Here is a 57671-nt window from a genome sequence, read left to right on the forward strand (position 1 = left end):
AGTCCATTGAGGGTAAACGTGAAGGAAAATTCGGCGAAATCATGCCTGAATTAGAATTTTACGGCTTATTACAGATCGCCGATGTTTTTGAATTGGTTCATTTAGAAGAAGCTTTTGCAGAAGAAGTTCGAACGGCTCTGGCGGCACATCCGCTTTTTAAAGAGGATGTAGATAAAATCAAAAGTGAAAAACCGCTTGAGTGGATTGAAAATGAACTGGCTGAAAATGCTGCCGAAGGATTGTATTATGATCGAAAATTAGTTGGTTGTGTTAGTCCGGCGCATCAAATCGATGTGAACTTGAATGCACATGTGATGCTGGAAAATCTCGTGGTGAAAGCCAGTGGTGTTTTGGCATTGCGACAATTAATCGAAAAGCATCAGCTTGATCCTAAAGAAATTGATTATGTGATCGAATGCAGTGAAGAAGCTTGTGGGGATATGAATCAACGAGGTGGCGGTAATTTCGCCAAATCGATCGCTGAGTTATGCGGCTGTGTCCATGCGACAGGTTCCGATATTCGCAGTTTCTGTGCGGGTCCAACACATGGGTTGATTACCGCAGCTTCTCTAGTGGCAGCAGGTACGCATAAAAACGTCGTGCTCGTAGCCGGAGGGGCAACTGCCAAACTAGGGATGAACGGGAAATCACATGTTGGTAAAAATCTACCTATATTAGAAGATGTACTAGGCGGTTTTGCGGCGCTGATTGGCGAAGATGATGGTATACATCCGATCTTGCGTCATGATTTGACTGGTAAACATGAAGTCGGCAGTGGTTCAAGTCCGCAAGCCGTAACCACAGCTTTGATCGCCAGTATTTTGGAAAAAGCACGAATGACGATCAAGGATGTTGATGTCTATTCAGTGGAGATGCAAAATCCTGATATCACGAAACCAGCTGGAGCCGGCGATGTTCCATTGGCAAATTTGAAGATGATTGGAGCAATCGGTGTTTTACGGAAGGATATTGAGAAAAAAGACTTGATGACTTTTGTAAACGAAAAATCATTGGTTGGCTGGGCACCGACGCAAGGACATATTCCTAGTGGAATTCCTTATTTAGGATTTGCCGCAGAAGATTTAGTCACTGGTGAAAAAAATCGCGCCATGATCGTTGGTAAAGGATCATTATTCTTGGGAAGAATGACGAATTTATTCGATGGCGTGTCGATCTTGATTGAACGCAATAGCGGAAACGTTTCTGAGGAAAACCAAGAAGATCTAGAAGAACTGGTTAAACGAGAAGTGGCACAGGCATTAAGAAGTTTTGCTGCCAATCTTTCAGTAGAATAGAGGTGGAGCCATGTCTGATCAAGTGAAACAAACAGTTAAAAAAGTTTTCGAGGATTTGGCTACTAGTTTAGAAACCGGTCGAATGGAATCGAGATTCAAAATTGGTTTGACCATCGACGGCAGCGAATTAGGAACAGAGGTCATGAAAGAGGCTGCTTACGCGATCAAGCAAAAAAATCTGTTTGATTTGATTCTGATTGGCAGCGATGTAGAGTGGGCTAAAGATTTTGAGCACTATTCGACTACGACTTGTCAAAAAGAGTCTGCCGAGATTATGGAAGAACTGCTTGATAGCGGTGAAATAAAAGGTTGCGTGACTTTGCATTATAATTTTCCGATCGGTGTTTCTACTGTTGGGAAGGTACTCACGCCAGCTTTAGGCCGAGAACTGTTTTTAGCGACAACGACTGGAACAACCAGTGGCGTGCGCAATGAAGCGATGGTACTGAATGCCATCAATGGCATCGTTGCCGCCAAAGCCTGTGGAATCAATCAGCCGACAGTCGGAATTTTGAATGTCGAAGGAGCCAAAACAGTCGAACGTTCACTGATGGCACTGCAAGAAAATGGCTATGAGCTGACATTTGGTACAAGCCAACGAGAAGACGGCGGAAAAGTGCTACGCGGAAATGATTTATTGTTAGGCAGTGTTGATGTCGTAGTCTGCGATAGTCTGACCGGCAACCTTTTGATGAAACTTTTCTCTGCTTATACAAGCGGCGGGAATTATGAAACATTAGGAGCAGGTTATGGTCCGGGGATTGGACGAAATTACGATCGTAATATCTGCATTATTTCACGAGCAAGCGGGGCACCTGTGATCGCCAATGCCTTGGAATACGCTTATCAATTAGCTCAAGGAAAGCTAGATAAAATCAGTCAGAGTGAATATCAAAAGGCTGACCAAGCTGGGTTGAAACAGATTTGCGCTGACCTAACGGCGACTCCAGCAGCAGAGGCAAAAGAAATCGAACCACCTGCTAAGGAAATCGTTACTAGCGAAATCGCAGGAATCGAAATCATGGAATTAGAGGATGCGGTTAAAGTTCTGTGGGAAGCTAAGATTTATGCAGAAAGCGGGATGGGCTGTACGGGCCCGATTGTTTTAGTCAATGAGAAGAATTTAACGAAAGCTCAGGATGAATTAAAAAGGGCAAGCTATCTATAGCAAAAAACAGCTCATCAAATGGGCTGTTTTTTGCGTCAAAAAGTTAGAAGAGGAGGTTGCTGCTGGTTATGGCACTATGGAAAAGTGCAAAAAGCAGAGCGAAGGAAAGAGCAAACGGATTTCGCAATTTCCAAGCAGTCAACAAGAAAAAGATCGATGGGGCAATTGCCATACCGACTAGTATCCAAGCGTTAAAATGGCCGCTAAAATAAAAGCCCCAAAAGGCATAATAAATGATTAATGAACCGATCGCCATCACGTCTACCCTTCGATTCTTGATTGGGTTGTTTTTATTAATGAATGCACAAAGAGTGATCATGATACCAAACCGACCAATGTTTTCAAGCAGATTCCATAGCCAGAAGTTTGCTTCATTTTGACTCAAGGCATTCACGGGCGCATAAATAAATAGCGACAATACGTTTGGCAGCATCACGAAACAAACAGCTAGTAGTCCAATAGGAGAAAATCCAATTCGAAGATTCTTCACAGTATTCCTTTCATACATAGCTAAATTTAGTTTTATTATAGGAAAGTAACGACTAACGTACATCCAACTAAGGATGGAGATTACTCGGTAAAATTCTCCTTGACTCTCCGGTTACGGCAGACTTTAAACTGGAAGACAGGGAGGGGATACGATGAAACCACTAATCTTAAAAGGTTTAACTCAGAACAATCTTCAAAATATCTCACTGGAGATTGAAAAGAACAAATTGATCGTGTTTACAGGTGTCTCAGGTTCAGGAAAATCTAGCTTGGTCTTTGACACGATTGCGGCTGAAGCGCAGCGGCAAATGAATGCGAACTATTCGGCATTCGTTCGCAACCGGATGCCCAAGTATCTCAAACCGAAAGCGGAACGGATCGAAAATCTGAATCCAGCGATCGTGATCGATCAAACTCCGCTGGGCGGGAACCAACGCTCCACAGTAGGAACAATCACCGAAACTTATTCTTTATTGCGCTTGTTGTATTCTCGAATCGGTCGGCCTCATATTGGGTCAGCAAGTCAGTTTTCATTCAATCATCCTCAAGGGATGTGCCAAACATGCTCTGGACTAGGTCGTGTAAATCAAATCAATCTTGAAAAGTTGATTGATTGTGAAAAATCTTGGAATCAAGGAGCGATTAATGATACCAGATACGCGGTTGGAAACTGGTACTGGAAGCAGTATGCCTCGGCCGACTTTTTTGATAACGATCAACCCTTGAAGGAGTTAACCACTCCTCAATGGAATCAATTGATCTACGGGCATCCAGAAAAGGATTTGACACCGGTTAATCCGAAATTAGAAGGAATTTGTCGTAATTATGAACGGATTATTTTGAAGCGTGATCTTTCCGAGCGCAGCAAAATGTATGAGGAGAAATTAAAAGAGTTGTTATATGAAGCACCTTGCCCGGATTGCGAAGGTCGCCGTTTGAATCAGGAGACCTTGTCTGTGAAAATTAACGAGTGCTCCATTGCAGACTGTGTTCAGATGGATATGAATCAACTACTGCTGTTTCTAAATCAACTATACTATCCTGAAGTGAAAGAGGTCATCAATGAAATTAAGCGACAGGTTCAACGGCTGATCGATATAGGATTGGGTTATTTACAATTAGATCGGCAAACTCCGACCTTGTCTGGTGGAGAAGCTCAGCGAGTGAAATTAGTGAAGCACATGGGAAGTGCTTTAAACGGTATGTTTTATATCTTTGATGAGCCAAGCACTGGGATGCATGCACGCGATGTTTCTCGTATCAATCGGCTGCTGCAGGATCTTCGCGATAAGGAGAATACGGTATTTGTGGTGGAGCATGACCCAGATGTTATTGCGATTGCCGATGAAGTCATTGATATTGGTCCCTTGGCGGGCAAACAGGGCGGGGAAATCATTTTTCGTGGAGATTATCCAGCTCTGCTTCAATCAGACAGCCTAACGGGAAAAGAAATTTGCCAGACATTACCCATCAATACTGAGCCTCGCAGCTGGCATGAAAAAATGACAATCAAAGAAGCGAATTTACACAATTTAAAAAATGTGACAATCGATATTCCCAAGCATGTATTGACAGTCATCACTGGTGTAGCTGGCTCAGGAAAATCCACGCTAATTACAAAAGTCCTGCCAGAACAGTTTCCTAATGAAATATCCATCATCAATCAGGCCCCAATCAAAGCGACAAATCGAGCCACTCCAGCCACGTATTTAGGTATTTACGATGAAATTCGGCGGACCTTCGCTAAAGCAAACAATGTTCCAGCCGGCATGTTCAGCTTCAATTCAACCGGAGCTTGTCCAACGTGTCATGGCAAGGGGGAGACAATGGTTGAGTTAGTGTTCATGGACCCCATCGTAAATGAATGTGAAGCTTGTGGAGGACATCGATTTTCCGATGAAGCGTTAAGCTATCGTTTAAGAGGCTGCACAATTTTAGACGTGCTAGATATGACACCGCAAGAGCTGCAAGATTTTTATGAAGGGCTCGGCAGTAAAAAAATGATCGAGAAATTACAGGCGATGATTGATACGGGGCTAACCTACCTGCCACTTGGCCGGAACTTAGTCACACTTTCCGGGGGTGAACGTCAACGGTTAAAACTAACCAAAGCAATTACACAAAATGAGTCTGTGTTTGTTTTAGACGAACCGACGACCGGCTTACATTTATCAGATATTAAAAAATTAAATGGATTGTTTCAACGAATGGTAGAAAACGGCAATACATTGATTATCATTGAACACCATAGTGAAATTATCAAACAAGCCGATTGGATCATTGATATTGGACCAGATGGTGGTGTGAATGGTGGCAATGTTGTTTTTAGCGGTGTGCCTGAAGATTTATTAGAAAGTGGAACAATCACTGGTGAATACTTGAAGAAGAGTAGTGAAATGATTAAAAACTCGATCTCCTGCTAAGTCAGCAGGAGATCTTTCGTTTAATAGATATTGAGAATAGTGAACTCTAGAAAATTATTTTTTGCTAGAAACAGTACACAGAATATAATATAGCGAAAAAAAATAATAAAAAGAATTTAGATTGATTATTATTTAAAAGCTATGAACGCAACGGAGAGTAAGCTTCGTGAATATTCTTTCATTTTTTAAAAGATGTTGGAGGGTTTTTGTCACTTTTTGAAAGCCTTTTTTTGTTATACTTAAGAGGGGATGATTGTGATGGATCGATTGAAAAACATCTGTTGCTATGCACCCATGATGGTGTATGCAACACCAGAAGTTGAATTAAAAGTAGATAAATTGTGTTTGGAAATGGTTACACTAGCCGCAAAAGGCTGGAGTGTGGACCAGTTATATTATTATGTCTTGGCACACAGCATTGAAGTAACAGGAATAGAAATGGTATTATCGGCGGATTCTAAAGGATTAGTCATTGTCTTTCGGTCAGAGCAAGAAAGACAGGAGGTGGAAGAATATGCCAGTGAATACTTTTAATTTAAGCCTTATTCATCAAAAAATGTGTGATGAATTTATTGCAGATATCTGGATTTTCGCCATTCAAAAATGCATGGATTTGCCCGAAGCATTCGTTGCGGCCAGAGAAGAGGACCAGCTTAAATACTTCTATCGCTTGATTGATCAAAATGAAGAAATGTCTTTGTATGTACATGAAGAATTGGGACTCGATTGTTAGTCCCGATTCTTTTTTCTTTTCAAGAGCAATTGCTTCTCATAGCAGAAGGCTTGTATACTTAAGAAAAGTGGTTCGCTATCTAATAGAAGTCTGATGACTATTAATTTTAAAGGAGGCAAATTTTATGAGTAATACGCTCCGATTAGTATTTCCTCAATGGCAGGGAGGAAATAATCCAAATTATGTTTTTGGTTCTGAATTGTTGCAGCATATTGTCCCGCAAAGCAATAAAGCAGAGACAATTCAAATTACAGTCGATGAAAATACTTTACAAGAGTTACCAATCGAAAATGGCGTGATTGGTGGAAATAGCTTATTAAAACAGCTATCAGAAGCTTCGAAGATTTTAACGGAAAAGCAACCTGAAAAAGTCATTACTTTGGGCGGGGATTGTTCCATTTCTCAGGCGCCCTTCGATTATTTGCATGAAAAATATCCTAATTCCCTGGGAATTCTTTGGTTGGATGCTCACTCTGATATGTCAACAATTAATGACAGTCAAAAGGGTCATATGCATGTATTGGGAAATCTTTTAGGACAAGGAGCACCAGAGTTTGCCGAAAAAATCCGCCATCCTTTTACAGTAGAACAGGTTATGCTTGCGGGGTTGAAATACGATGAGCTGCGCCCATGTGATCATCAAGTCAATGATTTGAAGATGAATTATCTCACACCAGATAAATTGGTGGAGGATAGTCGCGCAATCATTGAGTGGATGAAGCAGAATCAATTGAAGCACTTGGCGATTCATTTTGATTTGGATGTATTGTCTCCTCTGGATTACCGGTCAATCAATCCTGGTAAACCATACTTGGATGTAGAAAAATTTCCTGCCCCGATTGGAACAATGACGCTTGAAGAAATTGCCCGGATTATTAAAGATGTTTCTGAAAACGCTGAAATCGTTGGGTTTAGTATCGGTGAATATTTACCCTGGGATGCGATCAATTTACGCAGAGCCTTAGAAGATGTGGAAATATTTAAGGAATGAAAAAAGTCAGCGTGGATTCGCTGACTTTTCTTAAACATGATCATCATTATTCACGATCTCATATTTGATTCCATCTGGATCATTAAAAAAGAGAGCATAATAATTTGGCCCATGTTGCGGAAAAATTTGTGGCTCATCTAAAATCTCAGCCCCGAGTGCAAGTACCTTTTGATAGATTCGATCGACATCATTTCTAGAAGAAGCTCGGAAGGCGATATGATGGATCGCTCCTGGTTTTCGTCTATGGATTGTGTCCTCTTGATACTCCTTGAGTGCTGAACAGATACCAAAATCATAGGATTGATCGAGATATTCGATGACATTCATATCTAATTCTTCCAAATAAACTTTGATTTTTTTATTTAAATCAAAGCCCAAAGCCTCCATCAACCCATCATAAAAAGCTTCGACTACATCAATATCCTTCACCGTAACTTGGATATGATCCACTTTCATAGGTAATACCATTCTTAAGTCCTCCTTTTAAAAAGCTATAGTTTCCAATAAGTCTTGCCATCAACAGTTCGACCTAAAAATCCGTATTCTATGAGATATCGTCTAATCGTAACGTAATCATCGAACATCGTCTCAATGATTTCATTGATTTCTTTTTCGCTATATTGTTTTTCAGAAGCAAAATTCTCTGCGAGTTTTTGAATAAGAATAATTCGCTTTTTTTCTTTTTTAGGAATTTGGTTTGCCTTTCCATTTTCATCAAGAAAAGTTTTAAAAACTTTTTCTCTTTCCTTTTCTGTGGACACAAATCGTTCGTCAGAATCGATGATAGAATTCGCTATAAATTCTCCCTGTTCTTTTTCTTCGATAGATTCCAGCAAAGCTAACAAAATTTTTGCCTGTCGTTTCTTTTCCTTAAATTTGAAGCGATGATTCCTCACAGCAGAGGTCGTAATGTTCAACTGCTCCGCTATTTCCTGATCATCAATACCTTTGTTAAATAAAGTCAGAAACTTTTTCTGTGTATCACTTAGACCTGTTTGATTTTTATCAAGATTTAGCAACGCGTCAAAAGGACCTTGGTGTTGGTGTTTTACATGATAAATCATTGCACCTTCGGCTCGAGCTAATTGGCTATTGGTTTCATTGATTGGATAAACGAAGCGATCATCAAAAGTTTGATCACAATACAAGCAATGGAAAAGAAAATCTCCTTTTTTTGTATAGCCTCTTTTTATTTCTTTGATAGTTAATTCACTCTCCATAAAATCTCCTCCTGAATAAATGCTAACATATATTACTGGTGTTTGCAAATTAGGTTGCGAATTACAAAAAAGGTGCGTTTTTAAAATTGCTTGACCTTCACGTAACGTCAACGATTATGATAAAGGCAAGGAGGTTATCATAATGAATGATTTTAACGTAAAGATAATTGATTCTCTGTCCTATTATGAAGCGTATTTGCAGGATAAAAAGGATGAAAATACCCTTTGCTATGAGCTAATGCAGCCATTTGAGGAAATGTGGCGGTACTTAAATGTCCCCCTCATGGCAAAAACTCCCGGAGGCTATGATGTGTTGATGGCATCAGAGATGATGGGCATCTGGACCCCGCGAAAAAGAAGAGAGTTAATTGAAACCAAAGTAAAACTTTTAAGAGACACGAATATTTTTAAGGAATGTGAACAAGTTATTGAGAAAAGTGCACAGCTTTTCACTGCCATTGGCTATCAAATACCCGTAGAGGAATTTATTGTAAATATATTGCTTGGTGATTCGGAAAACAGTGTCTTGATGGCGAGTGAAGGATATAGCGGATTTGGTGGGATACCCGGATATATTTTGCTGATCGTTGTACCGAATGAGTTCAATCGGACACGACTAAATTCTGCTTTAGCGCATGAATTTAATCATAATATTCGTTTTACCTATGAACCTTTTAATCATGGAGATGTGAGTGTCGAGGATTACTTAGTGATCGAAGGCTTAGCGGAAGTTTTTGCTGAAACACTTTACGGTGTTGAACAGCGCGGACCATGGGTACAAGAGTACGCTCAGGAAGAGTTAGACTACACGATTGAGGTAATGAAGGCTGGTCGTGATGCTCGCGGCTTTGATCAGGTTTCTGCTTATATGTATGGAGATGAAGTCGCTCGTGAGCAAGGATATCAACCCGTGGGACTTTCAAGAAACGCGGGTTACACGATTGGCTATCATCTCGTAAAGGATTATCTAAAAAATACAGGAAAAACAATAGCTGAGGCGACTTTGACACCCAGTCGAATCCTTGTTCAGGAATCAAGAATTTTTGAATAGACATGAGAAGTTTTAAATAGGAATCGTTTTTCTAAAAAGAGTATGCTATACTTTTATTAATTGAATGACACTAGGGGTGCTTTTGAAGCTGAGATTATACCCATTGAACCTGAAACAGTTAGTACTGACGCAGGGAATGTGTGATGTTTAGAATTTTGCACCCGACCGTTTTTTTCGGTCGGGTTTTCTTTTCTGTATGCTTGTTTTGAGCAGGGAGCCTCCTTTTCATTCTTATGAGAATAAAGGAGGTTTTTTTATGTTGTGATTTAGTGTTGTTGGATGATTTGTATCAAACAGGAGTAAAAAAATGACAAACAAAGGAGAAAAAAGAATGACTTTTACAGCAATTGCACGTCAAGAGGCAGCTTCATTTTGGGAGGGAAGCTTTGAACATCCGTTTATCACCGGGCTGGCAGCTGGAGATTTGAAGCCGGAAGTTTTTCGCTATTATTTACTCCAGGATCGTTATTACCTAGAACACTTTAGCAAACTTTACAGCTTAATTGCGGAACAGACAAATAATCGTGAAGTTCAAGAGCAGTTGCAAGAAAATGCTGAAAATCTTAGGCTGGGTGAAATGGCAATTCGCGAGGAGTTTTTTTCAGAATTAATGATTACAGAACATGAGATTCAGAACACGCCGATTGCACCCACGGCTTATCATTATGTCTCTCATATGTATCGACAGCTGATTGACGGCACACCAAATACAGCTTTCGCGGGGATGCTGCCGTGTGCTTGGCTTTATCAAGAAATTGGTGTTCGCTTGATTGAGGCAGGCTCACCTAATCCTTTGTATCAGCGCTGGATTGAGACTTATGCTGGTGGGACCGCTAAAAGGGAGCGTGCTCTACTAGATCGCTTGTATCAGGAAAGTTCAAGCCAAGAGCAGCAGCAAATGATCGAGTCCTTCGTAATTAGCAGTAAAATGGAATATGCCTTTTGGGAGATGGCTGTTAAATTGGAAAAATGGTAATGCTTCAAGAGATCGTTCAATTGCGGACGGTCTTTTTTTGGATTCGTTTAACAAATAAGCTGTTTTATATGTTAAAATGCAAGTTAACACTTGCATTATTAGGAGGTATGTAAAATGATTTCGGGAGCTGAATTGGTTGTTAAGGCATTAATTGAGGAGAAGGTTGAGGTTTGTTTTGCTTATCCGGGAGGACAGGCGATTGATTTGTTTGATGCGCTTTACCAGAGAGAGGAGTTTCGTGTTATTTTGCCCAGACATGAGCAAGGATTGATTCATGCAGCAGATGGATTCGCGCGCTCCACTGGAAAAGTCGGTGTTTGTCTAGTCACTAGTGGTCCAGGGGCGACGAATCTTATAACAGGGATCGCTACGGCGGGGTATGATTCCTCTCCTTTAGTTTGTATTACGGGACAGGTTTCAACACATTTGATTGGAAAGGACGCTTTTCAAGAAGTAGATATGTTAGGAATCTGTCGTTCAATTGCAAAATACGCTGTGACAGTCAGGAAGCGAGAGGATTTAGGGAGGATTTTGAAGAAAGCATTTGTTATCGCGCAATCTGGTAAGCCAGGGGTTGTGGTAGTTGATATACCAAAAAATATTCAGCAGGAGCTTGGTTCAGAAAAATATCCAAAAGAAGTAGCGATCCGCGGTGGACAAAAAACGCAAATGATCTCACTGAAAAAACTAGAAACCGCAGCTGAAATACTCGAAGCCGCTAAGAAACCTGTCTTGCTGCTTGGAGGTGGTGTACATCGTGCGAGGGCGTATAAAGAAATAGTGTCCTTTATTGACAAGTACAATCTGCCAGTTGTTAGCACGATTATGGGAAAAGGGGCTTTGCCTAGTAATCACCCGAATTATATTGGTAATGTAGGCATTCATGGCAGCTATGCAGCCAATCAGGCAATTCTGAACAGTGATGTTCTTTTCGCGTTAGGAACACGTTTAAATGATCGTGTGACTGGAAATGCTGCAGTATTTTGTCCTTCTACAAAACTGATTCACCTAGATATTGATCCGGCAGTCATTAATAAAAATGTTGATGCACATATTGGGTTAGTAGGAGATATTAAAGAGTTATTGCCAAAAATCACTAGCCTGCTTCACACGACAAGCTATGAAGAGTGGTTACAAGAAATCAAGAATAAGAATGTACTCCTGCCTGTACACATGGAAGAAGCAGGACTAACACCAGAAAAGATTATTAAAAAAATCAACGAACATTTCTCAAATGCAATCGTGGTAACCGACGTTGGACAAAATCAGTTATGGACGACCCAATTTCTTGAAATCACAAAAGAAAGACAACTGCTGACTTCAGGTGGATTAGGTACGATGGGCTTCGGTTTTCCAGCATCTATTGGGGCCAAATTAGGGAATCTGGAAAAGGATGTCCTGACAATTACGGGTGATGGCGGTTTTCAAATGAACCTTCAAGAGCTTGCGACAGTGATGTTAGAAAAAATTCCGATTATTATTTGCATTTTCAACAATGAAAGTTTAGGAAATGTTCGTCAATGGCAAGAAATGTTCTATGACAAACGCTATTCTTACACGAAGTTAAGTGAGGACGGCATGTCTTATCTACCAGATTTTATCGCTTTAGGCCGCAGCTATGGAGTAGACGGTATTAGAATCACTGATGAAGAAGAGCTTGACCACGCATTTATCCGAGCAAAAGGTGCTAAAAATCAACCATTTATTTTGGAGTTTATGCTTAAGACAGAACAAAAGGTCTTACCAATTGTTCCGCCAGGTCAAGGGTTGAAGGAGATGATTACTTATGCAGACAATTAAACAGAAATGGTTAAGCGTCTACGTTGAAAACGAAGTTGGCGTATTAGCAAGAGTCTCTGGATTATTTTCCGGAAAATTGTATAATTTAAATAGCTTAACGGTTGGTGAGACAGAGGTCAAAGATATTTCTCGGATGACTATCAGCCTTTTTAGCGATGAGCGAACCTTTAAACAAATTAAACATCAATTAAGCAATATGATCGAAGTGATCCAAGTGATTGATTACACCGACATTCCCATTCACACTAAAGAGGTAATGTACGTTAAGCTGCCTTATTATGAAAGTCTCGAAAACGATCTAAATGGATTGACTCAGGCAAACAGATTTATCATTATTGATCAAACAACAGATCAAATGCTGATCGAGTGTATCAATACTGACGCGCAAAATAACCAACTAATTACCGATCTCCAACAAAGCATTTCTCAAGAAATCGAAGTGATTCGGGGAGGAAGTGTGGCGATCGCAAGTCTAATAAAGGAGTAAGTATTTCCTGTATGAAAAATACGCGAAGCAATATTATGGCTGCTACAAGAAAACTAATCGTTGAAAAAGGCTACAGTGACATGACAACAAAAGATGTTGCAAAAGAAGCGCAAGTAAACGAAGTGACGCTGTTTCGGCAATTTGGCAGTAAGAAAGAACTACTGTTGGCAACATTAAAAGAAGCCGAGTGGATTCCTTCTGTAAATAAGGAGATTTATGATCAATTTCAATGGGAGCTAACCAGCGATCTTCGTTTGATGATGGAAGCGTATCTCACACAGGTGACGCCAGAGATTGTCCGCTTTTCCTTAGGGCTTCGCGCACAAGAAATTTATCAAGAAACGATGCCTTATATTGAGAAAATTCCAACAGCCTTTATTCAGACGCTGGAGGATTATTTGATTAGAATGAAGTCAAAAAAGCAAGTCAAAATCCATGACCCGAAAAAATCAGCGGAAATTATTTTTTTTAGTATGATAGGCTTTGCTTTCCTGCACGCCTACTCTAGCAGCGATCAGTATGAAAAGGAAGTGGAAATCTTTATTTCTCATGCCATTGATCAATTTATTAATGGCCTCATTTGAATACGAATAAAAAAAACACCTGAATACGCTGCTCAATTGTTCGGACAGTTTGTATTCAGGCGTTTTTTTATTCTAATGAGTTTCCTTTTAGAAATGAACGAATTTTTTCTTTTAATAGCTTGGTCTTTCGCGGATTGGCACCTTTAGTAGTTAATGCAATCCCAAAATCCTTTTCTTTAATCCATGCCATGTTGAAAAAATTGCTATTGCTTTGATTGGTTGTATCATTTACGAGTTGTCGCGGTGTCGTTTCATTCAAAACAGCTTGGTTGACTGCTGGATTATCTGTACAGATAAAAATGACTTGAAAACCAGTAGTATCACCATATTGAAAGGAACGTTCCCGCAATAAAACTTTTCCACTTTTCTTTGCTGTTAGTAAGGTATCAGAAAAATTCGGCGCGATAACCGTGGGTTTTACACCTGCTTCAATCAATCCGCAAACTTTTCGAGTGGCTATTCTCCCACCGCCGATCACTAGGACAGAAAACTGCTGGATATCAATTAAGATTGGGTACATAGGCGTAACTCCTTAGTCAATGATTTTACGGATTTTCGCTGTTTTGTTTAGACAAATTCACTAGAGCTTTTTTCTGTTCAAAGCGAAAATAGATGAAGTGGGAAAGAACACCAAAGAATACTGGACCTAAAAGCAAGGTTGAAAAGTTCAGATAATTTCCTAATTTCAAGGGTTCATATATTTGAAAGGCAATTGCAACAAAAATACAGACACAAACGCTTATGGAAAGAAAATAATTCAGGTAATTATTTTTAATAATCAATGACTGTTTCTGGATGATTTTTTTCTTTAAAAAGAAAGGAAAACTAGCTGCGACAATAAAATATGGAATCGCTCGTGAAACATTCGTCATGTAGGTTAATTGATTAAATAAATCTGATAAAAAAGTATTACTAAATGACAACAGCCCAATGAATAAAGAAATCAGCAAGGCTTGGATCCAAAGTGCATTTTCAGGCATTTGATTCCTATTCAGTGCTGAAAATTTTGGCCAGAAAACTTTAGGTGTACTCTTTATCAAGCTTTTCAATGGACCATAGCTTATTGAGCTAAGAAGACTCAAATATGCCAGCCCCATTGTCAGGGCGGTGTAACGAATAAAAATCTGAGTCAATAAGTGCGTGTGACTAACTGACAGGTTGAAACTGCCAGCCAATGTTTTGGCCAACTGTTCCATGACACCATACATTAGATTTCCCAAATGAAGAGACGTTGTCTCCCGTAAGCCGTCAATGTTATTTGCACAGCTCCAAATGATAATGCCGCTAACGTATAAAAATAACACAACAAACGAACTGATAATCACGGCTCGCGGAAATCTGCTGCGGCTTTTTTTTGTTTTATCGGCAAGACTCGCAATCGTATCCAATCCCCCGAATGCGGTGATCGAAAAAATGAAAAAAGGCAGCTGTGAGAGCAGGCGGCTCGATGATTCTTGAAAAAAACTTGGCACAGTCAAACTATGATGGATATTTATTAAGACTAGTTCGGGATTCTTAAAAATCAAAATTAAATTACCAGATAACGAAAGGATTAACAAACCAACCATAGCGTAACCGCTAATATGCAGAAAACGGAAAATGACTTGGAAGCCACGTTTGTTCATCCAAGTGATACCTATTACTGCCAATATAGAAAATAACGCTAACCATATTTGAGAAGAAACACCGAACCAATTCATTGACGTAGTTATATCTTGCCCGAAGAACAGAATAGAGATTGGAATGAGAATCTTCATAAATAAACTAATCATCCAAATGAAGTAGCTGCTATACCATAAAAAAACAGTTGTGAAAGCTGCCTTAGGAGAAAGGGACTCTTTTAACCAGTCATAGATCGCTCCTGAGCGATGTGCGTACTTTTTGGTATACTGCGCTACGATCAGTGCGTAGGGAATAAAATAAAAGAGGGCACTAATAAAAAACCAAATAAGTGATTGACTTCCCAGCATAAAAAATGCTGAGATCATACTAGAAAATGAGTACACAGTAGTGGTAATGATCAAAATCAGATTTTGTGAAGATTGTTTTTTAGTCATCGTCCGCTCCTTAAAGTCTTTTCTCCATCTTATTTTCTTTTAAATAAAAAGACAAGATGAATTTTGATTTAAAAGAATTACTTCATCAAAAAAGCGGTAGATAAAAATGAATGAAAAGATTGATAAATCAATGATTTTTCAAATCGAATAATAAATAATAACAATATATTGCTTTGTTTTAGGTTCGAAATAACAAAATTTGGCTGAACTTCAGCGATTGAATAGCTTTCCTTTGATTGCTTTATTAAAATTCAAGAAAAACCTTTAACCAGTAGTTAAATCTGAAAATAGCAGTATTTTATATTGTTTGAGCAGGGAAATAAGATTCTGAAGACTATCTTTTTAGAATACATATCAAGATTATTGAAGGACACAGTTCTCTTCTACATTCTAGAGCGAATGATGATGACGATTGCATGATTCCGTGAGGATAGTACATATTTCGATCATCATTTTTTTAAATCGTCAATCAGTTTTAAATATAGTAATATTTTGCTCTTACCTTTTTCAAAATAGCACAATGTGGCTGAGTTATGGAAAAAAGCCAAGAATAAGGAGAAACGTTTGCTATAATAAAGAAAAATTGAATACTTAATAACTGATCAAGGGAATGAGGTGAAAATCCTCAACAGCCCCTTTCTACTGTATATGCGGATGAACTCTCACAAGCCACTTTTCGGGAAGGCGAGATAGTAAATGGATGCAAAGTCAGGATACCTTGTTCAGGGATTAAAAAATAATTGGATTGGGAAGATTATTTTGCTAACGGTATTATTTGGTGTATTTAGACAAATAAAAAACGCGGCGAGACCATCTTTTCTGGACTCGCTGCGTTTATTTTTTTTGGTTATCAATCAGAATTTACTGAGAAAACAAATAGTATATCAAAAGTAATAAGGATGTCAGTTCAACTTTTCGCAGGTTACTTAAAACAGAAGGATATTAAGCAATAAGAATCAAAATAAAGCTCAAGAACTTTAGTTGAATGATATACGACATTCGAATCGAACTAATTTTACTTGAAAAATTAATACATTAAAACGAATAAGGAGTGAAACATGATGAAGTATTCAACAAAGAAATTGGCAACATTAGCAATTCTGCTGGCGCTATGTGTGATTGGGGCAAACATTAAAATCCTTGGTTCAATCGCATTAGACTCTTTTCCCGCATTTATTGGTGCAATCATTCTTGGCCCTGCCGCAGGAGCATTTTTAGGATTTTTCGGACACATGATCTCAGCGTTACTGTCAGGGTTTCCTAATACTTTGCCAATTCATCTGATTATTGCTGTATTGATGGCGGCCTGTATGTTCTTTTATAGCTGGACGCGCAAAAAGTTGCAAAGAAATAAGGTCGCAGCTTCGATAATTTCGATGCTGGTGGCTTACGTAATCAATGTACCATTGGATTTGCTATTGCTTTATCCATTGATGGGGCCGGTTGTTTTCATGCTTTTCGTCCCCCTGACCTTGGCGACAGTCGTGAATTTAACTCTATCTGAGATTGTGATTCTAGGAATCCCACAAAAATATAAAGAAGCAATCTTTCTAAAATAATCAAGAAGCGGAGTCGTTGTTATGGCAGTGAAGCATGGAGGAAATATTCAAGAAATCAGTGAATTATATCAGATAGATAAGAAAGAGTTAATTGATTTTAGTGCAAATATCAACCCCTTAGGTATTCCCCAAGGAGTCAAAGCAACACTAACGAAGGGCATTGCGGAGCTAGTTCATTATCCTGATATTCGATACCACGCACTAATCCAGTCAATCGCTGATTTTCACGAGATTTCAGCAGAATTTGTCTATCCAGCCAATGGGGCTGCTGAGGCGATATTTATGTTGGGAAGAACGCTTATGCTGAAAAGACTATTATTGCTTGCACCGACTTTCATGGAGTATGAAGCAGCTTTTAGTCAACAAAAAACTGAATTTAGCTATTTTAATTTGGAGCAACGCAATTTTCAATGGACAATTTCAGAATTGATACAATCAGCGAAGGAACAGCAAGTGGATGGCATCTGCCTCTGTAACCCCAATAATCCAACTGGTCAAATGCTGAAACAATCAGAGCTTGAGGAATTGTCTCAATTTTGTCAGAGAAATGAGATAGCTTTAATTATCGATGAGGCATTTGTAGATTTTACAAGGGAGGAATATTCGCTTGTTTCTTCAATCAGCACTAATAAAAGCCTCTACATCTTTCGATCGTTGACAAAAATGTTTGCGATTCCAGGTTTGCGTTTAGGCTACTTGCTAAGTAGTAATCGCGCTGTTCTAGCTCAAATTGAAGCGAAAACTGTGCCTTGGCACATTAATACCTTTGCAGATATTGCCGGACAGCAAGCATTGAAGGAAACAAGATTTATTAAGGATAGCCAGCACTATATTGCAGAGGAACGAAGGTTTTTAGAAAAGGGGTTGGCTCAATTTAAGGAGCTAGAAACGTTTTCTAGTCAGACAAACTTTATTTTCTTGCGATATCAGGGTTCGGGTTGTCTACAAGAAAAATTGATCCAAAAAAATATTCTGATTCGAAATTGTAATAGCTTTCATGGCTTGTCTCAAAAATATTATCGAATTGCAGTTAAATCAAGAGTTGATAACAAATCCTTACTTGATGCATTGGAGGCGATTTTATGAGAGTAACGGCTTCTTGTACCGGTTCATGCGGAGAATTGATTCAAGGCTGGCTAGGTGATTCGCAAAAATTAGTTAGTTATGGAATTGATCGATTTTCTAAAGTAACGCTTCAAACGGGAATTGCTTCTAAAGGAGCTAAACCAAAAATCGAGAAAGCGATCAATAAAACGCTGGATCACTTAAGAATACCGAATGCTAAAAGAGAAAAGCTATCTTTCGTGATCAATTCAGAACTACCGATAGCTAAAGGGATGGCTAGTAGTACGGCGGATATTGCCGCAGCTTGCCAAGCAACAACTACTTACTATGGAAGAAAGATTACCAGAGATGAAATTATCGACATTTGTTTGGCAATTGAACGTACAGACAGTATTCTTTTCCCAACACTTACATTGTTTGAGCAGAAAAATGGGTCAGTTAGAGAGAGCAGCGGATGGGCTCCCCATTTTTACGTGGTTGTTTTGGAGCCAGAAGAAACCTTAGAAACCGAAATTTTTCATTCACAAGAGAACGAGCGCCTATTTTTTCAACAGCGAGCACTCTTTACAGAAGTTTATCAGTGTTATGTAGGGGCAGTGAGAGAAAAATCGTTGCAAATGCTTGGAGAGGCGGCGACACAGAGCGCTCTATTAAATCAGGAAATTTTAGCTAAACCCTATTTCTCAGAATTGATGAAGCTTAGACAGTACCATCAGTGGTTAGGAGTCAACGTTGCACATAGTGGCTCAGTAGTTGGAATCATGATTGAAAAACCAGAAGAAATCCCAGCAGTTCTAGAGGTGATAAAGAAATCCAATGTGTCACGTTGGTATTCCAAGGTCAGTGTTCATCAAAGCTGCTACCGAGGAGTAGAACTGATAGAAGCGAGGAAAATGAATGAAGAAGCTGATGATCACCGCTGTTTCCAGCGGCTCAGGAAAGACAACGATAACGCTTGGCTTAATGAAACTTTTGCAAAATCGCGGGTATCGAGTTCAACCCTATAAGGTCGGTCCTGATTACGTCGATACCGAATACCACACGCGAATTACCGGAAACCCTTCACGGAATTTGGACATGTTTCTAGTTCAAGATAATGCACGAATGAAAACACTTTTCGAAAAAGAAGCGGGAAATGCAGACATTTGTGTAATTGAAGGAGTAATGGGGCTTTTTGACGGGTTAGGGGTAGACAAGGATTTTTGCTCCAGTGCTGGAGTTGCAAAGCAGTTGGATTGTTCCGTATTGCTGGTAGTGAATGGGCAATCAGCCTCAACATCTGTGGCGGCAGTGGTTAAGGGATTCGTCGATTTTGATCCGAAACTAAACATTTGTGGAGTCATTATTAATAAAGTTGCCTCTGACACACACTATCAATTGATTAAAAAAGCAGTGGAATTGTACACCGATGTTCCTGTTTTCGGATATTTGAAGCGAGAAAAAGGAGTAGAGCTGCCTTCTAGACAGTTAGGATTGGTCCCTGATCGAGAAATCAACGATGTGACAGAAAAAATTCAGCAGGTAGCAGAATCCTTAGAAGCGACCTTTGAGCTTGATCAGTTATTAGAGCGGCTTCCGAATGAGAAAATCCGATATACACCACCGTATTATCCGCAATTTCCGGAAATCAAGGTCGCATACGCTTTGGATGAAGCCTTTCATTTCTATTATCAAGATAATCTTGATTTGCTAACGGCACATGGCGTGGAGCTGATTGCCTTCAGCCCAATAAAGGATAGCTGCCTTCCAGATGCAGATTTGTATTATTTTGGCGGTGGATACCCGGAAGAATTTGCCCGAGAGCTTTCAGCAAATCAATCAATGCGCGCTAGTATCAAGGAAAAGCACGAGCAAGGCGCATTTATGCTAGCTGAATGTGGAGGGTTAATGTATCTAGGATCTGCCTTTACTAACGATGAGAAGAATTATCCGATGGTCGGGATTTTTGAAGGAGTCAGTCAGATGACTTCTGGCCTTCGAAAATTTGGCTACTGTTACGGCGACCTTAACCAAGAGACTTTGATCGGGAAAAAAGGAACAACCGTAGTAGGGCACGAGTTCCATCATTCGATTTTTCAAAGTAATGAACCAACAGTTTTGGAAATGCGAAAGGAACGTGATGGCGAAGTCGTGAAGAGATGGACTGGCGGCTATCAGAAAAAGAACACGTTTGGCAGTTACCTTCACCTTCACTTTTATCAAAGTGAAGATTTTCTTCAGAATCTGCTGGAGAAAGTGAGGAATAGCAGATGATCTACTGGATTATTGTGGCTTTCATTTTAGATTTATTGATTGGCGACCCATACAGCTGGCCGCATCCAATTAAGCTGATTGGCAATTTTATCGCTTGGTTTCAGGAGAGATTCACCCAGACAAAAAGTGATCAGGAGAACTATCGTTGGGGAGTTCTATTGTGGTTGGTAACTGTTTTTGGATCAGGATTGGTAACATTTATCCTTTTGAAACTTAGTTTTCTGATTCATCCTATTATTGGCATGGTTTGTTATATCTATTTGTCTTATACAACATTAGCAACCAGAAGTTTATCGCTAGAAGGTAAAAAGGTTTATCAGAAGTTAGTCAACGACAGCTTGGATAATGCTCGTAAACAGGTTGCGATGATTGTCGGTAGAGATACTAAAGAATTAACGAAAGAAGAAATTACCAAAGCAACGATTGAAACGATTGCTGAAAATACCAGTGATGGTGTCATTGCTCCATTACTCTGTCTATTTTTCGGCGGGCCTACTTTAGCCATGATGTACAAGGCTGTCAATACGCTAGATTCAATGGTGGGGTATGTGACACCCAAATATCGCGCAATCGGCTGGTTTTCTGCAAAAATGGATGATCTTTGGAATTTTATCCCTGCTCGTTTGACGTGGCTCTATTTACTAGGAGCAGCAAGAATATTACGTCTAAATACTTCCAATGCTTGGAAAGTAGGGAAGACGGATTGTCGCAATCATAAGAGTCCTAACAGTGGCTATCCCGAAGCAGTTGTCGCAGGGGCTTTAGGAATCCAACTTGGCGGAACACACCATTATCATGGTGTTGAAATTTATAAACCTACGATCGGAGTCTCACTTCGTTCAGCGAAGCCCAAGGATATATTAACTGCTAATAAGCTTTTATATACAACGGCGACTCTGAGTCTGATTGTATTTAGTATTATCGCAATAATCATTAATAATTACTTTTTATGAGAAGGGGAAAAAGTGTGGACTATATAAGAAATCCTCAATTGATTGAAACGGAAAGTTTCAAAATCATTCAAGGAATCATTGATCAGGAATTTCCTGACTATGTTTTCACATCACCAAAGGAAGAAAAAATCATTAAGCGAGTGATCCATACAAGTGCCGATTTTGATTATTTGAAAAATCTAGTTTTTTCTAACGATGTTATTTTGGAGTTAGAGAAATTTTTCTTGGGAGGAAATGGCACAATTTTTACAGATACAACTATGGCACTTAGCGGTATCAATAAGCGTCTGTTGGATAAATTAGGCATTCGTTATGAATGCTACATTGCCGATCCAGAAGTGGCCGAACAAGCAAAAACTAAAGGTATGACTCGTTCGATGGCAGGAATAGAACGAGCAGCAACAATTTCTGGTCCAAAACTATTTGTTATCGGAAATGCACCGACGGCAATTTTTAAATTACTGGAGCTATATCAACAAGGAGAATTGGATACCGTTGCTGTTATTGGCGCTCCTGTTGGTTTTGTTGGTGCCGCAGAATCAAAAGAAGCATTGTTTGAAAGTGACGTCCCAGCAGTTGTAGCTAGAGGTCGTAAAGGCGGCAGTAATGTTGCTGCGGCGATTATCAATGCCATGTTGTATCAATTGGTTGAAAGGGAAAACTGATGGAAGAGTTTGTTTTCTATAACGGAAAAAAGCTGCGAAAAGGGTATACAACAGGGTCCTGTGCCACGGCCGCTGCGGCTGCTGCTACAGCATTCCTTTTTGAAGAGGAAGCCACAGAGGAGATTTGTATTGAATTACCCAATGAAAAAAGTCTAACCATTCCAATCGCTTCGATTGAAGCTATAGAAGATGGCAGCCAAGCTTTTGTTGTAAAAGATGGCGGTGATGATGTGGATGCGACAGATGGGATGTTAATCGGCGCAAAGGTCGTCAAAATTGATGGAAATCAAATTCTAATCGATGGTGGAATCGGGATCGGTCGGGTAACGGAAGTCGGGTTACAAAATCCAGTTGGCCAGGCCGCAATTAACCCTGTTCCAAGAAAAATGATTGAAGCGTCTGTTCGCAAAATCATCGGTCTGAATCAGGGCGTGAAGGTGACGATTTTTGCACCTGAAGGAGAGGTAATCGCTAAGCAAACAATGAATCGACGTTTAGGTATAGTAGGCGGTATCTCGATTTTAGGAACAACGGGCATTGTCACCCCGATGTCTGAGGATGGCTGGAAGCAGTCTATCTCGCTGGAATTAGAAATGAAGAAAAGCCAAGGCTATTCCTCAGTCATTCTATGTCCAGGCAACTATGGTGAGGATTTTGTTCTCAATACAATGAAACTCAACAATGAGAATATTGTTTCAATGAGTAATTTTGTCGGCTATGTCTTAAAAGAAGTTCAGCGCTTAGAATTTGAAAAGGTTCTGATGGTTGGTCACTTAGGCAAATTGATTAAGGTTTCTGCGGGGATTTTTTCTACCCACAGTAAAGATGCAGATGCACGGACGGAAATTTTGATCGCAAATCTAGCGCTACTAGGGATGCCTGTGTCCAAGCTGCAAGAAATCGAGAAATGTTTAACGACTGAGGCTGCTGGAGAGATTATTGCCAGCGCAGGATACGAGGCGGTCTATCAAGTGCTGGCAGATAAAGTCAAGAAGCGTTCTGAAGATTTATTAAAATATCGGAAACATGAGCCCAGTATTGAAGTTGTTCTTTTTTCCTCACAACGAGGATATTTAGCTTCCACTAAACCTCTGGAGCATTTAAAGGAGGAGTGGCGATGATTACGGTTGTAGGTATCGGACCAGGCGGAACACAAGACTATTTATTTGGTAAAGCTCAAGCAGCCATTGAGGCGGCTGATTTGATTATCGGAAGTGAACGGCAATTGGAAATTATTCCTAAAAACAAGAAGCAAAAGACTCATCTGCTTCCCCGTAAACTAGATGACCTGGCAGTGTTTTTAAACGATCATCAAAAGGATGAACTCGTGATTTTGGCTTCTGGCGATCCATTGACGTATGGTATTGGCAAGTGGCTGCTTAAAAGATTCTCGGCAGAAAACTTACTGATTTTACCAGGGATTAGTTCCCTTCAGTATTTATTCAATCGAATCAATATTCCGATGGAGGACTGCTTTATCACTAGCAGTCACGGGAAATCTCCGGATTTTCCGCTCATTTTTAAGTTGCCAAAAGTCGGGATGGTAACTGACAAAACAATAGGTCCTTATCAACTGGCACAAGAAGCATTAAAACGAGGCAATGATCCGATTTTTTATATAGGTGAAAACCTTAGCTACACTGATGAAAAAATAAGATGTTACAAAGCTTCTGAGGTTCCTGATGAAGACTATCAAATGAATGCAGTGGTGATAATTAATGAAGGATGATTGTTTTATTCGGGGCGAGGTTCCCATGACAAAAGAAGAAGTCCGAACGGTCAGTTTAGCAAAGTTGCAATTAGATAAAGCAGATAAGTTTTTAGATATTGGCACAGGAACAGGCAGTATTGCGATTGAAGCGGCGTTGCTACATCCAAATTTAGAAGTGACAACAATTGATTCAAATCAATCTGCCGTAGCCGTTTTGAAGAAAAATCTAGCAAAATTTCAGTTAACAAATATCCACAGTATTCTTGGCAAAGCACCGATTGAACTAGAGGATAACTTTGATGCGATCTTCGTTGGCGGAACGGGTGGAAACATGGCTGAAATACTTGCTTGGAGCTTCCAGCTGCTAAAGCCTGACGGTCGTTTAGTATTAAATTTCATTTTATTAGAAAATGCTCTTCGTGCAATGGAGTGGCTAGAAACCAATCATCATTCCTTCCAAACGATTCAGATGCACGTGAGTCAGTTTACGAAACTAGGTCAAGGGCATTATTTTAAACCACAAAATCCAATAATTATTATCGAGACGAGAAAAGAGGAATAAGTAGATGGCGAAGGTACATTTTGTCGGTGCGGGACCAGGTGATCCTGAACTGATTACATTCAAAGGTTATCAGTTATTAAAAACAGCAGATATTGTTATTTATGCAGGCTCACTTGTGAATCCTGAACTGCTAAAGTACTGCAAAGAAGAGTGCAAGATTTTTAATAGTGCCTCAATGGATCTAACCGAAATCATTGACGAAATGGCGCACGGCGTTCGAGAAAATAAAGAAGTTATTCGGTTACAGACAGGTGATTTCTCTATCTATGGCTCAATTCGTGAACAAATTGAAGAACTAAAAAAACGTAAGATCGAATTTACCTGTACACCCGGTGTAAGTTCCTTTTTAGGCGCAGCCTCTAGCTTAGGCGTGGAATATACTGTCCCTGAAGTTTCTCAAAGTGTGATTATTACTCGTATGGCTGGAAGAACTCCGGTACCAGATAAGGAAAGTCTGCGCTCTTTTGCTCAACATCAAACATCAATGGTGATTTTTCTTTCTGTACAAGGAATCAAGCAAGTAGTCGACGAATTACTAGCGGGAGGTTATCAACCGACAACGCCCGTAGCGGTTATTTATAAAGCTACTTGGCCGGAAGAAAAGAAAATCGTTAGTACATTAGAGAAGATCGCAGAGCAAATCGAAGCAGCAGATATTACGAAAACAGCTTTAATCATGGTAGGAGAGTTTTTGGGAGATGAGTATTACTACTCCAAATTGTATGACGCCTCCTTCAAACATGAGTACCGTGATGTGAAGCGTAATGAGTAAAGCAGCGATTTTAGCCTTGACTTCAGCGGGTATTCAATTAGCCAAAGAACTTCGAGGTAAATGGGATCAGGAAACCCCTATCTTTGTCTCAGAAGATAAATTGGATGAAGAAGTACTGCTTTTTCCGACAGGGAAATTTAGTACAGGAATTCAGGTATTATTCAATCAATATGACGCGCTTATTTGCATCATGGCCACTGGAATCGTAGTACGTAGTATTGCAGGAGTATTGGAGGACAAACGAAAAGATCCTGCGATTGTTGTAATAGACGAAAAAGGTCGGCACACGATCAGTCTTTTATCCGGTCATATTGGCGGCGGCAATCAGCTGACACTAGAGATTGCTGCGAAATTAAACAGCTGTCCGGTGATTACCACTGCAACGGATGTACAAAATGTGACGGCTCTTGATTTGTTGAGCAAAGAGCTGAATGGCTGGTATGCAGATTTCAAAGAGACAACTAAGAGGGTCAATCGACTCTTAGCAGAGCATCAAGCAGTTGGTTTGATCCAACAGGAAAACTGGGTAAGCGATCTTCGGGGGCTTTCTTTGATCAAAGAAGGAGATTCATTTGATTCCTATGAAGCTATACTGCTTATTTCTGACAAACAGGAAGAGCTAGGTTCTGAAAAAATAATCCAGATTGTGCCAAGACGGTATGTATTAGGGATTGGAGCAAAAAAAGGAATTGATTTTTCAATCATCAAAGAAGAATACCTTACTTTTTGTCAATCAGTAAACATCCATTTTCGCAGTATTAAGAAAATCGTTAGTATCGATATTAAGCAACAAGAAGCTGGAATCTGCCAATTAGCTGAATGGCTGGAGATTCCCTTTGAAACCTATTCAGCAGCAGAATTATTAACCGTTTCAGAGAAATATCCGCAGTCAGCTTTTGTTAAAAACGTAACAGGAGTTGGAAGTGTTTGTTTGGCAGCGGCTGACTTAGCCAGTAATGGAAAAGTGGTGACTGAGCGTTACGCCAATAAGGGAGTCACCTTTGCATTGGGAAAGGATGAAGACGACACATGCTATACGTTGTGGGATTAGGGCCAGGCGAGAAGGAAAAGATGTCACTTGAAGCTATTGAAGTTATTAAAAAGGTGAAAGTGATTGTTGGTTATACGACCTATGTTCGTTTAATCAAAGAGCTAGTTGGTGAAAAAGAAATTGTCAGTACAGGAATGAAACAAGAAATTGATCGCTGTAAAAAAGCGATTGAGATAGCTAAAACAGGTAAGGATGTCGCTGTCATTTCTAGTGGCGATGCAGGCGTCTATGGGATGGCAGGCTTGGTCTTAGAACTTGTCAGTCAAATGGATGAAGAGCTTGAAGTCAAAGTGATTCCTGGAATTACTGCCAGTATTGCTGGCGCAGCTTTGTTGGGTGCTCCGCTAATGAATGATTTTTGCCACATTAGCTTGAGTGACTTAATGACACCATGGAAAATGATTGAAAAACGACTTCACGCAGCAGCCAGCGCCGATTTTGTAATCTGCCTGTATAATCCTCGAAGCAAAGGCAGACCGGATCATTTAGCAAAGGCATTAGCAATTATTCAACAATATAAATCAAAAGATACAATCATCGGATTGGCTAAAGATGTAGGTCGCAAAAAAGAACAGGCAATCTTTACTTCAATAGGCGATGTAGACGAAAACTTAGTGGATATGACGACTGTTGTATTAGTTGGAAATAAAGAAACCTATCTATCGGATGGCCGAATGATTACTCCTCGAGGTTATCAATTATGATTCTGTTACTTGGAGGAACCTCTGATAGTTTAAAAATTGCGCAGGAATTAAATAAAGCGAATCTAGCTTTTTATTTATCTGTTGTATCGGATTACGGAGAGAATTTGGCTACAGCAGTAACAAGCAATGTGGTTAAGGGACGTCTAAGTACAAGAGAAATGATCGAATTCATGAAGAAACATCAAATCACTCAACTGATTGACGCCACACATCCTTATGCGATCGAGGTTTCAAAAAACGCCATGACGGCTTGTATTCAGCTTGGAACTAATTATCTTCGATTTGAACGTCCTTCACTGATTACTGATGAGATGATCACCGTCCAATCAATAAAAGCTGCTTGTGAACAGGCTTTAAACTATTCAGGCAAGATCTATTTAACCACTGGAAGTAAGACGTTGGCGGATTTTTTAAAGTATCTGCCTAAGGAACGAATTGTTGCCAGAGTGTTGCCAACTGTTGAGGTATTAAACGCAGTTGAAAAGCTGGAGATACCCACTGGTCATATCGAAGCACTTAAGGGCCCTTTTTCTAAGGAACTCAATCGCGAGCTTTTGATCCATAATCGGGCTGGGGTAATGATTACTAAAGAAAGCGGTCTTGCGGGTGGTTTTCTTGAGAAAACGGAAGCCTGTAAAGAGCTAAATATTCCGTGTGTTGTCATTCAACGTGAACAATTAGACTATCCTGAAAAGTTTTCTTCTATTGAAGGACTAATTTATACAAGCAAGAAGAACCAATCGTTAACGAAAAAAAAGGAGCGATGAAATGACTGGACATATCGCCTTAATTGGTGCAGGACTGGGAGATCCAGAATTATTGACCGTTAAAGGATTGAGAAAAATCAAACAGGCAGATGTGATTGTCTATGATCGTTTGATTAATCCAGCGATTCTGAATTCCTGTAAAGCGACCTGTGAAAAAATTTACGTAGGCAAAAAGCCCAATTACCATCCTGTTCCACAGGAAAAAATTGAAGAAATCATGGTCGAAAAAGCCCAACAAGGCCTTGATGTAGTCCGACTTAAAAGTGGTGACCCTTATGTTTTTGGTCGTGGTGGAGAAGAAGGGGCGGCTTTGAAACAAGCGGGCATCCTATTTGAAGTCATTCCGGGAATTACCTCTTCAATTGGGGGATTAGCTTACGCCGGAATCCCAATTACTCATCGAGATTTGGCAGCAGATTTTCATGTTTATACTGGGCATTTAAATAATTCAGAACGTGAAATTGATTGGGCGACAGCGGCCAAGGTTGGAGGAACTTTAGTCTTTCTAATGGGGATGTCAGGACTAAAGAAAATTACCGAGCAGCTGATGCTTCATGGGAAGGATAAGAATACTCCAGCGGCAATCATTCAATGGGCGAGTCGTAAACAACAAAAAACAGTAGTTGGGACATTAGAAACAATTTTTGAAAAAGCCTGTGCCGCTGAATTGCAGCCGCCTAGTTTGATCGTGATTGGCGAGGTGGTTACACGAAGAGAGGATCTAAACTTCTTTGAAGAACGACCTTTGTATTCAATCAGTATTGCTGTTTCATTTTCAAAAAAGAAACGTATGGTGAGTCGTTTAACAGATTTAGGCGCGGAAATTATCGAACTACCACCAAGTAGTACTGAATTTTTTGATACGACGATTGATTTTTCTAAGCCTCAACAAGTAGTTTTCACTGATCCACTAAGTGTAGAAATGTTTATTCGAGCAATGAAAACACAGGAAATTGACTGGCGAAAATTAGCCGACTGGTATTTTATTTCTGTTGGACATCACACTGGATCGGTTCTGGAAAAGGCCGGAATACGACCTGATATGAATTATCCAGATTTAACGGAATGCATGCAGCAATTAGGAGAAGACTCGAACATCTTATTTTTAGGCGATCATTTAGTACTAGCAGAAGTAAAAAATCGTGAATTACCAGTTGAAAAACTTCTTACACATGAGGAAAAAATCACTGTTGATATTCCTGATCTTTGGCAAAAGGCAGATCTGATGTATTTTCCAAATTCAAAAGCAGCACGCCTGTTTCTAACCGCATTAAGTGAGGAGGAGTTAGCGACTGTCGCGCAAAAGAAAGTGATCGTGATGGGGCAGAAGACAAAAGCAGTCTTCGATAGCTATCAGCTTTCTGTGGTTCAGACGGCAGAACCTACATTTGACCAAGTCGTAGAAAAAATAAAAGAGGAGATGAAGCGATGAAACCTGCATTAATTGCTGTTAGTTTTGGAACAAGTTATCCAGAGACACGAAAAAAAACAATTGGGGCTGTAGAGGAAAAGTTAGCAGAGAAATATCCTGAATTAGAAGTTTTTCGCGCCTTTACTTCCAATAAGGTGATCAAAAAGATTAAAGAACAAGAAAATGTAACGGTTTTAACGGTAGATCAACAGATGAAAAAACTGATTGCTGAGGGCTATAAAGAAATCTATGTTCAACCCCTTCATATCATTCCTGGAATTGAATATTCTAAGGCTTTGCATCAAGCAATGCGTTATAAGGATCAGCTAGAGCTTGTCAAAGTTGGGAAGCCATTACTTAGCAGTATTGAAGATTATCAAAAGGTTGTCGCTTGGCTAGAGACCTTGTCCGCTGATCTTAAGGATGATGAAGCACTTGTCTTGATGGGACATGGTAGTCAACACTCAGCTTTTACAGTCTACGCTTGTCTTGATCACATGCTTTTGGAAAAACCAATCTTTATCTGTGCGGTGGAAAGCTATCCAGAAATTTCTTTATTGATTGAACGACTTAAAAAAAGCCGATATAAAAAGATCAAGCTTTACCCATTAATGTTGGTGGCTGGTGATCATGCAACAAATGATATGGCTTCTGATGAAGAGGATTCTTGGAAATCTCAGTTGGAACAGGCTGGTTTTACTGTTGAGGCGCACCTTAGTGGTATGGGTGAATTTCAGGAAATACAACAGCAATTTTGTGAGCATGCAGCAGCAATGATGGAAGGATCGACAAATGACTAAATTTTATGGAGTTGGGACTGGACCGGGAGCATCAGATTTATTAACGATTCGTGGAAAAGAAGTTTTGCAAATGGTTGACTGCCTGTATACGCCAGAACCCAAGAAGGCCGGGAAAAGTCTCGCTTTACAAATTGTTACTCCTTACTTAAGAGAGGACTTGACAATCAAACAACGTCACTTCCCGATGGTAAATAATTGGGAGGAAAAACGAAACGCTTGGGACAAGATTGCTGAGGAAATCATTTCAGATGTCAAGGGCGGCTTGAATGTAGCCTTCATAACTTTAGGTGATCCTATGGTTTATAGTACCTATAGTTATTTGTTAGAGCGTATGACAGAACAAATAGAAACAGAGACAGTTCCAGGCATTTCTTCTTTTTGCCAAATTTCTAATGAGTTGCAGATTCCTTTGGTAATTGATGAAGAGAGTTATGCCGTTTTACCTGCGGCTGCTGATGAAGAAATACTACGAATCGCTTTAAAAAATATTTCTACAGTTATTTTAATGAAGGTTTCGATTGCACTGCCAAAAATAGTAAAGCTTTTAACGGAGCTAGATTTATTAGGACAAACGGTATTGGTCAGTGATTCTTCAATGTCGTCAGAGAAAATTATGATTGGACTAAATGAGTTGGATGAGCAGGATTCCCTTTCCTATTTCAGTACCATGATTGTTTATAAAAATAGAACGTTGAAAGGAAGGTAAAAAGATGAAAGTAAAAACAGTTAAAAAAATTCTCTTTGTCGCGCTTCTTTTAATTCTAGTTGTCCCTCAAAAGGCACACGCGATGCACATCATGGAAGGTTTCTTACCCCTTGGCTGGTGTTTGTTTTGGTATGCGGCATTCATTCCGTTCTTTCTCTATGGATTATTCAGTATCAGAAAAGCTGTGGCTGAGAATCCACAAAACAAAGTACTGTTAGCTTTTAGTGGTGCCTTCATTTTCATCTTATCAGCATTGAAAATCCCATCAGTTACGGGTTCTACCTCCCATCCGACGGGTGTGGGGATTGGAACGGCTCTCTTTGGACCCGGAGTGATCAGTGTTTTAGGAACCATTTGTTTATTATTCCAAGCCTTATTATTAGCTCATGGTGGAATAACAACCTTAGGAGCAAATGCCTTTTCTATGGCAGTCGTTGGTCCATTTGTTGGTTATGGCGTTTACCTGCTTCTGAAAAAAGCGAACGTTTCAACGTCTGTTTGTTTGTTCTTGTGTGCGTTTATTGCGGATTTAGCGACGTACTTTACCACCTCTGTTCAGCTAGGACTAGTTTTCCCTGATCCCTCATCAGGTATTTTTGGAGCAATCATGAAATTTGTAGGTGTCTTTATGATGACTCAGATTCCAATTGCCATTGCCGAAGGGCTTTTGACCGTCGTTGCTTATAATCTTATTTCAGCGAACTTTCCTTTTCATGAAAGAGGGGTTTTGAACAATGGAAAAAAATAAATCAAAAACAGGGTTGAATATCATTCTTTTATTGGCAGTAGCTGCTTTGATGGTTGGGGCTTTATTGATCAATCAAAACGGGGAATATGGCGGTTCAGATGGCGAGGCAGAAACCGTTATTACGGAAATTAATCCGGATTATGAACCGTGGTTTAATTCATTATTAGAACCTAAGAGTGGAGAGATTGAAAGCTTATTGTTTACTCTTCAAGGAAGCTTAGGTGTAGGAATCATTACCTATATTTTAGGTTACTACAAAGGAAAAAATAAAAATGCTGTTAATTGATAAGATTGCTTATGAAAACCGGCTACTTGATCTATCTCCAGGAATAAAAGGTTGTTTGTATCTTTTTCTATTGATCAGTTGTTTTCTATCGCCGCCAATGGTTCAAGTGCTAATAAGTCTCATTATTGGTGGAGCAACTATCTTTGTTACGAAAGTGAGAGCAAGCAGGTATTTCAAATGGCTACTGGTTCCAGCGCCTTTTCTTGTGATTAGTATCTTAACAATCTTGTTTTCCGTTAGCTCACAGTCAAAAGATTTTATCTTTCAGATTCCAGTATTTCATCATTTTCTAGGAATATCCGAAGCATCACTTTATTTAGGAACACGCTTGTTTTTTCGGTCGGCTAGTTGTGTGATCTGTACCTATTTTTTTATTTTAACTGTTCCTTTTCACCAAATTTTATTGATTATGAAAAAAGCTCATTTTCCAGCGCTATTGATTGAATTAACCATGTTAATGTATCGTTTTATTTTTATTTTCATTGATGAACTTCTAATTATTAAACGTGCGCAGGATATGCGTTTTGGATTCAGAGGATTAAAAAACAGCTATCAGTCACTAGGAGTACTGATTAAGCTTCTATTTTTTCAAACATTTGATCGTTTTAATAAGATGATTCTTTCGCTTGAAATGAAATTTTTTGATGGTGATTTTCCACTATAATTACTAAATGAGAGAAGGTGCTAACGTGTTTAAGGTAACAGATTTATGCATCAGTTACGAAAATCAAGCAGATGTCTTGCATCATCTTTCTTTGGATTTTAGCGATCATCGAGCGATTGGCGTTTTAGGAGCAAACGGTTCAGGAAAATCAACCTTGTTTGCGGCGATCGTAGGACTTCTACGACCAAGCAAAGGCGAGATCATTTATGATAATAAACCGTTGAATTATAAAAAAACAGCGCTGTACAAGTATCGACAGGAAGTTGGAATTGTTTTTCAAGAGCCTGAACATCAGATTTTTTATTCGATTGTGGAAGATGATGTCGCGTTCGCACTAAAAAATTTAGGGATTGAACCAGCACAGATTCAAGCCAGAATGGATGAGGTATTTACTCTACTTAAAATTGAACATTTGAAAAAGAAACCTGTTCAATACTTGAGTTATGGTCAAAAGAAAAAGATCGCGATCGCCAGTGTTTTAATGCTTAAAACGAAATGGCTATTATTGGACGAACCAACTGCAGGGTTGGATCCAGCCGGCAGGCAACAGATGATCGAGATTATCTCACGGCTAATCCAACAAGGAACCAAAATTATTCTCTCTAGTCATGATATGGATTTAATGTATGAAGTTTGCGAGTATCTGTATGTTCTTGATAAGGGAGTAATCATTAAAGAAGGAACGACTGACCAAGTATTTTTGGATGAGAAGATTCTTAAGACTGCTGGCTTAGAGCAGCCTTGGTTGGTCAAGATTCACCAGCAATTAGGTTTTCCACTAGTGAAAAATCAACAAGAGTTTATGAAAACAGAAATGAGAGCGAGGTGAAGGAAATGGGAAAAAGCTTGATGATTCAGGGGACTGCTTCGGATTCAGGCAAAAGTATTTTGGTGGCAGCCTTATGCCGTATTTTTCATCAAGATGGAATGAAAGTGATGCCCTTTAAGTCACAAAACATGGCGTTGAATTCTTATATCACATTGGACGGAAAGGAAATGGGGCGGGCACAAGTTTTCCAAGCAGAGGCTGCCGGAATTGAGCCAGATGCACGAATGAATCCGGTTTTATTAAAACCTACCTCTGATCGCAAATCGCAAGTAATTTTTAATGGGAAAGTCCTTTGTGATATGGATGCTGTGGAATACCATGATTTTAAGCCTCAGCTGATAGAAAAAATATCTGATCTGTATCAGGAGTTACTAGAAGAGAATGATGTAATTGTCCTTGAAGGTGCAGGTAGCCCAGCAGAAATTAATTTGAATAGTCGTGATATTGCAAATATGGGAATGGCAAAAATTGCCGATGCTCCGGTCCTTTTAGTAGCGGATATTGATAAGGGCGGTGTTTTTGCTTCAATTTATGGCACGATTCATTTACTGGAGCATGAAGAACGCGCTCGAATTAAAGGAATTATCATTAATAAATTTCGCGGCGATATCGCCTTGTTGGAACCAGGCTTAAAAATGATCGAAGACTTGACTGATGTTCCGGTGGTTGGGGTCATCCCGTATGCACAATTAAATATTGAAGATGAAGATAGTGTGGCTTTATCACAGGTGAGCCGAATGTATAATACGCAGAAAGATTTAGACATTGCTGTAATTGGGCTATCTAAAATGTCCAATTTTACTGATTTTAAGAGTTTAGAAAGTGAGCCAGATGTGTCAGTTCGGTATGTTTTTCCGAATGATCAACTAGGCAGTCCGGATATTCTCATTTTACCTGGCAGTAAAAATACGTTAGAAGACTGTCTCTACTTGCAGCAATCTGGATTAGCGAAAGAGATTGAACGAGTAAAAGCCGAAGGAAAAATGATTTTTGGAATCTGTGGAGGTTTTCAATTACTTGGGAAAAAACTGCATGATCCCCATCACGTAGAATCGACTATTGGCAGTATCGATGGATTAGGTCTATTGAACACAGAAACCTTTTTTGAAGCAGAAAAAACGACTACGAGAGTAGAAGCAATCATCGAGGATGAGACGATCAGCGGCTACGAAATTCACATGGGAAGATCAGAGAATCACGAGCAGCAGTATTTTGCTCAAATAATTTCCGCCAATGGTCAAGCAATTTTGAAGGAAGACGGCGCTGTTAGTTCAGATAAGAAAATCATCGGGACATACTTGCATGGTGTTTTTGATAACAGTGCTTGGCGAAGGAAACTGTTAAATCAGGTTCGAGCTGAAAAAGGGCTACTTCCAATTGACAAAATTGCGTTACCGTATCATGAGTGTAAAAATCAGCAGTATGATAAGCTGGCTGATTTAGTTCGTGAGAATGTTGATTTAGAAAAAATCTATCAAATTGTGAATCAGGAGGCAAATGTATGAACATCTATACGCGCTATGGGGATCAAGGATTCACCAGATTGGTCGGAGGGGGAAGAGCAAAAAAAAGTGCTCCTCGTGTCCAAACGTATGGATCAATTGATACATTAAATGCTCAAGTTGGAATTACTGTAGCTTCTCTCGGTCAACAAGAATCACTGCATACAGAATTGGTACAGATCCAACAGTGGATTTTTGATTGCGGCAGTGATTTTGCAACACCTGAAGAGAAACGTCCCTATAAGGTTCAATCACAGGTCATTACTTGGTTGGAAGAAAAAATTGATTTTTATTGGGAAGAGTCGCCCAAAATCGATCGATTTGTATTGCCGGGAGGTACAACGATAGCCGCAAATTTACACCTTTGCCGTTGTTTTACCAGAGAAGCTGAGCGAAATGCAGTAGCTCTCTTGGAATACAATGAAGCAATTAACGAAGAGGCGTTAAAGTTTTTAAATCGTTTATCTGACTATTTTTTTGCTTTAGCTCGTTGGGTCAATGGGCAAGCTGAGCAATCAGAAATCTTATATGAGAACAGTCCTCCTGTTTTTAACAGGAAGAAATGATCTAGAAAAATGAGCTCATCGAGTGAAAGAAGGAAAAAAATGAAAAAGCTGAGAGTTGGCACACGCGGTAGTAAATTGGCCACGACACAAACAAAACAAACGTTAGCTATTTTTCAGGAACATTATCCAGAAGTGGAAGTTGAACTAGTAAGAATTAAAACAAAAGGAGATCATCTTGCAACGCATAACTTACAGGCAATCGGTGGACAGGGCTGCTTTGTAAGAGAACTAGAGTATCAGCTTCGTGAGGGAAACATTGATTTTGCGATCCACAGCTTGAAGGATATTCCAACCACGATTCACGAAGAATTAGCGTTGGCTTGTATAATGAAGCGTCATTCACCAACAGATGCTCTGATTATTAGAGAAAACGGGAAAACATTAGAAACTTTACCAAAAAATGCCATTGTTGGAACTAGTAGTCTTCGTAGAAAGGCACATTTACTGCATGTACGACCAGATTTTGATATTCAACCTATTCGAGGAAATATCGACACGCGGATCCGTAAGATGACTGAAGGCCAGTACGATGCGATTGTGTTAGCGCTAGCTGGATTAGAACGCCTTGGGCTGGATCAAACCGTTTATCATCAAGAACTATCTACTGAAGTCATGCTTCCGGCGATTGGCCAGGGTGCAATTGCTTTGGAATGCCGTAAAGATAATACTGAAATCCTTCAGATGTTGAAGGCCATGGAACATTCAGAAACAGCGATAGCAGTAACTGCAGAACGTGCTTTTTTAAATAGTATGGATGGCAGCTGTACCTTTCCCGTCGGAGCCTACTGTCAGGCGAAAAGTGGTTCTTATGAACTAACAGGAATGATCGGCAGCAAAAATGGAAAGATTATTTTAAAAGAGACACTTCAGGGGAATGACCCGGTGATTTTAGGAAAAGCGGTGGCTGCTAATCTGATCCAACAGGGTGCAATTACGTTGATTGAGGAGTGTAAGAACGATCAAAAAGAAACTTTTATACACTAGAGAAGCAAGTATGCCGAATAATATTCAGCACGCCTTTGCAGAAAAAGGTGTGGAAGTTGTTGCTATTCCGATGAATCGTACGGTTTTTCAACCGCATCAAAGCTTGGAATATGAGTATGACTGGATTTTTTTCACTAGTGTTAATGCCGTGAAGTATTTTGATTTTACTCAATTGAATCGTCAGGCCAAAATACTGGCTATTGGCAATCAAACGACCAAAACATTACGAAAGCTGGGGTATCCTGTTGATTTTCAGCCTAAAGAAGGCTTTTCCGAAGGATTAGTAGAGGAATGGCTTCGCCTTGTAGGATCGAAACAGCGTGTTTTTTGGCCACATTCATTTCAAGCCCGGCGTGTAATCTATAATGCTTTAACTAGACAAGGACATGTAGTTTTGGAGCAGGTCATTTACAGGAATGAGTTTTTTTCAGAGGATCAAAAACGGTTACGACAACTAATAACAAATGAAACCATCCATTATGTATTGTTTGCTAGTCCTTCTGCTTGGAATTCTTTTAGCAAAACAGTTGGAACAATTAAGCGGTTGCCCGAAAATTTTTGGGCGCAGTTAACGATCGCCGCTATTGGACCAGTTACAGCTAGAGTAATAGAAAAAGAACAGCATGTGGCTATCCAGCCAGATATTTATGATATGCCGCATTTATACGATTGTTTATTGAGAAGAGTTGACCAAGAAAATGGCGCTTTTCTGTGACATTAATACTACTTTTGAGTTGAATTTATGTGAGGGTAATTTAGTTGATTAACAGACGCTTTCGACTAAACTAATTTTTCCTTCAAAGAATAAGGAGTGATCGGCCTGTGAGTTTGACAAAAGAATACCGAGATCTTTCCATTTTACCTGTTTCAAAGGAAAAGTGGCTGGTGATCGCTTGTGATTCTAGTGCGGGTATTGGAGAGAAGGAACACGATGCCGTTGAAATTGATCCCGCAGTAACAGCCGCTTTTTGTTTGCGTGTTCCCCTAATGGAATTATTATGCTATGGAGCAGAACCGATTGCTGTGATAGATTTGATCGGTAATGAATACGCTCCTACTGGAGAACGAATGTTAAAAGGGATAAGGGATGAATTGGCTAAAGCTGAGCTTTCTAATATTCCCCTTAATGGCAGCACAGAGGAAAACATGCCTACTAAAACGACCAGTGTCGGAATCACAGTGGTCGCCGAGACAAAGGCCGGCAAACAAAATTTTGAAATGCAGGAAGCCTGCAGTCTCATGCAATTAGGCCAGCCTTATGTTGGCGAACAGGTTGTGAAAAATCGCAAAACTATTTTTTCCTATCCTTTGGTAAAGGCCTTAAGAGCAGAGTCTGGAGTTTTAGATATGTTGCCCGTAGGTTCAAAAGGTATTCGCTATGAAGCGGAATTGATGACAAAGGATTCCGAATTTCAGATCCATTTTTCAGAAGTGGAAAATCTAGATTGCTCAGCGGGGCCGGCAACGGTCATTCTAGTAGCAGTTAGATCAGAACAGGAAGCAGATATTATGGCAAGGTATTCCGAGTTGAAAAAAATCGGTGAATTTAAAAAGAGGTGATAAATTTTGGGAGAAATTACATTAGTCACTGGCGGAGCACGCAGTGGCAAATCAGCTTTTGCAGAGAGCTTATTGGATACAGAGGCAGAAATCAATTACATTGCAACGAATTGTTCGGCTCAAGATCCCGAAATGGCCAATCGAGTAATTCTACATCAACAACGACGTCCTAAAAATTGGCAAACCACTGAAACATACTTGGTTGTTGCTGACGTGATTGAACAAGCACAAGTGTCAGCACATTTATTAGATTGTGCGACTATGCTGTCAACCAATTATTTTTTTGACTTAATGAAAGAACGATTTGGTGAGGACTTCACAATAATTGACGAAGAAATCATGAGGCTATCGCAAAAAGAGAAAGCTGCAATTGAAGCTGAGATTCTCGCAGAATGGCAAAAAATTCTTACAGCAGCGAGGAACAGTCAGGCGGATTTGGTTGTCGTGACAAATGAGGTAGGCCTAGGAATCGTTCCCGAAAATGCTTTTTCTCGTTGGTTTAGAGATGTCCTGGGACATGTAAACCAATCCTTAGGAAAGGAAGCGGATGCGGTATTTTTCGTGGTTGCCGGTATCCCGATGAAGATAAAATGATCGATAGTCTGATTTTGTATTTTCAATTTTTTACTCGAATACCGATTCCGATCGTAGTTGATGAACCTGAAGAAAAAATGCGTTCAGGCGTCCGTTTTTTTTCGCTGTTCGGATTAATGCTTGGCTTTTTAGAGGCGGTCGTCTATTGGCCGTTACAGCATTTTTTTAGTCCTAGTATTGCTTGGATTATGATATTGTTTCTTGATGTGATGTTAACTGGGGGCTTTCATTTAGATGCTTTATCGGATATGGCTGACGGTCTGTTTTCTTCTCGTGATAAAGATCGTATGCTGGAAATCATGAAGGACAGCCGCGTTGGTAGTAACGGCGTTTTGGCTATCGTTTTTTATTATCTACTTTTAGTCTTTAGCTTTTTAGTGCTGCTTCCCAATCTCAATATCCGATTGCAATCGACTGTTATTTTATTGTTGAATCTTGTAGGGAAAAATGGAATCAGTTTATTGTTTTATCAGATGCAGTATGCTGGAAATAATTCTCAAGGATTAGGTACTACCTTTTTGAATGTAAAAAAGCAAAATGTCTTAATTTGTCAGTTATTTTCTTTTTTTGTGTTGTTCATTTTTTTAGGTAGAGCAGGGATTGTATGTTTTATTGTTAACCTTTTAGTTGTTTGGCTTTATCGCAGATTAGTCATTAGTAAAGTTGGTGGTTTTAATGGCGATACTTTAGGCGCCTGTTCGCCTATCTCACAAGTAGTATTTTTATTGACTTTAATTCTAATGAGAGGTTTTTTATGAAAATCATTTTGATTCGTCATGGAGAAACAGAATACAATCGAAGTCACTTATTTTATGGAAAAACAGATGTATCCTTGAACGACACTGGGGTTCAACAGGCTTATCTGTTGAATGAAAAATTAGCGGGAATGTGGCTTGAGGTACCTATTTATACAAGTAGTTTGAAACGAACGATCGAAACAGCAGAATTGATCTTTCCAGGCCAAAAAAAAATCTCCTTAAAAGAACTAGATGAAAAAGATTTTGGGTTGTGGGAAGGATTAAGTGCGGATCAAATAAACGAGAAATTCCCAGAAGAATGGGAAAAATGGTTAATATCTCCCTTTGAGATAACTCCAGCAAATGCGGAAAAATTTTCGGATTTTCAGCAACGTGTCTTAGCCTGTTTAGAAACGCTGCTTAAAAAAAAGCAAGATTTTGTAATTGTTGGACACCTGGGCGTATTGCGAGTTATTTTGAAAAACTGGTTTCCGGAGTATGAATTTTGGGAAATCGCATTGGAGCAGGGGAACTATACGCTAGTTGAAGTTGGAGAGTTAACAACAAAGGTAATTGAGTGGAATAAGTAGCTGCCACCCTTTTGAATCTAGTGAGCTAATTTATTAACTATCTAAAAGGACTTAACTGAATAAATGACGACTGACCGTAAACTATTTAGCTTAGCGGTTTTTTTGTCGTTGTTTTTCATTTTTAGGAATCATTAATGACAGTAATAGCAAGAGTTTATAAAAAAATCGTAAAAAGCATACGCTAATAATGAAGAAGATTCGTTTTGGTATACACTGGATAGGTAGTTTAGGAAACTTATTTCTATTTTTAAAGTGAGGATTTCGAATGAAGGTTTTCAAACGTGTGATCTTAATTATTTTAGGCCTATTGTTAGTTTTTGAATGTTACCTAATTTTTTCATTTTTACAAGGTTATGAATCAACCAAAAACGCCCAGTCGAAGCAAACGATTCCCTTCAATGGAGAAGAGGCTCCGGATCAGAATGATTTGAACATTTTGATTATCGATACCGATTCTCGCGGAGAAGATCGCGGTCGATCAGATTCCTTGATGGTTGCTCATTACGATCAAAAAAAGAAACAACCTAAATTAATCTCAATTATGCGAGATAGTTATGTTGACATTCCTGGTCATGGGAAAGATAAAATTAATGCGGCATATTCTTATGGTGGGATTGAATTAGTACGAAAAACGCTAAAAGAAAATTTTGATCTTCCAATTGAATATTATGTCACGATTAATTTCGATCATTTTAAAGAAGCGATTGATAGTTTGTTTCCAAAAGGTGTAACTATTGATGCGGAAAAGGACCTAGATTTGGATCAAGTATTTATTAAAGCGGGCAAACAAAAAATGAATGGGAATACATTGTTACAGTATTCTCGATTCCGTGAAGATGAGGAAGGTGATTTTGGTCGAATTCGCAGACAACAGCAAGTACTTTCAGCCATCTCGCAGCAAGTTACAAATGTTACTTCATTAAGTAAATTGCCAAAAACAACTGGAAAGCTATTGGGCTATGTTGACACAAATTTATCTGAAAGTACGATTTTAAGTGTAGGCAAGGATTTTGCTTTAGGTGATACTAAAAAAATTGAAACTCTAGCTGTACCAATCGATAAAACTTGGGAATTTAACAATAATACGCCAAGTGGAAGTGTTTTAGAACTAGATACCGAAGCAAATGCAAAAGCAATTCAAACGTTTTTAACAGAATAGTCGAATAAAACGTACTATTTTTAAGCCAATGGAATACTCGTTGGCTTTTTCTTGTGTTCTGTCAAAATCGAACAACCATTAATTTTTTAGACAAATCGATCAATTTGTTTATTAACATATTTGTATGATTTTAGCTATAATCCTTGTCGAGGGGATGAAATAATTAATGAAGAAATTAGCTTTAATCGTATTATGTAGTGGTATCGCTGCGAATTTTTTTTGGTTCAACACAGACGCCTTCGCAAGTGTGGCTAATTCAGAAGTTAAGATAACAGATACATCAGAAACTTTCGATAGTACAACCGCTTCTAATGAACTAACAAATAGACAGACAGAAATAGAGGCTGCTTTAAAATTGGCTCAGCAACAATTTGAAGCGCGCCAAAAACAGATTGCACAAGATATTGCTGAGGCTCAGGAGCATTCACAGAAACGGCATGAAGATCTGCATAATGATCTTGCTGCGATTCGAGATCAATTAGATCAGACGCACAATGATTTTCAAAATCATTTTAATGAGGTGAATAATCACATTCAAACAGATCACGCCACAATGGAAGATCAATGGGCACAGGCGCAAAAGCAATTAGACCAAGCACGAGCGGATTTTAAACAAAGGATTGCTGAAGCTGAAAAATTGCAAGAGCAATTGAAGGCAGATCGTACAACGATTGAGCAAAGCCTTTCAAAGGCCAAAAGCAGCACACAGGCATTAAGTGGTCAGCTAGCAGAAGGAGCAGAAAACGCGCAAGCAGCTGTTTCGGATGTTCAAAATCGCACAGGGGATATCGAAGGCAGCATCAATCGAATCAAGGAGGTTCTTGATTCAGCTGGGGATGACCTTTCGGCAGATGGGAAAGAGGCAGAAATAACGCCCACGACCATGTCTGTAACGTCAAAAAAGACTGCTGATCAGCAACAAAATATACAAGCAAAGGAATACCCTAAAACAAATGATCAAGCGAATCCTTCGCTTTCGCTAATCGGCTTTGGGATTATTGGGAGTATCTTTTTTTACTACACACGCAAATTCTACAAATAAAAATACAAAGCTCGACGACCTGAAAAAAATTGTTCAGTAGCGTCGAGTTTTTCTTATGAACGTAAAAAATACATTAGAAAAGCTTGATAAAAGCAAGTGTTTGTTTCTAACAATGAGATGTGTGTTAGAATACGTCTGTTACTACTACGAAGAAAGAGGAACGAGATGACAAAATCTACTTCAGCCTACATTCACATCCCGTTTTGTGAACATATTTGTTACTACTGCGACTTCAACAAAGTTTTTCTTGAAGGACAGCCTGTAGATGAATATATTGAAGCGTTGTTGAAAGAGGCACGCTTGGCGTTAAGTCAGAATCCAGTGGAAAATATGAAGACACTCTACGTCGGAGGCGGTACGCCAACGTCTTTAAATGCGACACAATTAGATCGCTTATTAAGTGGTTTGCGCCAAATTCTTCCATATAATAATGGAGAATTTACAGTAGAGGCGAATCCTGGTGATTTGACTGCTGATAAGTTAAATGTAATGAAAAATTATGGAGTCAATCGCTTATCAATGGGTGTTCAAACATTTGATGATCGTTTGCTGAAAAAAATCGGCCGTAAACATACAGCACAGGATGTGTATGATACGATCCAATTGCTAGAAGAAAAAGATTTTAGGAATGTAACGATTGATTTAATTTATGCATTGCCGGGTCAATCCCTAGAAAGTTTTCGTGATACGGTAATACGAGCCTTGGCTTTGGATTTACCACATTATGCACTGTATTCATTGATTTTAGAGAATCAAACGATGTTTATGAATTGGGTTAGACGTGGGAAAATGCATCTTCCTGAGCAAGAATTAGAGGCACAAATGTATGCAGAAACTATCGAGGCGATGGAAAAAGCGGGACGAAAGCAATATGAGATCAGCAATTTTGCAAAACCTGGTTTTGAAAGCCAGCACAATTTAGTCTACTGGAATAATCAAAATTATTTTGGCCTGGGGGCGGGTGCTAGCGGCTATCTTGGAAATCGACGATATAAAAATCGTGGGCCGATCCAGCATTACTTAAAGTCATTGAAAAACGATCAGCTCCCTGTGTTAGAAGAAGAAATCCTTACTCAAAAAGCTCAGATTGAAGAGGAGATGTTCCTAGGCTTAAGAAAAATTTTAGGTGTTGATAAAACCGTTTTTGAAAATCGTTTTGGTCTCAGTATGATGGATGTATATGGTGAGGTAATCGAAAAATTAAAGCAGCAAAAGCTGATAACAGAGACGAATTCAAGGGTTTGCCTGTCTGAGGAGGGCCTGTTTCGAGGGAACGATGTTTTCGAGGAGTTTTTACTAAGCAAGGATAATTAGCACTCTCATATCGAGAGTGCTAATTTTTTGTATTTTTTCCTTGACTTATATAGAAGTTGTTGGTATATTAATAATCGAGTTAGCACTTAAAAAGAAAGAGTGCTAACTAAAGGATGAGAAGAATGTTAACGGAAAGACAAAAACTGATTCTCAGCTTGATCATCAAAAATTTTACCAATACGGGTCAACCGGTCGGATCAAAAAGTTTGATGGAAGAAGGCGTAAAAGCAAGCTCCGCAACTATCCGCAATGATATGAAGGCGCTAGAGGAATTAGGTATGTTGGAGAAAACCCATTCTTCATCGGGGAGAATCCCATCCGCTTTAGGCTATCGTTATTATGTGGATCATCTACTAACGCCAGCTAAGGTGAGTAATCAAGAAGTAGACCAGATTCGTAGATCGCTAAAGAAAGATATTCATGAGATTGATGATATCATTCAGCAGTCTGCCAAAATACTTTCACAAGTTACCAGCTATACGGCGTTCTCGCTTGGACCAGAAATGAAAGATCGGACATTGACCGGCTTTCGGATTGTTCCATTGAATGACCGACAAATACTGGCGATTATTGTCACAGACAAGGGAAATGTTGAGAGCCAAGTTTTTCGTATTCCTGAGAATGTTGACAGTCAGGACCTTGAAAAAATGGTTCGTATCATTAATGATCGTTTAGTAGGTCAGCCTTTGGTCAGCGTCTATCAGAAATTGAGAACCGAGATTCCAATGATTTTACATCGCTATTTTCAAACGACGGAAGGAATCAGTCATCTGTTTGATGTGATTTTGAACGACGCTTTCGAGGATAAGGTGTTTGTCAGTGGACGAATGAATATTTTGAATTTCAATCCGGATCAAGACTTTAACCATGTGAAATCAATGTATTCATTGATGCAGAATTCGGATGAGCTGACACAATTACTGTTACCTTCTGATAGTGATATTCATGTTCGGATTGGTACGGAGATGGGCAATGACTTGTTTGATCACCTAAGTATGATTCAAGCAAATTATGAAATTCGCGGGCACGGTCGTGGAACGATTGCTTTATTGGGTCCGACATCGATGCCATATTCAAAAATTTTTGGGCTATTGGAAGTTTTCCGATATGAGTTGACAAATGCATTGGATGATTATTATCGTTCTTTGGGTTTGTATCACTAGAAACGATTCCTACAAAGAAAGGGAGTACGCGCAGTGGCAGAAGAAAAGAAACAAGAAGTTGAAGAAGAATTAGACGAAGTCGAATCGAAAGAAACAGAATCGACTGAGAAAGAAGCGGAAGACATTGACATTCCAGAAGTTTCGGAAGTTGAAGAATTGACGAACAAGTTTAACGAAATGGAAGACAAATTTTTACGAGCTCGTGCTGAGATCGCAAATATGTCCAACCGCAACAAGAACGAGCGGGAACAGCTAGTTCGCTATCGTTCAAAAGATCTTGGCAAGAAATTATTGCCAGCGATCGACAATTTAGAAAGAGCCCTAGCAACTGAGGTTACTGACGATCAAGGCGCTAGCCTGAAAAAAGGAGTAGAAATGGTCCTTGAAAGTTTAACCGTTGCATTAAAAGAAGAAGGCATCACAGAAATCAAAGCGGAAGGTGAAACATTTGATCCGAATCTGCATCAAGCAGTGCAAACTGTTCCGGCAGAGGACAAGGTAAAACCTGAAACAATTGTGAATGTGCTGCAAAAAGGGTATCAGCTACATGATCGCGTATTGCGACCAGCAATGGTGATCGTGGCTCAATAATATATAAACTACTAATTAAACATATAATGGAAAAGGAGATTTTCAACTATGAGTAAAATTATCGGTATTGACTTAGGTACAACAAACTCTGCTGTCGCTGTCTTAGAAGGCGGAGAAGCTAAAATCATTACTAATCCAGAAGGAAATCGCACAACACCATCCGTTGTTTCATTTAAAAACGGTGAGATTCAAGTTGGTGAAGTAGCAAAACGTCAAGCAGTGACAAACCCACACACAATTTCATCTATTAAACGTCACATGGGTGAAGCTGGGTATAAAGTAGAAGCAGATGGCAAATCATACACACCACAAGAAATTTCTGCCATGGTATTACAATACATTAAAGGTTTTGCAGAAGATTACTTAGGTGAGAAAGTTGAAAAAGCTGTTATTACAGTTCCTGCCTACTTCAATGACTCACAACGTCAAGCAACAAAAGACGCTGGTAAAATTGCTGGTTTAGAAGTTGAACGTATCGTTAACGAACCAACTGCAGCAGCATTAGCTTATGGTTTAGATAAAACTGATAAAGATGAAAAAATCTTAGTATTTGACCTTGGTGGTGGTACTTTCGACGTTTCAATCCTTGAATTAGGAGATGGCGTATTTGACGTATTATCTACTGCTGGAGACAACAAACTAGGTGGGGATGACTTTGATAACAAGATCATCGATTACTTAGTTGCTGATTTCAAACAAGCAAACGGAATTGATCTTTCTAAAGATAAAATGGCAATGCAACGTTTGAAAGATGCTGCTGAAAAAGCGAAAAAAGACTTATCAGGTGTTAGCTCAACTCAAATCAGCTTACCATTTATTACCGCTGGTGACGCTGGTCCATTGCACTTAGAAACAACTCTTTCTCGTGCGAAATTTGACGAAATCACTGCTGATTTAGTGGAACGTACAAAAGCTCCAGTTCGTCAAGCGTTGAAAGATGCTGGATTGTCACAATCTGACGTTGACGAAGTAATCTTAGTCGGTGGTTCTACTCGTATCCCTGCTGTTGTTGAAGCGGTACGTAAAGAAACTGGCAAAGAACCAAACAAATCAGTGAACCCAGATGAAGTAGTAGCGATGGGTGCTGCAATCCAAGGTGGGGTTATCACTGGTGATGTGAAAGATGTCGTATTACTAGACGTAACACCATTATCATTAGGTATTGAAACAATGGGCGGCGTATTCACGAAGTTAATCGATCGCAATACTACGATCCCAACAAGCAAATCACAAGTATTCTCAACCGCTGCGGACAACCAACCTGCAGTAGATATCCATGTGTTGCAAGGTGAACGTCCAATGGCTGCGGATAACAAAACATTAGGTCGTTTCCAATTGACAGATATTCCAGCAGCACCTCGTGGAATTCCTCAAATCGAAGTAACATTTGATATCGATAAAAATGGTATCGTTAATGTTTCTGCGAAAGACTTAGGAACACAAAAAGAACAAAAAATCACGATCAAATCTTCTTCAGGCTTATCAGACGAAGAAATCGAACGGATGGTAAAAGACGCTGAAGCAAATGCTGATGCCGATAAAGCTCGTAAAGAAGAAGTAGATCTACGTAACGATGTTGATGCTTTACTGTTCTCAGTTGACAAAACTTTGAAAGAATTAGAAGGTAAAGTTGACGCGGATGAAGTGAAGAAAGCGGAAGATGCTCGCGATGAATTGAAAGCAGCAGTTGAAGCGAACGATATCGAAGAAATGAAAGCAAAACGCGATGCGTTGAACGAAATCGTACAAAACTTAACGGTTAAACTTTATGAACAAGCAGCACAACAACAAGCAGAGGCTGATCCAAACGCAGCTCAAGGCGGCGCGGATGATGTCGTGGATGCTGATTTTGAAGAAGTTAACGATGACGACAAATAATTGATTCGTTACTAAAGGCCAAAGTCATCGCTTTGGCCTTTTTTCTTTCAAGATTGGTGATTCCTTTAGAAAAAATCTAAGAAAAGTATCGTATCGATTTTGAGTGTGATACAATACTAACGATTCTATGAAATTATGGAGGGAAGCCAATGGCTACAAAACGGGATTATTACGAAGTCCTTGGGGTGCAAAAAGGCGCTTCGGATGATGAAATAAAAAAAGCATATCGTAAGCTTTCCAAGCAATACCACCCGGATATTAATAAAGAAGCTGATGCTGAAGAAAAGTTTAAGGAAATTTCTGAGGCTTACGAGATCCTAAGCGACCCACAAAAACGTGCTGCTTATGACCAATACGGTCATGCAGGTACCGATCCAAACTTCGGTGCTGGCGGAGCAGGTGGCTTCGGAGGCGCTGGTGGATTTGGCGGAGCAGGCGGCTTTGGATTTGAAGATATTTTTGAATCCTTCTTTGGCGGCGGTGGTTCACGTCAAGCGGACCCTAAAGCACCAAGACAAGGGTCAGATCTGCAATATTCGATCAACTTGGAGTTTGAGGAAGCTATTTTTGGCGTGGAAAAAGATATTAAATACAACCGTGAAGAAACTTGTCATACATGTAACGGAAACGGTGCAAAACCTGGAACACAACCAGAAGTCTGTCATAAATGTCATGGCTCCGGCTCAATCAATGTGGAACACCAAACGCCACTTGGTCGCGTAATGAGTCGTCAAACATGTGATGTTTGTCATGGAACTGGTAAAGAAATTAAAGAACCTTGTCCAACCTGTCATGGTTCAGGTCATGAAAAACGTCCTCATACAGTCAAGGTGAAAGTCCCTGCTGGTGTAGAAGATGGGCAACAAATGCGCTTAGCTGATCAAGGAGAAGCTGGTATCAACGGAGGACCATACGGTGACTTGTATGTGGTCTTCAAAGTGAAACAAAGTGATATCTTTGATCGTGATGGCGCAGAAATCTATTACACATTGCCTCTAAGTTTTGTTCAGGCAGCCTTAGGTGATGAGATTAACATTCCAACTGTTCATGGCGATGTGAAATTAAAGGTGCCTGCTGGAACCCAAACAGGTGCGAAGTTTAGACTTCGTGGAAAAGGAGCACCAAGACTTCGTGGGAACACCAATGGCGATCAACAGGTAACGGTAAAAATCGTCACACCGAAGAACTTGAACGAGAAACAACGGGAAGCTTTACGAGCATTTGCAGAAGCTGGCGGACAAACCGTTAGTGAACAAAAAGAGGAAGGTTTCTTTGGCAAGGTGAAGGATGCCTTTGGTGGCAAGAAATAATTATGGAGACTCAGTCAATTCGCTGTTGATTGAGTCTCTTTTTTCTTTTACTATTAATGTGAAGAGAATATGTGTTGAAGGAGGTTCATATGGATAAATTGGACAAGCTATTTGATCGAATGACCAGAGACATGATGCATTACTTTATTGCGGGAGGACTCGCTGAACCAGATGGACTTATTCGCACAGTCGAATTCTTTATAAGCTTCGTTGATAAAGGAAAGTTAAGTAGTAAGCTGTTAGACAAACAAATTGTGAAGGATGCTTTGATTCATCACATGCCTAAACACATGCCTCTATTTATAGATGAAAGTTTCTATGCGTATCAAATCCTTTTGGATCTCTATAGTGCGTTGTATCATGAAAGAATTATTACTGAGGAAGAATGTAAGGACATGCACTATTTCATTTATCTTAATAAAACGGCCTTTTTGACTCGTATGAGCAATCCTAATTATTGGTCTAAAGCAAAATTAGCTATTATGGACGAGTGGCGTGAAGGAAATTTTGAAGTCGAAGACCCTTATAATATTGAATACTATGACCTTGAAGAGGCACCAAAAAGAAATGTTCCTGACAATATTTTAGCATTTCCTAAACAGAAAAAAATTGAGAGCCAAAAAACTAGTTATCTTGTTAGAGTTGACCTGAAAGGCTTCAAACCACCTATTTGGCGACGGTTAAAGATTCCAGCCGGCATCACTTATGAGCAGCTGCATCATATTCTCCAAATTAGTTTTGGATGGGAAGACAGCCATTTACATAGTTTCTTTGTAGATCGGACTAAAATGATTGGGCCGAGTGAACTAGAAATGTCGCAGTTTTCCGAAGAGCGACGATTAATTGATGAGGATTTTCAAGAAGGTGCAAAAATTGAATATATCTATGATTTTGGTTGTGATTGGGAGCATCAAATCATGGTTGAAAAGGTTCTTGTGAATGAAGCTGTGCAATTTCAGTATGCTGTTTGTGTAAAAGCGAAAGGGGATACACCGTTTGAAGATTCTCGCGGAGAAGAAATTTGGAAGGCCTTTGATCTGGCAGAAATAAACGCTAGGCTAGAACAGAAAAGAATCAGAAAATGATTAAAATCAAAATTAAAAAGAGTCTGGAATAAATTACTCCAGACTCTTTTGAACTTTTTTAAAAGCGAATATTTATTTACAAAATAATCACTAATATGAAAACAACTAATCTCTAAAGATGAATCGACGGAATCCATGATATTTTTTTTCAGCTTGAACTGGAGCGTTATCTGTAATCAAAAGGGCGATCATGACATAACCAATCCAACTATCACGGGAATAGAGTACATATTTAGGTAGCCATTCATTAGCATATTTATCTTTGTATTCCTTTAGCCCGCCAAAGGAATAAAAGCGGGAGCCGAAATTATAAACTAAATAGGCAATTCGTTCCTGGGTGAAGCTTTTGCGGGAGGTTCCAACATTTGCTAACGGTGCCATGCCTAGGTCGAAGTATTCAATGCCCATTTCATCTCGCATATATTGGAACAGGTTGATGAAAAGAAAGTCCATCGTACCGCTTGGTGCCTCTTCTGGACTGTGGCGCATCAAGTCGATCGTGCCGATGCTGTTGGTATAAGTAGGCATGAAATTTGCGAAAGCAACAATCTTTTCATCGCTATTTCTAATCACCGCGATTGGTGCCCGTTGCAAATAATCTTCTGAAAAGAAACCTAAAGAAAAGCCTTTTTCTTTGCGACCTCCCAACCATTCATCTGAGACAGTTTTCAAGGCATTGATTGTCTCAGTTGAGAAGGGCGGTTTAATAACATCAAATTGATAACCTTCCTTAAGAACTTTATTAAAACTAGAGCGCTGGCCTTTCATCTTCTTGCCGCTTAACGTAAAGTCTGGCAGGTGTACATGGGCCCTTTCACCGAATTTGATAAAATCATAGCCGAACTCGTGAAGAATCATGACCATCTCTTCACTATTCTCATAAAAAACCGGTAAATAATTGTAGCGATCGACTTCATTAATCAATGCTTCTGTAGCAGCCTCGAAGTCACTTGCTTTTCCCGAAGGATCGCCCATTACTAAAATTTTATTGTTGAAGGTCGACAATTGAAAGAATACTGTGTCTTCATCACCGTTGTTGTAGTAAAAGACCTTTTTATCCTTTAAAAAAACCAATTGACTGTCAGGATTGCCGTCATAAGTCGATAAAATATGTTGAATACGAGATTCATCTAATTCTTCACCAATTTGAATGCGTTTATTTTTCAAAAAACGAATCAATAAAAGGATAATGAAAGCAACTATCAAGATAGCAATAAAACCTACAAACCAAATTTGTTCGCTAGGAAACAAGAAAAACTCTGGCAAACGATGACGATGATGGATGTTTGGGCTGTTATACACGCCGATAATGATGTACAAAATCGCTAAACTACCCATAATTATTCCGTCAATCGTTATCCATTCAGCAGAATAAACGAGCTGCTCTCTAAATAGTTCGTTTTTTGAAAAAATAACAAAAAGTAATAACAATGCTAGAAATATTCCTGTTGAAAAGCGAAATCCAGCTAGCAAGGAGTATAGAAAAGTTAAGGCCACAATAATAATTGTGGGTGTATAAGCTCTTTTCACTCGTGCAGAAGTTCCGCGACCTGAAACTATCAATAAGAAGCCTAACAAAATTGCTGGAAAGACGACAATTACACGTGAGTGTATAGGATTCAGCCGTTGTAAGAAAGGCAGTCGGATAAATGCTTCGGGAATTGTTGCTGATAAAACCAGCATAATTCCTGTAAAATAAAGCAGAATAACCTCGAACTTGTGAGCCAACTCTTTTAATAGACTGACCGGAATTCCTTTATAGCGTGTATTAATCGTTGTACCGAGATTCTTAAAAAAGAAAATCAAGCCAATGGCAAAAGGAATCAAGTAATAAAAAAGTCGAAATAGTAAAAGCCACGCAACAACTGTTTCGCGGGGAGTTCCCAGCGCTGAAAGCCCGATAATCATCATCAAGTCAAAACTGCCGAGTTCTCCTGGTATCATCGAAGCAATCCCGATTACTGTCGCAGCAATAAATAACGGAACAACATCGCGAATGTTCACATGAACACCCATCAATAAGCCAATTGAAATGAAACTGACTAACGTTCCTGTCCATTCGAGAAAGGAAGTTACGATCAACTCCAAACGATGTGAACTTTTCAGATCGCCTAAATATTCCCCTTTCCCAAAAAGGCTTAAACAAAAAACAATTGGAAAATAAAGGCCACCACCAATTAACCAAATCCAGTATTGGCGTAGATATTGATTATGGTCGTCGAACATGACTAAGAAAAAAGAAAGCAGCGCATAAATTGACAGTCCAGACATTGTAAAGACTAAAATTTTAGATAATGCTTGAATAACTTTTTTTCCAGATGTTTGTTTGCCATAAAATTCAGATCGTAATCCCGCGCTGACAACTCCGCCGAAACCAGCAATGTTGTTCAAGGTATTGACCAGCCAGCTAGTTTCGAAAATATACAGTTTCTTTGGTTTTTGTTCCAAGATGTTATTTAAAGTGAAATCGTAGCCGATCATTGGAACCACAGAAATTAACCCGATTACCGCCATTAGCAATATGTTCCAGATGCTGATTTCACTGAAAATTGTTGAAAGCTGGTCAAAGGAAATTGTTTTTGCAATATTTGATAATTCGAACAAGACAATGATAATAACTGAAATCAAAAAGATTGTTTTAAATTTACTTAAATGTGTTTTTACCCATCCGATAAGATTTTCCATCGAATCACTCCTCACCGATTAAAAATTGAAGGACTTCTTGATTGAAACGCTTGGGATTTCTACGCGCAAACATATGCCCTTGACCAGAAACAATCGCAAAACTCGCGTTCGGTATTGAACGAGCGATGTACATTGAATGCTGTGTTTTAATCGAATCATGTTTTCCCACGATGACCAGAGTGGGGGCTTGTATTTGGTTTAAATCTTCAGTTGACAATCCGATATCACGGAAAAGCAGACGCAAAATAGGTAAAAAATTACGCATACCTGTATCAACAAATGCACCGATCCAGACGATCGCGTATTGCACATAACTCAAGAGATGATAGAGCGTTCGTACACCGTTAGGAACTGTATTACCAGCATTCAAAACCAAGTGATCAACCTTGTCAGGGAAAAGTCGCGCAAAAACCATTGCTAAATTAGCACCATCACTGAAGCCCAAGAGATCAGCGTGATCAAGTCCTTCCTGCTCCATGATGGTGGCAAGATCTTCCGCCATTAAATGAAAACTTGTTTCTTTTTGCGTATTGGTCGAACGTCCATGTCCGCGGCTGTCGACAACGTAGACGTTAAAATGTTTGCTGAAACTGTTTAATTGCTTTGAAAAGTAACTACCGCTTCCGCCGTTGCCGTGAAGCAGAAAGAGTGCTGGACCCTGTCCATATTTTTCGTAATAAATTTCTGAACCATCGCTCATTTGAGCAATTTTTTTTTCATTTTTCACAACATCACCTACCAGTGTTAAGTATACCGATTTTTTTAAGTATTGCACATTAATTTAATTATGGAACGAAATGAAAACTTTAGAATGATTAATTAAATATAAAGCTATCATATTTTGCTTTTAAAAGGTCAATTGACTCTTGTAGTATGGATAGAGAAAAAAGAAGACAGATGGGTAGATTTCATGTTAAAGATAATTGGAAAACTTTTGAAAATAATTATTATAGTTGCAATTCTTACGGTCTTGGTGGTTGGTGGATTTTTTGCAATTCGAATATATAAAAATACAAATACAGTCAACGGCTATCGCAGCGATGTGCAAGTTTTAGCAGATCAAGCTGGAGTAGGAGATTATACGGACGTTATTTTAGGGATTATGTATACTGAGTCAAAGGGTCAAGGCACAGACCTGATGCAAAGCTCCGAAAGTGCCTATGGCAGTCGTGGAAAGATTATTAGTCAACAGGAGAGCATTGAAAGTGGCGTCAAGCATTTTGCGGAAAGCTACAAGCAGGCGAAAGCTGCGGACTGTGATCTCAACACTGCAATTCAAGCATATAACTTCGGGACAAAATATATTCAGTATGTCCAAGAACACGGTGGTAAAAACAGTGTGGAGCTTGCTGAAAAGTACTCGCGAGATGTTTTATCACCAGGATATGGCAATGACCAACAACACACGTATCGGTATATGCAGCTTCAGTCTGTGTTATACAATGGGGGCTATTTGTATCAAAACGGTGGAAACATGTTTTATGCTGAAATCGTGCAAATGAACAAGCGATTCCTCACGCTGTTCCGAAGCTTTCAAAATAGTTAAAATAATGAGCGGAAAGCTTGTAATAATAAAGAAATATGCTAAAATGATAGACGTATAAGTTTGTCTAAAAAAATCGCGCTGATCGAGAGATGAATTAGGGCGATTTTTACGGCTGTTATCATATTTTTGGGAATTGGGGTGAGGTTTTGGCGCAAAGAATTCCCCAACAGGTGATTGATGAAGTTCGTGAGAAAACAAATATTGTTGAGGTCATTGGTCAATATGTCCAATTGAAGAAATCCGGCAAAAATTATTTGGGACTTTGTCCATTTCACGAAGAGAAGACTCCATCTTTTTCGGTTGCTGAAGACAAGCAGATTTTTCATTGTTTTGGTTGCGGTAAGGGCGGCAATGTTTACACTTTTTTACAAGAGCTAGAAGGAATCAGTTTTCCAGAAGCAGTAAAAAAAGTTGCCGATATGGAACAAATTCCTCTAGGTATCGAGATTTCTAGTGAGCCTGTGAACCAAACGTCAACAGGGCAACAACAATTAATTGCGTTGCATGAACGAACGCGAGACTTGTATCATCATTTGCTGATGAATACGAAGGTTGGTGAAGAAGCGTTAGAGTATCTTCACGAACGTGGTTTGAGCGATGATTTGATTAATGAGTTCAAGATCGGTTTTGCACCTAGTCAACGGGATTTCTTAGTTCAAGTGACACAGCAAGACAAGGTAAGCGCTGATTTGATGGAACGTAGCGGGTTATTTATTCGCCGAGATGACGGTAGTTTTAGCGATCGTTTTTATCAGCGAGTGATGTTTCCACTAAATGATTTTCGTGGGAAACCAATCGGATTTTCTGGACGTTTGTTGAAAACAAAGGAATTTCCTGGAGAAGATCAGCCGAAGTATCTGAATTCTCCTGAGACGGAACTTTTCAATAAACGGCAGGTATTGTTCAATTTTGACAAAGCCCGAAACGAAATTCGTAAACAGGGCGAAGCGATACTATTTGAAGGGTTCATGGACGTATTAGCTGCTTGGCAGGCCGATATCAAAATTGGATTAGCTTCCATGGGAACTAGTTTGACGGAACAACAAATTGCGGCAATTGAGCGTGTGACAGGTCAAGTGGTTATCGCCTATGATGGTGATGATGCAGGGCAAGCAGCGACAGATCGCGCTTTATCGATTTTAGATACACATAGTCGATTGAATCTGGCAACTGTAACTGTACCGGAAAAGCTCGATCCAGATGAATACTTGCGAAAATACGGTGTTACAGAGCTGCAGAATTTATTGCAGCATGGTCGTCAAACTCCTTTTGCATTTAAGATGCATTATCGAAAAAAAGGGTTGAATCTGGATAATGAGTCGGATCGACTAAATTATTTGGAGGTCTTAATGCAGGATTTGGCAAAAGTACAGTCTCCTGTGGAACAAGATTTGTATTTAGGTCAATTAGCCAATGAATTTCATTTGACGCGTGAAAGCTTGAAGCAGCAGTTGCAAATGGTTCGACAGACAATTAGGACAGAGCGTCGACAACAACAAGCTCCGGTTTCTCCGGCACCGACCCAAACGGTCAGAAAAGTATTGACCAAAGAAGAAAAAGCCGAACGAATGTTACTGTATCGCAGTATGAATGAAAGTTCGATCCGTGAACAATTAGTCCAGACGGAGTTTCAATTTATTCACGATCAGTATCAAGAATTGCTTCTTTACTTAGATAGTTATATGATGGTTCATGGAAATTTCATTTTAGCGGACTTCCTGAACTATTTAAAAGAGGACGAGATGAAGCAGTTGGTCATCGACATCTCTATGATATCCATGTCAGAAGATAGTAATGAACGCGAAATCTATGATCTGATGCGGGTAATTTCCCAATCTGGCATTGCTGAGGAAATCAAACAACGACAAAAAGAGCAGCTTGAGGCCAGAAAAAGCGGGAACCAGCAACGGGAATTAGAATTGACCGTGCAAATTATCGAATTGACGAAACGCTTGAAACAAGCCTAGAAGTGAAAGGGGCATTTATTTTATGGCAGATGTAAAAAACAAAAAAGAGTACGAAAAAGCTTTAGCAGCCTTCATTAAGGAGAAAAAACCTTTAGGACAGGTGGTCTACGACGAGTTAACGAATCGTTTGGCGACACCTTATGAATTAGGCGCGGAAGCAATGGATCAATTGATCCAAAAAATCGAAGACGCTGGTGTCAGTGTTGTCGATGAAAATGGTGAACCTTCTAAGGCTAGCTTGAAACAAAATGAGAAAACAGCGAAGGAAGCTCAAAAAGAAGATTTATCGGCCCCAACTGGTGTCAAGATCAATGACCCAGTTCGTATGTATTTAAAAGAAATCGGACGCGTTTCATTATTGACTGCCGAAGAAGAGGTTGAACTTGCTTTATTGATCGAACAAGGAGATCAAGAAGCGAAGCAACGTCTAGCTGAAGCAAACTTACGTTTAGTTGTAAGTATCGCTAAACGTTATGTTGGACGTGGCATGCAATTCTTAGATTTGATCCAAGAAGGAAACATGGGCTTGATGAAGGCCGTTGAAAAATTTGATTATCGTAAAGGATTTAAGTTCTCGACTTATGCCACATGGTGGATTCGTCAGGCGATTACTCGTGCGATTGCTGACCAAGCGCGGACGATTCGTATTCCAGTTCATATGGTCGAAACTATCAATAAATTGATTCGGGTGCAACGTCAATTACTGCAAGATTTAGGCCGGGAACCAACACCAGAAGAAATTGGTGCTGAAATGGATCTGCCGACTGAAAAAGTTCGTGAAATCTTGAAGATTGCTCAGGAGCCTGTTTCTTTGGAAACACCGATTGGTGAAGAAGACGATTCTCATTTAGGCGATTTCATTGAAGATCAGGAAGCGACTAGTCCAGCTGAACACGCTGCTTCTGAGATGTTGAAAGAACAATTGGAAGATGTTCTTGATACCCTAACTGACCGTGAAGAAAATGTTCTACGTCTACGTTTTGGCCTAGACGATGGCAGAACACGGACATTAGAAGAGGTTGGTCGTGTATTTGGAGTTACTCGTGAACGGATTCGTCAGATCGAAGCGAAGGCTTTGCGTAAGTTACGCCATCCATCACGCTCTAAACAATTGAAAGACTTTTTGGAATAAAAGACATTTATGCTCCTCGGGGAATTCCTCGAGGAGCTTTTTATATGGAGAAACAGCGACCAAAATGCATCGATTCGCCATTCTCAAAAAGCATATGAAATTTATTATTTTTGATTAATTCGTTCGAAAATTGCTTGGAACATCCCTAAACATATGATAGATTAAAGCATATGATTGAAAAAAAGGAGCCGATTTCATTGCAAAAATGCCCTAACTGTGGTTATGAACCAGTCGATGGATGCACAACTTGTCCGAAGTGTGGCTTTTCACTACAGTTAAATGATCAAGAAGATACCAAAGAAATCACTGATAAAAATGATACAATCGAATGGTCTGATCTAGCAGATATGCCAATTGAATCTGTGCAAAAAATGTTTAAGGATAATGAGGATAAAATGAAAGAAGAAAATTCTAAAGAATTGAATAATGAAGAAACTCCTGAAATGAATCCGATATTAGCCCAATATATTCGTGAACATAAAGAAGACCAAGAAAAATCCGAAAATAGTGAAACTGAAAATAAATCTGAGGCTGCCTCTGAAGCGGACGCGGACTCAGTTAATGAAGTCGAAAATTCAGAGACGAATAAGCAGATTACTGCAAAAACGCAAGAGCCTGTTTCTGATGAAATGATTGATGACAGAGAGCCCGAATCTGAGGAACCGGTTGAAAATGATGAAGTCATAGAAGATGCTAGTACTTCACCTGCTCAAACGGAGGCCTCTCTGAAGGAAGAAGTTTCGCTTGATCCAGCTACTCCTTATGAAGAAGAAATCCCAGTTTCTGACTCTGAAGAAATAGCAGAAGGCTCAGTTGATTCAGTAGTAACTGGCGAATCTGACGGTGGCGATCTTCCGCCAGAAAATCAGCAGCCTGAAGAAAAACCAAAGAAAAGTCGTAAAAAAATGTATATCACACTCGCAGCAATCGCTGTTTTGGGTGTCGGCGGTGCTTATTACTATCAACATGAGAAGGAAGTCGAAGCGCAGCGCGTTGCGACTGTTAAAAAAGAAAATAAAGCCCTTGATTCGATCGAGGAAAGTATTGATAGTTATTACACGGATGATCAACATACATTCCTTGTTGCAGATAAAGTGAATCTTAACACGGGTAAAATCGATGAAGAATTATCCAAGTATAAAGATCATAAGCGTTACGACGAGTTGAAAAAAAACTATGATGAATTAACGAATAAACAAAAGGCCGAGCAATCTGTTAATCAGTTATTTACTAGCGCTGCGATCAATGGAAACAAGATTGCGGATAAACCATTATTGAAAACGGCTGAACCTGTGAATCTGACTGTTAATACAGGAGATAAAGAGTTTGATACTTTGATGAGTCAGGCCATCACCAATGCGAAAGATCAATATTCCAAGATTGAGGCGGCAAAAAAAGCGGCCGACGGCTTACTGAAGGATGGCAACGTGGTTGATTCTGTCAATCGTGATCAATACAATCAGGCGAATAACGCTGTCAAAGCAGT

General features: G+C 39.5%; 58 protein-coding genes and 2 riboswitches (2 of these 60 cut by a window edge). Of the genes, 51 read left to right on the forward strand and 7 right to left on the reverse strand.

The window, feature by feature from the left end; all coding sequences use genetic code 11:
• On the forward strand, positions 1-1295 hold the 3' portion of the coding sequence (grdC, locus tag KQI58_RS04365) for a glycine/sarcosine/betaine reductase complex component C subunit beta (RefSeq protein WP_216406790.1). Its footprint begins 241 nt before the window's first position; only the last 1295 of its 1536 coding nucleotides appear in the window; the start codon falls outside the window, past its left edge; it ends in the stop codon at positions 1293-1295.
• A gap of 10 nt (positions 1296-1305) precedes the next feature.
• The gene (gene grdD / locus KQI58_RS04370; RefSeq protein WP_216406792.1) at positions 1306-2463 is read left to right on the forward strand and encodes a glycine/sarcosine/betaine reductase complex component C subunit alpha; all 1158 of its coding nucleotides are present in this window, start codon (positions 1306-1308) and stop codon (positions 2461-2463) included.
• A gap of 43 nt (positions 2464-2506) precedes the next feature.
• Here the strand turns inward: grdD and KQI58_RS04375 are convergent, their stop codons facing one another.
• Positions 2507-2953, reverse strand: coding sequence for a hypothetical protein (locus KQI58_RS04375; protein ID WP_216406794.1), 447 nt, complete (start codon positions 2951-2953; stop codon positions 2507-2509).
• A 151-nt stretch (positions 2954-3104) separates the two neighbouring features.
• Here KQI58_RS04375 and KQI58_RS04380 point away from each other — a divergent pair, with 151 nt between their 5' ends.
• The 4 genes from KQI58_RS04380 (at position 3105) to KQI58_RS04395 (ending at position 7099) form a co-directional block, all read left to right on the forward strand.
• Positions 3105-5375, forward strand: coding sequence for an ATP-binding cassette domain-containing protein (locus KQI58_RS04380; protein ID WP_216406795.1), 2271 nt, complete (start codon positions 3105-3107; stop codon positions 5373-5375).
• A 258-nt stretch (positions 5376-5633) separates the two neighbouring features.
• On the forward strand, positions 5634-5909 hold the full coding sequence (locus KQI58_RS04385; RefSeq protein WP_216406796.1) for a hypothetical protein: 276 nt from the start codon (positions 5634-5636) through the stop codon (positions 5907-5909).
• Entirely contained in the window at positions 5890-6108 is a 219-nt protein-coding gene (locus tag KQI58_RS04390) for a hypothetical protein (RefSeq protein ID WP_216406798.1), read from the forward strand. Before KQI58_RS04385 ends, KQI58_RS04390 begins: the two co-directional genes overlap by 20 nt.
• Before the next feature lie 124 nt (positions 6109-6232).
• Positions 6233-7099, forward strand: coding sequence for an arginase family protein (locus tag KQI58_RS04395; RefSeq protein ID WP_216406800.1), 867 nt, complete (start codon positions 6233-6235; stop codon positions 7097-7099).
• Between the two features lie 30 nt (positions 7100-7129).
• Here KQI58_RS04395 and KQI58_RS04400 read toward each other — a convergent pair whose 3' ends face one another.
• Positions 7130-7567, reverse strand: coding sequence for a VOC family protein (locus KQI58_RS04400; RefSeq protein WP_216406803.1), 438 nt, complete (start codon positions 7565-7567; stop codon positions 7130-7132).
• 23 nt (positions 7568-7590) lie between these two features.
• Positions 7591-8319 (reverse strand): DUF2087 domain-containing protein, encoded by a 729-nt coding sequence (locus KQI58_RS04405; protein ID WP_216406805.1) that lies wholly within the window; start codon positions 8317-8319, stop codon positions 7591-7593.
• A gap of 142 nt (positions 8320-8461) precedes the next feature.
• Here KQI58_RS04405 and KQI58_RS04410 point away from each other — a divergent pair, with 142 nt between their 5' ends.
• From KQI58_RS04410 to KQI58_RS04430, 5 genes are all read left to right on the forward strand, one after another.
• Positions 8462-9370, forward strand: a complete 909-nt coding sequence (locus tag KQI58_RS04410; RefSeq protein WP_216406807.1) for a DUF2268 domain-containing protein — start codon at positions 8462-8464, stop codon at positions 9368-9370.
• Between the two features lie 62 nt (positions 9371-9432).
• A riboswitch (TPP riboswitch) is annotated at positions 9433-9524 on the forward strand.
• A 177-nt stretch (positions 9525-9701) separates the two neighbouring features.
• Positions 9702-10346: a thiaminase II gene (gene tenA, locus KQI58_RS04415; protein WP_216407062.1), complete on the forward strand. Its 645-nt coding sequence runs from the start codon at positions 9702-9704 to the stop codon at positions 10344-10346.
• Between the two features lie 114 nt (positions 10347-10460).
• Positions 10461-12146: a biosynthetic-type acetolactate synthase large subunit gene (gene ilvB, locus KQI58_RS04420; protein ID WP_216406809.1), complete on the forward strand. Its 1686-nt coding sequence runs from the start codon at positions 10461-10463 to the stop codon at positions 12144-12146.
• The gene (gene ilvN / locus KQI58_RS04425; protein ID WP_216406811.1) at positions 12133-12633 is read left to right on the forward strand and encodes an acetolactate synthase small subunit; all 501 of its coding nucleotides are present in this window, start codon (positions 12133-12135) and stop codon (positions 12631-12633) included. Before ilvB ends, ilvN begins: the two co-directional genes overlap by 14 nt.
• A gap of 11 nt (positions 12634-12644) precedes the next feature.
• Positions 12645-13217 carry a TetR/AcrR family transcriptional regulator gene (locus KQI58_RS04430; RefSeq protein ID WP_216406813.1) on the forward strand — a complete coding sequence of 191 codons (573 nt, stop codon included), beginning with the start codon at positions 12645-12647 and terminating at the stop codon, positions 13215-13217.
• Positions 13218-13284: 67 nt separating this feature from the next.
• Here the strand turns inward: KQI58_RS04430 and KQI58_RS04435 are convergent, their stop codons facing one another.
• Together KQI58_RS04435 and KQI58_RS04440 are read right to left on the reverse strand one after the other, a co-directional pair.
• Positions 13285-13737 carry a precorrin-2 dehydrogenase/sirohydrochlorin ferrochelatase family protein gene (locus KQI58_RS04435; RefSeq protein WP_048718838.1) on the reverse strand — a complete coding sequence of 151 codons (453 nt, stop codon included), beginning with the start codon at positions 13735-13737 and terminating at the stop codon, positions 13285-13287.
• A gap of 25 nt (positions 13738-13762) precedes the next feature.
• Positions 13763-15274 carry an amino acid permease gene (locus KQI58_RS04440; RefSeq protein WP_216406816.1) on the reverse strand — a complete coding sequence of 504 codons (1512 nt, stop codon included), beginning with the start codon at positions 15272-15274 and terminating at the stop codon, positions 13763-13765.
• Between the two features lie 569 nt (positions 15275-15843).
• A riboswitch (cobalamin riboswitch) is annotated at positions 15844-16013 on the forward strand.
• 319 nt (positions 16014-16332) lie between these two features.
• Here KQI58_RS04440 and KQI58_RS04445 point away from each other — a divergent pair.
• The 36 genes from KQI58_RS04445 to KQI58_RS04620 all read left to right on the forward strand — a co-directional run bounded on the left by KQI58_RS04445 (position 16333) and on the right by KQI58_RS04620 (position 48855).
• Positions 16333-16833, forward strand: coding sequence for an ECF transporter S component (locus KQI58_RS04445; RefSeq protein ID WP_016179892.1), 501 nt, complete (start codon positions 16333-16335; stop codon positions 16831-16833).
• Between the two features lie 21 nt (positions 16834-16854).
• Positions 16855-17919, forward strand: coding sequence for a threonine-phosphate decarboxylase CobD (gene cobD / locus KQI58_RS04450; RefSeq protein ID WP_216406818.1), 1065 nt, complete (start codon positions 16855-16857; stop codon positions 17917-17919).
• Positions 17916-18905 carry a GHMP family kinase ATP-binding protein gene (locus KQI58_RS04455; protein WP_216406820.1) on the forward strand — a complete coding sequence of 330 codons (990 nt, stop codon included), beginning with the start codon at positions 17916-17918 and terminating at the stop codon, positions 18903-18905. The genes cobD and KQI58_RS04455 overlap by 4 nt, the downstream gene beginning before the upstream one ends.
• Positions 18796-20151 (forward strand): cobyrinate a,c-diamide synthase, encoded by a 1356-nt coding sequence (locus KQI58_RS04460; protein ID WP_216406822.1) that lies wholly within the window; start codon positions 18796-18798, stop codon positions 20149-20151. The genes KQI58_RS04455 and KQI58_RS04460 overlap by 110 nt, the downstream gene beginning before the upstream one ends.
• A complete protein-coding gene (gene cbiB, locus KQI58_RS04465; protein WP_216406824.1) occupies positions 20148-21104 on the forward strand; it encodes an adenosylcobinamide-phosphate synthase CbiB in 957 nt (318 codons plus the stop codon). Before KQI58_RS04460 ends, cbiB begins: the two co-directional genes overlap by 4 nt.
• A gap of 14 nt (positions 21105-21118) precedes the next feature.
• A complete protein-coding gene (locus tag KQI58_RS04470; RefSeq protein ID WP_437177490.1) occupies positions 21119-21769 on the forward strand; it encodes a cobalt-precorrin-8 methylmutase in 651 nt (216 codons plus the stop codon).
• Positions 21769-22890, forward strand: a complete 1122-nt coding sequence (cbiD, locus tag KQI58_RS04475) for a cobalt-precorrin-5B (C(1))-methyltransferase CbiD (RefSeq protein WP_216406828.1) — start codon at positions 21769-21771, stop codon at positions 22888-22890. Before KQI58_RS04470 ends, cbiD begins: the two co-directional genes overlap by 1 nt.
• Complete coding sequence (locus KQI58_RS04480) at positions 22887-23498, forward strand: cobalt-precorrin-7 (C(5))-methyltransferase (RefSeq protein WP_216406830.1); 612 nt, start codon at positions 22887-22889, stop codon at positions 23496-23498. Before cbiD ends, KQI58_RS04480 begins: the two co-directional genes overlap by 4 nt.
• Complete coding sequence (locus tag KQI58_RS04485; RefSeq protein ID WP_216406832.1) at positions 23488-24042, forward strand: decarboxylating cobalt-precorrin-6B (C(15))-methyltransferase; 555 nt, start codon at positions 23488-23490, stop codon at positions 24040-24042. Before KQI58_RS04480 ends, KQI58_RS04485 begins: the two co-directional genes overlap by 11 nt.
• Before the next feature lie 4 nt (positions 24043-24046).
• Positions 24047-24814: a cobalt-precorrin-4 methyltransferase gene (locus KQI58_RS04490; RefSeq protein WP_216406834.1), complete on the forward strand. Its 768-nt coding sequence runs from the start codon at positions 24047-24049 to the stop codon at positions 24812-24814.
• On the forward strand, positions 24807-25865 hold the full coding sequence (locus KQI58_RS04495; RefSeq protein WP_216406836.1) for a cobalt-precorrin 5A hydrolase: 1059 nt from the start codon (positions 24807-24809) through the stop codon (positions 25863-25865). The genes KQI58_RS04490 and KQI58_RS04495 overlap by 8 nt, the downstream gene beginning before the upstream one ends.
• Complete coding sequence (gene cobJ / locus KQI58_RS04500; RefSeq protein WP_216406838.1) at positions 25844-26569, forward strand: precorrin-3B C(17)-methyltransferase; 726 nt, start codon at positions 25844-25846, stop codon at positions 26567-26569. Before KQI58_RS04495 ends, cobJ begins: the two co-directional genes overlap by 22 nt.
• A complete protein-coding gene (gene cobK, locus KQI58_RS04505; RefSeq protein ID WP_216406840.1) occupies positions 26566-27336 on the forward strand; it encodes a precorrin-6A reductase in 771 nt (256 codons plus the stop codon). The genes cobJ and cobK overlap by 4 nt, the downstream gene beginning before the upstream one ends.
• Before the next feature lies 1 nt (position 27337).
• On the forward strand, positions 27338-28768 hold the full coding sequence (cobA, locus tag KQI58_RS04510) for a uroporphyrinogen-III C-methyltransferase (protein ID WP_216406842.1): 1431 nt from the start codon (positions 27338-27340) through the stop codon (positions 28766-28768).
• The gene (locus tag KQI58_RS04515) at positions 28765-29547 is read left to right on the forward strand and encodes a sirohydrochlorin cobaltochelatase (protein ID WP_216406844.1); all 783 of its coding nucleotides are present in this window, start codon (positions 28765-28767) and stop codon (positions 29545-29547) included. Before cobA ends, KQI58_RS04515 begins: the two co-directional genes overlap by 4 nt.
• Positions 29540-30253 (forward strand): cobalt-factor II C(20)-methyltransferase, encoded by a 714-nt coding sequence (locus KQI58_RS04520; RefSeq protein WP_216406846.1) that lies wholly within the window; start codon positions 29540-29542, stop codon positions 30251-30253. Before KQI58_RS04515 ends, KQI58_RS04520 begins: the two co-directional genes overlap by 8 nt.
• A gap of 4 nt (positions 30254-30257) precedes the next feature.
• On the forward strand, positions 30258-31001 hold the full coding sequence (locus tag KQI58_RS04525) for an energy-coupling factor ABC transporter permease (protein ID WP_216406848.1): 744 nt from the start codon (positions 30258-30260) through the stop codon (positions 30999-31001).
• On the forward strand, positions 30988-31287 hold the full coding sequence (locus KQI58_RS04530; protein ID WP_216406850.1) for an energy-coupling factor ABC transporter substrate-binding protein: 300 nt from the start codon (positions 30988-30990) through the stop codon (positions 31285-31287). Before KQI58_RS04525 ends, KQI58_RS04530 begins: the two co-directional genes overlap by 14 nt.
• A complete protein-coding gene (gene cbiQ / locus KQI58_RS04535; RefSeq protein ID WP_216406853.1) occupies positions 31274-31951 on the forward strand; it encodes a cobalt ECF transporter T component CbiQ in 678 nt (225 codons plus the stop codon). The genes KQI58_RS04530 and cbiQ overlap by 14 nt, the downstream gene beginning before the upstream one ends.
• A 25-nt stretch (positions 31952-31976) precedes the next feature.
• The gene (locus KQI58_RS04540; RefSeq protein WP_216406855.1) at positions 31977-32780 is read left to right on the forward strand and encodes an ATP-binding cassette domain-containing protein; all 804 of its coding nucleotides are present in this window, start codon (positions 31977-31979) and stop codon (positions 32778-32780) included.
• 20 nt (positions 32781-32800) lie between these two features.
• Entirely contained in the window at positions 32801-34285 is a 1485-nt protein-coding gene (locus KQI58_RS04545; RefSeq protein WP_437177494.1) for a cobyric acid synthase, read from the forward strand.
• Entirely contained in the window at positions 34282-34848 is a 567-nt protein-coding gene (locus KQI58_RS04550; RefSeq protein ID WP_216406859.1) for a cob(I)yrinic acid a,c-diamide adenosyltransferase, read from the forward strand. The genes KQI58_RS04545 and KQI58_RS04550 overlap by 4 nt, the downstream gene beginning before the upstream one ends.
• Positions 34849-34887: 39 nt before the next feature.
• Positions 34888-35832 (forward strand): hydroxymethylbilane synthase, encoded by a 945-nt coding sequence (gene hemC, locus KQI58_RS04555; protein WP_216406862.1) that lies wholly within the window; start codon positions 34888-34890, stop codon positions 35830-35832.
• A 10-nt stretch (positions 35833-35842) separates the two neighbouring features.
• Positions 35843-36547, forward strand: a complete 705-nt coding sequence (locus KQI58_RS04560; RefSeq protein ID WP_216406864.1) for a uroporphyrinogen-III synthase — start codon at positions 35843-35845, stop codon at positions 36545-36547.
• Between the two features lie 107 nt (positions 36548-36654).
• Complete coding sequence (locus tag KQI58_RS04565) at positions 36655-37392, forward strand: AIR synthase related protein (protein ID WP_216406866.1); 738 nt, start codon at positions 36655-36657, stop codon at positions 37390-37392.
• Between the two features lie 6 nt (positions 37393-37398).
• The gene (cobU, locus tag KQI58_RS04570; protein ID WP_216406867.1) at positions 37399-37986 is read left to right on the forward strand and encodes a bifunctional adenosylcobinamide kinase/adenosylcobinamide-phosphate guanylyltransferase; all 588 of its coding nucleotides are present in this window, start codon (positions 37399-37401) and stop codon (positions 37984-37986) included.
• On the forward strand, positions 37983-38744 hold the full coding sequence (gene cobS, locus KQI58_RS04575) for an adenosylcobinamide-GDP ribazoletransferase (RefSeq protein WP_216406869.1): 762 nt from the start codon (positions 37983-37985) through the stop codon (positions 38742-38744). Before cobU ends, cobS begins: the two co-directional genes overlap by 4 nt.
• Complete coding sequence (locus KQI58_RS04580) at positions 38741-39313, forward strand: histidine phosphatase family protein (protein WP_216406871.1); 573 nt, start codon at positions 38741-38743, stop codon at positions 39311-39313. Before cobS ends, KQI58_RS04580 begins: the two co-directional genes overlap by 4 nt.
• 265 nt (positions 39314-39578) lie before the next feature.
• Positions 39579-40472 (forward strand): LCP family protein, encoded by an 894-nt coding sequence (locus KQI58_RS04585; protein WP_216406873.1) that lies wholly within the window; start codon positions 39579-39581, stop codon positions 40470-40472.
• A gap of 166 nt (positions 40473-40638) precedes the next feature.
• The gene (locus tag KQI58_RS04590) at positions 40639-41514 is read left to right on the forward strand and encodes an LPXTG cell wall anchor domain-containing protein (RefSeq protein ID WP_216406875.1); all 876 of its coding nucleotides are present in this window, start codon (positions 40639-40641) and stop codon (positions 41512-41514) included.
• Positions 41515-41679: 165 nt separating this feature from the next.
• Positions 41680-42828 carry a radical SAM family heme chaperone HemW gene (gene hemW / locus KQI58_RS04595; protein ID WP_216406876.1) on the forward strand — a complete coding sequence of 383 codons (1149 nt, stop codon included), beginning with the start codon at positions 41680-41682 and terminating at the stop codon, positions 42826-42828.
• A 122-nt stretch (positions 42829-42950) separates the two neighbouring features.
• On the forward strand, positions 42951-43991 hold the full coding sequence (hrcA, locus tag KQI58_RS04600) for a heat-inducible transcriptional repressor HrcA (RefSeq protein WP_216406878.1): 1041 nt from the start codon (positions 42951-42953) through the stop codon (positions 43989-43991).
• A gap of 33 nt (positions 43992-44024) precedes the next feature.
• The gene (grpE, locus tag KQI58_RS04605) at positions 44025-44582 is read left to right on the forward strand and encodes a nucleotide exchange factor GrpE (protein ID WP_216406880.1); all 558 of its coding nucleotides are present in this window, start codon (positions 44025-44027) and stop codon (positions 44580-44582) included.
• 48 nt (positions 44583-44630) lie between these two features.
• Complete coding sequence (gene dnaK / locus KQI58_RS04610; protein WP_216406882.1) at positions 44631-46460, forward strand: molecular chaperone DnaK; 1830 nt, start codon at positions 44631-44633, stop codon at positions 46458-46460.
• Between the two features lie 149 nt (positions 46461-46609).
• Positions 46610-47770 carry a molecular chaperone DnaJ gene (dnaJ, locus tag KQI58_RS04615; protein ID WP_216406884.1) on the forward strand — a complete coding sequence of 387 codons (1161 nt, stop codon included), beginning with the start codon at positions 46610-46612 and terminating at the stop codon, positions 47768-47770.
• A gap of 89 nt (positions 47771-47859) precedes the next feature.
• A complete protein-coding gene (locus KQI58_RS04620; RefSeq protein ID WP_216406886.1) occupies positions 47860-48855 on the forward strand; it encodes a plasmid pRiA4b ORF-3 family protein in 996 nt (331 codons plus the stop codon).
• 105 nt (positions 48856-48960) lie between these two features.
• Here the strand turns inward: KQI58_RS04620 and mprF are convergent, their stop codons facing one another.
• The gene (gene mprF, locus KQI58_RS04625) at positions 48961-51540 is read right to left on the reverse strand and encodes a bifunctional lysylphosphatidylglycerol flippase/synthetase MprF (protein WP_216406888.1); all 2580 of its coding nucleotides are present in this window, start codon (positions 51538-51540) and stop codon (positions 48961-48963) included.
• Positions 51541-51544: 4 nt separating this feature from the next.
• On the reverse strand, positions 51545-52267 hold the full coding sequence (locus KQI58_RS04630; RefSeq protein ID WP_216406890.1) for an alpha/beta fold hydrolase: 723 nt from the start codon (positions 52265-52267) through the stop codon (positions 51545-51547).
• Positions 52268-52450: 183 nt separating this feature from the next.
• Between KQI58_RS04630 and KQI58_RS04635 the strand changes: the two genes are divergently transcribed.
• The 4 genes from KQI58_RS04635 to KQI58_RS04650 all read left to right on the forward strand — a co-directional run.
• Entirely contained in the window at positions 52451-53086 is a 636-nt protein-coding gene (locus tag KQI58_RS04635; protein ID WP_216406892.1) for a lysozyme family protein, read from the forward strand.
• 146 nt (positions 53087-53232) lie between these two features.
• On the forward strand, positions 53233-55053 hold the full coding sequence (dnaG, locus tag KQI58_RS04640; RefSeq protein WP_216406894.1) for a DNA primase: 1821 nt from the start codon (positions 53233-53235) through the stop codon (positions 55051-55053).
• A gap of 22 nt (positions 55054-55075) precedes the next feature.
• Complete coding sequence (gene rpoD / locus KQI58_RS04645) at positions 55076-56185, forward strand: RNA polymerase sigma factor RpoD (RefSeq protein ID WP_216406896.1); 1110 nt, start codon at positions 55076-55078, stop codon at positions 56183-56185.
• A gap of 197 nt (positions 56186-56382) precedes the next feature.
• Positions 56383-57671, forward strand: partial view of a cell division site-positioning protein MapZ family protein gene (locus tag KQI58_RS04650; protein WP_216406898.1) — the 5' portion only. 451 nt of this gene lie beyond the right edge of the window; only the first 1289 of its 1740 coding nucleotides appear in the window; its start codon is at positions 56383-56385; the stop codon falls past the right edge of the window.

Origin of the sequence: Enterococcus raffinosus (assembly GCF_018917525.1) — a bacterium.
Lineage (GTDB): Bacteria > Bacillota > Bacilli > Lactobacillales > Enterococcaceae > Enterococcus_A > Enterococcus_A raffinosus_A.

Bases quoted from the DNA above. Each gene is read 5' to 3' on its own strand.
- rpoD (WP_216406896.1), top strand. From the start codon at position 55,076: ATGGCAGATGTAAAAAACAAAAAAGAGTACGAAAAAGCTTTAGCAGCC.
- tenA (WP_216407062.1), top strand. From the start codon at position 9,702: ATGACTTTTACAGCAATTGCACGTCAAGAGGCAGCTTCATTTTGGGAG.
- KQI58_RS04545 (WP_437177494.1), top strand. From the start codon at position 32,801: ATGATTCAGGGGACTGCTTCGGATTCAGGCAAAAGTATTTTGGTGGCA.
- grdD (WP_216406792.1), top strand. From the start codon at position 1,306: ATGTCTGATCAAGTGAAACAAACAGTTAAAAAAGTTTTCGAGGATTTG.
- hemW (WP_216406876.1), top strand. From the start codon at position 41,680: ATGACAAAATCTACTTCAGCCTACATTCACATCCCGTTTTGTGAACAT.
- KQI58_RS04390 (WP_216406798.1), top strand. From the start codon at position 5,890: ATGCCAGTGAATACTTTTAATTTAAGCCTTATTCATCAAAAAATGTGT.
- KQI58_RS04560 (WP_216406864.1), top strand. From the start codon at position 35,843: ATGCCGAATAATATTCAGCACGCCTTTGCAGAAAAAGGTGTGGAAGTT.
- KQI58_RS04525 (WP_216406848.1), top strand. From the start codon at position 30,258: ATGAAAGTAAAAACAGTTAAAAAAATTCTCTTTGTCGCGCTTCTTTTA.
- KQI58_RS04435 (WP_048718838.1), bottom strand. From the start codon at position 13,737: ATGTACCCAATCTTAATTGATATCCAGCAGTTTTCTGTCCTAGTGATC.
- KQI58_RS04430 (WP_216406813.1), top strand. From the start codon at position 12,645: ATGAAAAATACGCGAAGCAATATTATGGCTGCTACAAGAAAACTAATC.
- KQI58_RS04490 (WP_216406834.1), top strand. From the start codon at position 24,047: ATGGCGAAGGTACATTTTGTCGGTGCGGGACCAGGTGATCCTGAACTG.
- hemC (WP_216406862.1), top strand. From the start codon at position 34,888: ATGAAAAAGCTGAGAGTTGGCACACGCGGTAGTAAATTGGCCACGACA.
- KQI58_RS04480 (WP_216406830.1), top strand. From the start codon at position 22,887: ATGATTACGGTTGTAGGTATCGGACCAGGCGGAACACAAGACTATTTA.
- KQI58_RS04405 (WP_216406805.1), bottom strand. From the start codon at position 8,319: ATGGAGAGTGAATTAACTATCAAAGAAATAAAAAGAGGCTATACAAAA.
- KQI58_RS04385 (WP_216406796.1), top strand. From the start codon at position 5,634: ATGGATCGATTGAAAAACATCTGTTGCTATGCACCCATGATGGTGTAT.
- KQI58_RS04590 (WP_216406875.1), top strand. From the start codon at position 40,639: ATGAAGAAATTAGCTTTAATCGTATTATGTAGTGGTATCGCTGCGAAT.
- KQI58_RS04455 (WP_216406820.1), top strand. From the start codon at position 17,916: ATGAGAGTAACGGCTTCTTGTACCGGTTCATGCGGAGAATTGATTCAA.
- cobA (WP_216406842.1), top strand. From the start codon at position 27,338: ATGACTGGACATATCGCCTTAATTGGTGCAGGACTGGGAGATCCAGAA.
- KQI58_RS04515 (WP_216406844.1), top strand. From the start codon at position 28,765: ATGAAACCTGCATTAATTGCTGTTAGTTTTGGAACAAGTTATCCAGAG.
- cobK (WP_216406840.1), top strand. From the start codon at position 26,566: ATGATTCTGTTACTTGGAGGAACCTCTGATAGTTTAAAAATTGCGCAG.
- hrcA (WP_216406878.1), top strand. From the start codon at position 42,951: ATGTTAACGGAAAGACAAAAACTGATTCTCAGCTTGATCATCAAAAAT.
- cbiB (WP_216406824.1), top strand. From the start codon at position 20,148: ATGATCTACTGGATTATTGTGGCTTTCATTTTAGATTTATTGATTGGC.
- KQI58_RS04400 (WP_216406803.1), bottom strand. From the start codon at position 7,567: ATGGTATTACCTATGAAAGTGGATCATATCCAAGTTACGGTGAAGGAT.
- ilvB (WP_216406809.1), top strand. From the start codon at position 10,461: ATGATTTCGGGAGCTGAATTGGTTGTTAAGGCATTAATTGAGGAGAAG.
- dnaK (WP_216406882.1), top strand. From the start codon at position 44,631: ATGAGTAAAATTATCGGTATTGACTTAGGTACAACAAACTCTGCTGTC.
- cobD (WP_216406818.1), top strand. From the start codon at position 16,855: ATGGCAGTGAAGCATGGAGGAAATATTCAAGAAATCAGTGAATTATAT.
- dnaJ (WP_216406884.1), top strand. From the start codon at position 46,610: ATGGCTACAAAACGGGATTATTACGAAGTCCTTGGGGTGCAAAAAGGC.
- cbiD (WP_216406828.1), top strand. From the start codon at position 21,769: ATGGAAGAGTTTGTTTTCTATAACGGAAAAAAGCTGCGAAAAGGGTAT.
- cobJ (WP_216406838.1), top strand. From the start codon at position 25,844: ATGCTATACGTTGTGGGATTAGGGCCAGGCGAGAAGGAAAAGATGTCA.
- cbiQ (WP_216406853.1), top strand. From the start codon at position 31,274: ATGCTGTTAATTGATAAGATTGCTTATGAAAACCGGCTACTTGATCTA.
- KQI58_RS04410 (WP_216406807.1), top strand. From the start codon at position 8,462: ATGAATGATTTTAACGTAAAGATAATTGATTCTCTGTCCTATTATGAA.
- KQI58_RS04445 (WP_016179892.1), top strand. From the start codon at position 16,333: ATGATGAAGTATTCAACAAAGAAATTGGCAACATTAGCAATTCTGCTG.
- KQI58_RS04380 (WP_216406795.1), top strand. From the start codon at position 3,105: ATGAAACCACTAATCTTAAAAGGTTTAACTCAGAACAATCTTCAAAAT.
- ilvN (WP_216406811.1), top strand. From the start codon at position 12,133: ATGCAGACAATTAAACAGAAATGGTTAAGCGTCTACGTTGAAAACGAA.
- KQI58_RS04460 (WP_216406822.1), top strand. From the start codon at position 18,796: ATGAAGAAGCTGATGATCACCGCTGTTTCCAGCGGCTCAGGAAAGACA.
- cobS (WP_216406869.1), top strand. From the start codon at position 37,983: ATGATCGATAGTCTGATTTTGTATTTTCAATTTTTTACTCGAATACCG.
- mprF (WP_216406888.1), bottom strand. From the start codon at position 51,540: ATGGAAAATCTTATCGGATGGGTAAAAACACATTTAAGTAAATTTAAA.
- KQI58_RS04395 (WP_216406800.1), top strand. From the start codon at position 6,233: ATGAGTAATACGCTCCGATTAGTATTTCCTCAATGGCAGGGAGGAAAT.
- KQI58_RS04495 (WP_216406836.1), top strand. From the start codon at position 24,807: ATGAGTAAAGCAGCGATTTTAGCCTTGACTTCAGCGGGTATTCAATTA.
- KQI58_RS04485 (WP_216406832.1), top strand. From the start codon at position 23,488: ATGAAGGATGATTGTTTTATTCGGGGCGAGGTTCCCATGACAAAAGAA.
- KQI58_RS04585 (WP_216406873.1), top strand. From the start codon at position 39,579: ATGAAGGTTTTCAAACGTGTGATCTTAATTATTTTAGGCCTATTGTTA.
- KQI58_RS04520 (WP_216406846.1), top strand. From the start codon at position 29,540: ATGACTAAATTTTATGGAGTTGGGACTGGACCGGGAGCATCAGATTTA.
- KQI58_RS04550 (WP_216406859.1), top strand. From the start codon at position 34,282: ATGAACATCTATACGCGCTATGGGGATCAAGGATTCACCAGATTGGTC.
- KQI58_RS04580 (WP_216406871.1), top strand. From the start codon at position 38,741: ATGAAAATCATTTTGATTCGTCATGGAGAAACAGAATACAATCGAAGT.
- KQI58_RS04635 (WP_216406892.1), top strand. From the start codon at position 52,451: ATGTTAAAGATAATTGGAAAACTTTTGAAAATAATTATTATAGTTGCA.
- KQI58_RS04440 (WP_216406816.1), bottom strand. From the start codon at position 15,274: ATGACTAAAAAACAATCTTCACAAAATCTGATTTTGATCATTACCACT.
- KQI58_RS04620 (WP_216406886.1), top strand. From the start codon at position 47,860: ATGGATAAATTGGACAAGCTATTTGATCGAATGACCAGAGACATGATG.
- KQI58_RS04530 (WP_216406850.1), top strand. From the start codon at position 30,988: ATGGAAAAAAATAAATCAAAAACAGGGTTGAATATCATTCTTTTATTG.